Raw genomic sequence first — 57671 nt, 5'->3', positions numbered from 1 at the left:
GTATTGGGCCAAAAATCAAACCTCTTCACTTTCGGCCAATAAACAAATGGTTGATGCTTGTTCTATTATTAATTCCAACATTGGCTTATTGAGTGATTTGGCTAAAATTAAATCCATTAATCTGTTTACTTCAGAGAACCCGAATATAGAGGTGTTTGTTGATTGGAACATGATTAACACCGTTTTGAGAAACCTGATTTCCAATGCCATTAAATTTACCAATAAAGGTGGTAATGTGGAGATTAAGTCAGAAATTGGAGAACACTTTGTTAAGATTTCGGTAATTGATGATGGAATTGGAATGTTGCCTGATCAGGTGGATAACATCTTCGATGGAAAAACCACTGATGGAACGGCTGCTGAGAAAGGTACCGGCCTAGGATTGACTCTTTGTCGCGACTTCTTGACTAAAAATCATGGTAAAATGATTGTTAGCAGTGAAGTGGATAAGGGAAGTACTTTTGCTTTTATTATTCCACGTCGCCCAATGAATCATGAAAAATATTTGGAATTAGTAGAAAAAGAGCCTCTTCTTTTCTTGATTAATAGTTAAATTTAGAGCTGAAATACACATTAGCATAAACTAAATTTAAATACAAATGAGATTATTACTGATCAGTAATTCTACCAATCCAGGGGAAGCGTATCTGGATTATCCAAAACACAATATCAAAGAGTTTTTAGGAGAGAAACCAGTAAAGGCACTATTTATTCCTTACGCAGGAGTAACTGTATCTTTCGATGATTACGAAGCTAAAGTAAAAGAAAGATTCAACGAAGTGGGACATGATATCATTTCGATTCACCATTTCGAAAATCCGGTAAAGGCAGTTGAAGAAGCTGAGGCAATAGTTGTTGGTGGTGGAAGTACTTGGAACCTGCTTCATTTGATTCACAAGTACAACCTTACCGAACCAATTTGCAACAAAGTGATCAATGAGAAGGCTCCATACATTGGTTGGAGTGCAGGATCAAATTTAACTTGTCCTACCATCAAAACAACCAACGACATGCCAATTATCGATCCTATGGGATTTGATGCTTTAAACTTGATTCCTTTCCAGATCAACCCACACTATTTGGATAAAAACCCTGAAGGACATGGAGGAGAAACTCGCGAAGATCGTATCAACGAATTCATGGTTTTGAATCCTGATGTTTACATTGCTGGTTTGCGCGAAGCAACAATGTTTTTGGTGGAGGATAACAACATCAAATTGATTGGTGACAGGCAATGTAGAATTTTTAAAAATGGCATAGAAGCTTACGAGTTAAGTGCAAATGATGATTTCAATTTCTTGTTGAAATAAGATCATTACTAAAATATAAAGAAGCGATTAGGGAGACTTAATCGCTTTTTTTGTTTTTGAATTTCTACCTTTGTGCCCGAAATAAAAGTTTAAACAAACACTTACTCATGGACTTACTTTCATCGGCTTATTTTGTTCTATTTCTTATTGTTGCCATCGGATTTATTGTGGGAAATATCAAGATAAAAGGAATCTCATTGGATGTTTCGGCAGTTATTTTTGTTGCCTTGGTATTTGGACACTTTGGTGTTAGCATTCCTACAGATATCCAAAAAATTGGGCTTACCCTCTTCATATTTACCATAGGAATACAGGCTGGACCTGGTTTTTTCGAATCTTTTAAAAAGAATGGGAGAGAGCTAATCGTACTGGCCTTTATTTTGGTTGGAAGCGCCTCCTTAATTACCATTGTACTTGCCTTGATTTTTAAAATTGATACCGATATTGCCATTGGATTGTTGACAGGATCGCTAACCAGTACACCTGGACTTGCTGCAGCTATAGAATCTACCCAATCAGCAATGGCATCAATTGGCTACGGTATTGCTTATCCTTTTGGAGTTATCGGGGTAATTTTGTTTGTGAGAATGTATCCTAAGCTGTTTAAAGTGGATATTGAAAAGGAAGCACAAAAGTTGGAAGATGAGGCTCAACAGAACTTTCCTGAACTATTCAATAAGAACTTTGTAGTTGAGAATGAAAATATTGTTGGCAGAAGCATTTCCGATCTTAAAATTCGATCGATGACTCAAGCCAATATTTCAAGAATCATGCACAATGGGGAAAGTATTGTTCCAACGCCCAATACCATTTTAGAAACTGGAGATATTGTGAAGCTTATTGGTACCGAACAGGCCTTGGAGAGGGCCAAAATGATTATTGGTGAAGAGACCGAGGAGCAGATCCCATTAAGCCGAGATTATGTGGTTGAGTCGGTTTTGGTAACCAACAAACAGGTGGTGAATAAAACCATTGGACAACTTAATGTTTTGGCCAATTACAATGCTCGTATTACCCGTATTCGTAGAGCTGGTATTGATATGGTAGCCAGTTCCAAATCGGAAATCCGTTTTGGTGATAAACTGGTTGTAGCTTGTGGAACCGCTAATATCAACAACGTACGTCACCTGTTTGGGAACGATAGCAAGAAGTTATCTGATACGGATTTCTTTCCAATTGCAACAGGAATTGTACTGGGGGTGTTGGTAGGGAAGTTAAAAATTTCTTTTTCCGATGAGTTTACCTTCAGCCTTGGACTAACGGGAGGAGTGTTGATGGTGGCCTTGGTTTTAAGTAGAATCGGTAAAACAGGACCTATCCTTTGGACCATGTCTGGATCGGCAAACCAACTGCTTCGACAGCTTGGATTACTTATGTTTTTAGCCGTAGTTGGAACCAGTGCGGGAGCTCATTTGGTAAAAACCTTTCAGGAATCGGGATTGGCACTGTTCTCAATTGGAATTGCAATTACCTTATTGCCAATGATAATAACCACCCTTATCGGGCACTTTGTTTTAAAAATGAACATTCTCAATTTACTGGGAGCACTAACAGGCAGTATGACCAGTACTCCTGGTTTGGCTGCGGTTGATGGCATGTCCGATTCCAGTGCACAATCCATAGCCTATGCAACGGTTTATCCTATTGCAATGGTGTTTTTAATTGTTTGTGTACAGATTTTAAGCATGCTGTAAAGTTGGGTGCTAGACTAGAATATGAATCAACAAGACAACAAGTATTGTTAGCAAGACAATGTGGAAGATTTTCCAAGACATGGAAGAAGCGCAGAAAGACCAAGGTAAAGTGCTCCAAGACACATCAAAACTTCTTCCAAGACAAGAGTGAACTGCTCCAAGACATGCAGTCGGAGCCTCCAAGACAGGTTTTTATTGGTCCAAGACCAAAGAGTAGGATTTACTACTGTCTTTTTCGTAGTACTTACTGTATGGTAGCTATGAGGTTAGGGAATCAAGCGATTCATTCATGGGGGTATCACTCCAAGTGATGCTCTCTCAGTAGAGAAAAAGCTAAAAAACTACAATTTGGCTTATATATTGATACCCTCACTGTAGTGAGAGCATCAATTATAAAAGTATTTTAAAATTCCATTTCAACAACAATAGGGCAGTGATCGGAATGCACAACATCAGCAAGGATAGAGGCACCTTTAAGCTTCTCCTGCAAACTTTCACTTACCATGTGATAGTCGATTCTCCAACCCAGGTTTTTGCCTCTGGAACCAGCGCGGTAGCTCCACCAGCTATATTTATCTGGCGATTGATCGAAAACGCGGAAGGAATCTATAAAACCACTTTCCAGAAATTGGCTTACCCATTCTCTTTCCTCAGGTAAAAAACCCGAAACTCCTTTTTTCTTTTCAGGTCTGCTGATATCAATGGCTTTGTGGCAGATGTTAAAGTCGCCACCAATAACAAGATTGGGTCTTTCCTTTTTCAGTTCGTTGATGTATTCCTGGAAATAGGCCAACCATTCCATTTTATAGTCCTGTCTTGGCCCTCCGGTAGTTCCCGATGGATGATAGGTGCTAAATACCGAAATATCGCCAAAATCGGCTCTTATTGCCCTTCCTTCAATATCGTATTTGTCGTTATCCACTCCTGTAACAATGGCATCAGGTTTTTCCTTGCTTAGAATACCAACACCGCTGTATCCCTTTTTCTCGGCAGAGAACCAGTAGCAGTGGTATCCCAATTCCTCAAACAAATGAGATTCGATCTGCTCAGGTTGTGCTTTGGTTTCCTGAATCAATAAAATGTCAGGATTTTCTTCTTTCAACCATCCAACCAAGTCTTTTCCCAATGCAGCTCTAATGCCGTTTACATTGTAGCTAATAATTTTCTTCATGTATCTCGTGTGTGTTTATTTTAACAAATGAATTAAAATGCAATTTAGTAAAGATAAGCACCAGATTTGTACTTGGGCTAATAACAAATTCTTTAAAATGCGCTCTTTTCCTTAAAATCAACTATTTTTGTACAAAAATAGATAGACATTGAAAGAAGGACTGGTTATAAAATCGACAGGAAGTTGGTATACTGTTAAGACCAACGATGGAGAAATTCACAATTGCCGTATCAAAGGGCGATTCAGAATGGAGGGAATTAGAACCACCAATCCAATTGCGGTGGGCGACAGAGTAAATTTTGAGGAAGATAAGGAGTCGAAAGTGATTGTAAGTATTCACGATCGAAAGAACTATATCATTCGAAAGTCATCAAACCTGTCGAAGCACAGTCAGATCATTGCTTCCAATGTTGATCAGGCATTCTTGATTGTAACCGTAAATTATCCTTTAACCACCACAACTTTTATAGATCGATTCTTGGCTGCCGCCGAAGCTTATCGCATTCCGGTTCGCTTGATTTTTAATAAAATAGACCGATATCGACCGAATGATATGGACAGACTGGATGAGCTGAAGGGAATTTATGAGAAAATAGGATACAAGTGTTACGAAATTTCTGCAAAGAACGGAACCCATCTTGATATTATTAAAGATGCCTTAAAGGATAATATTAATCTTCTTTCAGGGCATTCTGGTGTTGGTAAATCAACGCTGATCAATGCCATTCAACCAGGTTTAGATTTGAAAACCGGGGAGATTTCCGAGGCTCACTCTCAAGGAAAGCACACAACAACTTTCTCAGAGATGTTTGAGTTAGATTTTGGAGGTTATATTATCGATACTCCGGGAATTAGAGGTTTCGGAACCATTGATATGGAGAAGGAAGAGATGTCGCACTTTTTTCCTGAAATATTCGAAACTTCACAAGAATGTCAATTCAACAATTGCAGTCACATTCATGAACCCAAATGTGCCGTAAAAGCTGCAGTTGAAGCAGGCGAAATTAGCATTACTCGTTACGAAAGTTATCTGGGTATGGTAATGGAGGATGAGGATAGTAAATACAGAATTTAATTTCAATATAGATCACTGTTAAAGACAGAATTCAGCACGTATTTTTTACGTGCTTTTTTGATCAGGTAATAGCTGAAAAGAACCAAAAAAATGGCAAAAGTACTTAGCCCGGAAGAATTCCTAGAATTGGGAAAATCACTTCCAATGATTGATGTAAGAACACCAGCAGAATTTGAAGAAGGACACATTCCTGATGCTTTAAATATTCCCATTTTTACGAATGAAGAACGAGCTAAGGTTGGCACCAAATACAAGAGAGCCAGTAAGGATGCTGCGGTTCTTTTAGGGCTAGAATTGGTTGGTCCTAAACTGGCCAAATTTGTGAAAATGGCTAAGAAATTTGCGCCGCAAAAAGAAATAATGGTTCACTGCTGGCGTGGTGGAATGCGTAGCGGCAGCATGGCATGGTTATTCGAAACAGCAGGATTTAAGGTTTATTTACTAAAAGGAGGCTACAAGGCATATCGAGGATACATTCGTAAGCAATTTGCCGAAAAATCGGAATTGGTGGTTTTGGGAGGCATGACAGGCAGCGGAAAAACGGAAGTTTTACACGAAATGCAGAAGCAAGGTGCTCAGATACTCGATTTGGAAGGAGTAGCCCATCACAAGGGATCTGTATTTGGGGCTTTAGGACAAACCGATCAGCCAAGCAATGAGAACTTTGAGAATGAATTGGCTAAAGTATGGTTGGATTTGGATCCGAATCAACCAATTTGGGTAGAAGATGAAAGCAAATCAATAGGTTCTGTATGGATTAATGATGCTTTATTTCACAGAATGCGACAAACCGATGTGGTAAAAATTCTAATTCCAAAATCTGAAAGAATAAAACGGCTTGTGGAAGAATATGCTTGTTTCGACTCTGAAATTCTGGCTCACATGATCTCTAAAATTGGGAAAAGATTAGGGGGACTAAATGTAAAACTAGCAGAGGAAAGTCTAAAGAATGGAGATTATGCCACGGTTGCAGATATTACATTGAATTACTACGATAAAGCCTATAGGCATGGTTTATCGAAAAGAGAAGGCCAAACCATTCATTATTTGGAGTTGGAAAAAGACAATCCAGCAGAAAATGCTCAGAAGGTAATTGAGTTTTACAATTCTCTTAAAAAATAGCCTATTCAATTACACAGGTAATTGTAATGTCTATTACTTTGCCAACCAAAACACCACTTTGAGGACCGACTTTAAAATCGAGGCGGTTCACTTGTAGTTTGCCGGTAAATGTTTGGCGAGAGTAATTAAAAATGATTTCTACCTCTTTGCTTTCGCCATGCATTGTTAGTATTCCGCTAAGTTTATAACTCATTCCATTACGGGATACACCGGTTGATTTGAAACAAATTTCAGGGTAATTGGCAACATCTAAGTACTTTTCTCCCTTTACTACTTTATCTCTTTTCTTCATTCTCGTATTGAATGTTGTTGCATCAATACAGACATCAAAAGAGGTCGAGGAGATGTTTTTGGGGTCGAAATTTACATTTCCTTTCATGCCCGAAAAGTTTCCCTTTACCTTGTTCGCACCAAGATTGGCCACTCGAAACTCAATTTTGGATTTTTCGGTATTAATATTCTGGGATGAACATGTAAAATGAATCCCTCCAATAATCATTGCCAATAACATCAACCTTCTGATCATATGATATGCTTTTATGGAGTTAATACTTGAAAAAGGTGTAAAACCCTTGCTTATAAACAAATATAATCCATAAAGGATGATCAATGCAAAATTAAATTTTGAATGGTAATATTGGGTTGGGTTTAAAATGAACTGTAATAGAGATATATTTTTTAACTCTGGAATAAGATTTAAATCGATTTGTCGTTACCTTTATCAGAAACCAATTAATATTCAGCATTGGACTTTTACCTTAATAATCGGAATTGGAAATACCATTTTTTAATTGTTGCAGTTGTGATTGTGGCTGCGTCATTGCTTTATACCAATAGTTTGGTAAAGAAACTGGCCCACGAAGAAGCAAAGAAAGTAGAGCTTTGGGCAATTGGGTTAAAGAGTCTGGATACCAATCCAAACCAGGATGTTGCTTTAATTCAGAGGATAATGGAAGGCAATGAGACCATTCCAATGATTATAGCCGATGAAAATGATAGCATAATTGCTCACAGGAATATTAATTTTCCAGAGAATCAAGAAGCAAAGGTACTGTCAAGGGAGTTGACTAAAATGAAGAATGAGAATCATTCCATTACCATCGACTTGATTAACAGCAAAAATTACATTTACTACGATGATTCAAATATTCTAAAGCGCCTGGCCTGGTATCCATTCATTCAGTTAGGAGCGATTATTACTTTCATTATCATTGCATTTTTGGCTTTTTCTTATTCAAAATCTGCAGAGCAGAATCGTGTTTGGGTTGGTATGTCGAAGGAAACAGCTCATCAGTTGGGGACACCAATTAGTTCTCTTATGGCCTGGATGGAATTGATGAAGTCGGGAAATCCAAGTCCTGCAATGGTTGAAGAAATGTCGAAAGATGTTACCAGGTTGGAGGTAATTGCAGAGCGATTCTCGAAAATTGGATCAAAGCCGATCTTAAAACCTCATAATCTGAATGAAATTCTGGAAACGAGTATAGAATATCTAAAGAAAAGAACTTCAGATAAAATTGAGTTTATTTTTGCCCATACTGATTTAAAAAATGAATTGGTGCCTTTAAACAAAGAGTTGTTTTCCTGGGTGATAGAAAATTTGACAAAAAATGCAGTTGATGCCATGGAGGGAAGGGGAGTGTTGCATTTTTCTTTAACTGAAGGCAAAGAAAAAATTGTCTTGGATATCAAAGATACTGGAAAGGGAATCGCCAAAGGTCAATTTAAAACTGTATTTAAACCTGGTTATACTTCAAAGAAACGTGGTTGGGGTTTAGGATTATCATTGGCCAAAAGAATTATAGAAAATTACCATAGTGGAAAAATTTTTGTATCCAGCTCTGAAGTGGGAAAAGGCACGGTTTTTAGAATTATTTTGCCTCTAAACTGAAAGTTCTGGTTTTCAAATCACCAGAAATGTTTTGAAACCAAAAAAGAACTCCTTATTTTTGCAGCCCGTTTTTAGGCGGGATTGCTTATTGATTGCTTGTTTAGCATCAGTAATTGCTTGAAATTGACAAAAAAGATGTATTTTTTTGTGAATTCGTAAGATTAATTTTTATACTTTTGCAAAGTTTTATTTGAATATTTTGGAATATCCAACAAAATATACGATTCCTTTTAAGGGGTTAAAGGACGGTTTACATGAATTTGATTTCAAGATAGATCATGAGTTCTTTGAGCATTTTCAAGAGGAAGATATTTATCAGGGAGAAGCTGATGTAAAAATCACTTTCAATAAAAAAACTCTGGTAACTACTTTAAAGTTTGAAATAAAAGGAAAATTAAACGTAGCCTGCGACAGGTGTTTGGAGGAGCTGGAGATTGAAGTTGAGGGTGAAAATTCTCTACATTTGAAATTTGGTGAAGAACACGAAGAGTTGGCAGATGATGTAATTGTTCTAGCAGAATCGGAAAACGAGATCAATGTAGCACAATACATCTATGAGCTGTTTGAATTGAGCTTACCTTATAGCTTTGTTCACCCGGATGATGAAGAAGGAAACAGCACTTGTAATGAAAAAATGATTCAAAAATTGAATGACCTCTCGGTGAATGAGGAAGAGAAGATTGACCCGAGATGGAATGATTTAAGAAAATTGATTGATAATAACTAGTTAAATAGGTTGAAAAATGGCACATCCAAAACACAGAACGTCGAAGCAGAGAAGAAATAAGAGAAGAAGTCATCTTAGAACAACTCCTGCTACTTTAGCATCTTGCTCAAATTGCGGAGCAACTGTTAAATATCACACTGTTTGCCCTGAGTGCGGTTATTACAGAGGCAAATTAGCTATTGAAAAAGAAGTTACAGCATAACCTGAGTACAATTATTCAGGTTTGAAGCTATATAAATTTGCTCCTCAGATTTTTCTTAGGGGCAAATTTGCGTTATACATGATCGTTCTTGCTTTATCCTTGTTTGTTGATCTTAGAGGTGTGAGATTAACCTTTAAAATCCATGATTTGCTAGAGAAAAATCTGTATACTTGTAAGCTGAATTATCTGATGAACACTAAGTAAGCTTAAACAATGTCAAAAATTAATGCAGTTATAACAGGAGTTGGGGCTTATGTTCCCGACTATATCCTTACCAATGACGAATTAAGTACCATGGTTGACACTTCTGATGAGTGGATCATGACTCGCATTGGTATTAAAGAAAGAAGAATTCTAAAAGGTGAAGGACTTGGTTCTTCGGAATTAGGTGTGAGAGCTGTTAATCAGTTGCTGGAAAAAACAGGAACTTCTCCTGAAGAAGTTGACTTGGTGATTTGTGCAACAGTAACTCCTGACATGCAATTCCCTGCTACAGCAAACATTATTAGTGATAAAGCCGGAATTAACAATGCATTTAGCTTTGACTTGAATGCAGGTTGTTCAGGATTTTTATTTGCATTGGCAACTGGTTCAAAATACGTACAGTCTGGTATGTATAAGAAAGTTGTAATTGTTGGTGCAGAAAAAATGTCTTCAATAGTTGATTATACTGATCGTCAAACATGTCCTATTTTTGGTGATGGTGCGGCAGCAGTTATGTTGGAACCAACAACAGAAGAAGTAGGTGTAATGGATGAAATGTTACACACAGCAGGTTTTGGTCGTAAGCATTTGCATCAAAAAGCAGGTGGCTCATGTAAGCCAGCTTCTCATGAAACTGTTGATGCTCGCGAACACTTCATTTATCAGGAAGGTAACCACGTATTTAAACATGCGGTTTCTAACATGGCGGATGTTTCAGTAGAAATGATGGAAAAACACAACATGACAGCTGATGATTTGGCTTGGTTGGTTCCACATCAGGCAAATAATCGTATTATTGAGGCTACAGCTAAAAGAATGGGCTTGGCCAAGGAAAAAGTGATGATTAACATCGAGAAATACGGTAATACAACCTCTGCTACCATTCCATTGTGTTTATGGGAGTGGGAAGATCAATTGAAAAAAGGAGATAATATTATTCTTTCAGGATTTGGCGCAGGTTTTACCTGGGGATCTATTCTGTTGAAATGGGGTTACGATCCTAAATAGAATTTTATTACTACAAGATATTATAAAGGCTTCCATTTGGAAGCCTTTTTTTTGCTTTCAAACTTGACATAGAAGTGGGATTTCTGCCTCATTTTTTTATATTTGTATGGTCCGCGAACATGGGTGCTGTAGATTGGAATAATAAAAGAGATTGTTCGTATACTTTTTTTAGAAAAATTGAGTTGATATAGATGTCAATTCGGGGCAATAAAAGAGGTGAATACTAGACTAATATTCTATGAATTTCCAATTGCACTTGTCCACATCAATAAGATTTCAAACATGTTTAGTAAAAAAAATAAAATGAGCAGAAACAACGACGTACAACCAACCGCAGTAAACCTTATTTGTGATGGAACATCAATTAAAGGAGATGTGCAAGCATCAAGAGATATTCGTATTGATGGGTATTTAAATGGGAAAATGCAGGTAAACGGAAAGGTAGTTGTAGGAAACACCGGTAAAATCGAGGGAGATATTAATTGTAAAACAATTGATGTTTCAGGTAGAGTAGAAGGTAATATTGTTGCTTCAGAAATGGTGAATCTGAAATCAACAGCATTAATATTAGGAAATATTGCTACAGATAAGATTTCTGTTGAGCCTGGTGCTAAGTTTACCGGATCTTGTAAAATGGGTGAAGCGGCACCTGCAAAGGATGAAAAGAAAAAATAATCCGGAAAAGGATAAAAAAAGAAAACAGCTAAGCGGAGTTATTAAATACTCTGGCTTGGCTTTTCAAATGATTGTGGTAATTCTGGTGGTTTTATACGGAGGTATGAAACTGGATGAATATCTACAAAAAGAATTTCCCTTATTTACCGTTATAGGAGCTTTTTTAGGCGTAATTCTGTCCCTTTATTTCGCTCTGAAAGATTTTATGAAAATGAAATAATAGATATGGAAAAAAAATACAAATCGTACATTCTTAGGCTAGGTTTAATATCAGTTTTTTTACTAATTGGGTCTATTGCATTGTTCCTAACAGTTTTAAAACCGTGGTTTAATTATATTTTTCCTTTCGTGATTTTGTACTTTTTTTTATTCAATTCCTTTCAACATTTCAAATTATTAAAATTATCAAAGGGTGATCCTCGAATTTTCCATACCAATTATATGGCTTGGTTTGGAATAAAATTATTTCTCAACCTTAGTTTCGTAATTGTTTACGTTTTGCTGAATAGGGCGCAGGCATTGAGTTTTGTGCTTTTCTTTGCGTTTTGTTATGTAGTTTATACAACCTTTGAAGTAATAACACTATCTAAGACTTTAAGGTCGGGAAATATTAAATAGCTTAAAAAAGTTTTGTGGAGAACTTTTTTTATTAAATTTGAGGGACCAAAAAAATAAGAGAAAAAACTTCTCAAGTTACATTGTAATTTATCCTTATTTTAATTTGGAGCGAAGTAATTAATTATTGGAATTATAAACATGGGGGATTTCCCTAATAATTCCATTTTAAATCTCTTTCGGTAGGTTTCGAAAGACAAAACATTAAAGCAAGTCATTCTACGTATGAAAAGTATTCATCGATTTCTACTAATCGTCTTCTTTATTGCCAGCGCACTTACTGCGTTTGCATCTGATGAACATGACAAGCATGCTCACCACGATACTCACAAAAAGGAAAAATTCGAACCTGGTAACTTTATCATGGATCATATTGCCGATGCTTATGATTGGCATATTTTATCCTATAAAGACAAGCACGTTTCGGTTCCTCTTCCAGTGATTGTGATTTCAGAGCAATCCGGTTTTCATATGTTCATGTCTAGTAAATTTCATCATGGGCATGATGCTTACAAAGGATTTTACATTGCACAGGAAGGTGAGTTTAGAGGTAAAGTAGTGGAAAAGATTGATGGTCATGAAGTTCGACCATTCGACATTTCAATGACAAAGAATGTAGTTGCCATGCTGATTAGTATGATATTCCTGATGTGGATTTTCATATCTGTTGCTAAAGCATATACTCGAAGAAAAGGACAAGCTCCTAAAGGTATGCAGTCTTTAATGGAGCCACTAATTTTATTTGTGCGTGATGAGATTGCAAAGCCTGCTATTGGTGAAAAGAAATACGAAAAATACATGCCATTCCTTTTAACCATTTTCTTCTTTATCTGGTTGAATAACTTAATGGGCTTGGTTCCATTGATTCCAGGAGGAGCTAACGTTACTGGGAACATTACCATTACAATGGTATTGGCAGTATTTACATTCATCATCACAACATTTAGTGGAAATAAAAATTACTGGGTTCACATTTTTAATACGCCAGGAGTTCCTTGGTGGTTAAAATTCCCTGTACCATTGATGCCATTGGTTGAGCTTATGGGGGTATTTACAAAACCATTCGTTTTAATGGTCCGTTTGTTTGCAAACATCACAGCAGGTCACATGATTGTATTGGCATTTGTGAGCTTGATCTTCATATTCGGACAAATTAGTCCAATGTTAGGATACGGAACATCGGTTATCTCTGTATTGTTTGTGATCTTTATGGATATGTTGGAGCTACTTGTAGCATTGATCCAGGCATATGTATTTACGCTTCTTTCTGCGCTTTACTTTGGTATGGCAACGGAAGAACATCATTAAGAATTTTTCAACTCCTTAAATGGAGCTATTTATAGTTTTTTAATCATTAATATAAAAACACTATGATTACATTATCAATTCTTCTTCAGGCTGCAGCTAGTATGGCAGTTGCTAAAATGGGTGCTGCATTCGGAGCTGGTTTGGCTGCTATCGGTGCTGGTATCGGTATCGGTAAAATTGGGGGTTCTGCTCTTGAGAGTATTGCTCGCCAGCCAGAAGCATCTGGAGATATTCGTTCAAACATGATTGTAGCTGCTGCTCTTATTGAAGGTGCTGCTTTCTTTGCTATCATCATCTGTTTGTTGGCTATCGTATTGTAATAGCATTATCCACAATTTGCCAAAAAGGGATTGCCTGAGGCAAATTGTGGTTACAATTGATTATTAAAATCCACCGGAAGGTGAAAAAAATAGAATAATATGGGCTTGGTAACACCTGAATTAGGAACTTTTATATGGATGTTTTTGGCTTTTGCCATCGTACTTTTTATCCTTAAAAAGTTTGCCTGGAAACCGATATTGAATGCCTTAAAAGAGCGTGAAGAGTCGATTGAAGACGCATTACGTTCTGCTGATCGTGCCAAAGAGGAAATGGCTGAATTGCAAGCCGACAATGAAAGAATTCTTCAGGAGGCTAGAAAAGAGCGTGAAGCAATGCTTAAAGAGGCAAAAGAAATGAGTTCTAAGATAGTGAATGAAGCAAAGCAAAAAGCTACTCAGGAAGCGGATAAGCTGGTTGAATCAGCGAGAGCGAACATTGAGAGTGAAAAATCTGCTGCATTAAACGAAATTAAAGCTCAGGTGGCTAATCTTTCTGTTGAGATTGCAGAGAAAATTCTTCGTCAGCAATTTGCAGATGATCAGCAACAAAAAGAATACTTCAAAAAGTTAATGGACGAAGTAAAGCTTAATTAGTATCCCGATAGTATCGGGAGAGTTAATGAGATAGTAATTCTCTCATCTCTTATCTAATAAAAAAAACATGAACGAAAGTAAAATCTCGGTTAGATATGCCAAAGCTCTTTTCGAATTAGGAAAAGAGAAGAATATGATCGAAACTTTTATATCAGATATTAAAGTTGTTGATGATCTGATTAAAGAAAGTTCTGATTTTTGGTTGATGATTGAAAGTCCGGTGGTGAAAACTCTTCAGAAAAGAGAGGCAGTGAAGCAGATATTTTCTGGTAAAATTGATGAAATGGTGTTGAATTTCCTTGATTTGGTTTTGCAAAACAGAAGAGAAATCTATATCAAAGATATTTCCAGAAACTTCTTGGCTCTTTGTAGAAAAGATATGGGAATTCTTTCTGCCATATTGACCTCGGCAAGTAAAGTTGAAGACGCAAGCAAGCAGAAAATATCTGATCTACTTGAAAAATCATTCCACTCTAAAATTGAATTAACAGAAGTGATCGATGAGGATATCATTGGTGGTTTTGTAATTCGTGTTGAAGATCAGCAATTGGATGCTTCTGTTGCCAATCAATTGAATCAAATCAAACGAGAATTACTAACGAACAGAATTAGCTAAAAGCTAATAGCTTATTAAGAATATAAATCAGTCTAATAAGAATTAAATATGGCTAGTATTAAACCTGCAGAAGTTTCGGAAATTCTAAAGCAGCAATTAGAAGGTTTAAAAACCGAAGCAGAACTGGAAGAAGTCGGAACCGTATTGCAAGTAGGTGATGGTATCGCTCGCATTTACGGGTTATCGAATGTAGAATCAAACGAGTTGATCGAATTCCAAAATGGCGTATTGGGTATTGTTTTGAACTTGGAGGAAGACAATGTCGGCGCAGTGCTTTTGGGTGAAACACAAGGTATTAAAGAAGGTGACGTGGTAAAACGTACCAAGCGTATTGCCTCAATCAATGTTGGTGAAGGCATGTTGGGACGTGTTATCAATACCATTGGTGAACCGATTGATGGCAAAGGCGAAATTACAGGAACAACTTACGAAATGCCATTGGAACGTAAAGCTCCAGGGGTAATCTATCGTCAGCCTGTAAACGAACCATTACAAACCGGTATTAAGGCAATTGATGCGATGATTCCTATCGGTCGTGGACAACGTGAGTTAATCATTGGCGACCGTCAGACAGGTAAAACTGCAATTGCAATTGATACCATTATCAATCAGAAAGAATTTTACGACAAAGGTGAGCCTGTTTACTGTATTTATGTGGCAGTAGGACAAAAGGGTTCAACCGTTGCGAATATTGCTAGAACTCTGGAAGAAAACGGAGCTATGGCTTATACAACAATTGTATCTGCAACCGCATCAGATCCGGCTGCATTGCAATTCTACGCACCATTTGCGGGTGCATCAATTGGTGAGTTCTTCCGTGATACTGGTCGTCCTGCATTGATCATTTACGATGATTTATCGAAGCAGGCAGTGTCATATCGTGAGGTATCACTATTGCTTCGTCGTCCACCGGGACGTGAGGCTTATCCAGGAGACGTATTCTATCTTCACTCAAGATTATTGGAGCGTGCCGCTAAGGTAATTAACTCTGATGAAATTGCACGTCAGATGAACGATCTTCCTGAGAGCTTGAAGAATGCCAAGGATGAAAATGGAGAATCAATTATTAAAGGTGGTGGTTCATTAACTGCACTTCCAATTATTGAAACTCAGGCGGGTGACGTATCTGCATATATCCCAACCAACGTAATTTCGATTACTGATGGTCAGATCTTCCTGGAATCAGATTTATTCAACGCTGGTATTCGTCCTGCGATTAACGTAGGTATCTCGGTATCTCGTGTGGGAGGTAATGCTCAAATTAAATCGATGAAGAAAGTTGCTGGTACATTGAAGCTTGACCAGGCACAGTATCGTGAACTAGAAGCATTTGCGAAGTTTGGTTCTGATATGGATGCTGCAACTTTATCGGTACTAGATAAGGGAGCCAAAAACGTTGAGATCTTGAAACAGGGACAATATTCTCCTGTTACAGTGGATAAGCAAGTTGCGATTCTGTACTGTGGTACTCAAGGTTTATTGAGAAATGTTCCAACTGACAAAGTGAAAGAATTTGAGCATGATTTCATTCAGTTTATGGAATTAAAGCATAAAGATGTATTGACTGAACTTGGTACAGGAAAATATACCAAGGAAGCTCAGGATACTATGCGCAAAGTAGCTGAAGAAGTAGCTGCAAAGTATAAATAATTATCAGTTAACAATTATCAATTAGTAATGAATATTGTTTTATTACTAATTGTTAATTACTAATTACTAATTGAATCAAATGGCTAATTTAAAAGAAATTCGTACTCGTATTTCGTCGGTTCAGAAAACCAAACAGGTTACTGCAGCGATGAAAATGGTTTCTGCAGCTAAATTGAAAAAAGCGCAGGATGCCATTGTACAAATTCGTCCGTATGCCGATAAATTACATGAGATTCTTTCGAATCTTACAGGAAGTTTAAATCCTGATGATAATTTGTATGGTGTGCAGCGAAAAGCCGACAAAATATTATTGATCGCAATTACTTCGAATAAGGGACTTTGTGGTGCTTTTAATTCAAATGTAATCAAGCAAGTTAATGTGCTTGCTGATGGAGTGTATGCAGAGCAAAACCAAAAAGGGAATCTTGATGTGCTTTGTATTGGTAAGCAGGCTAATGAAATATTGAAGAAGACTCATAAAGTAATTGGGGAACGCAATAGCTTGTACGATGATTTGAACTTTGAAAATGTTTCGGTATTAGCAGAATCGATCATGGAAGAATTTGTAGAAGGAAAATACGATAAGGTAGAATTGGTGTACAACCAGTTTAAAAATGCTGGTGTGCAGATTTTAACTACCGAACAATTCTTACCTGTTGAGCACGAAGAGGAGGAGAACAATGTTCAGTCGGATTATATTTTTGAGCCAAACAAAGAAGAAATTGTTCAGGATTTGATTCCTAAATCATTAAAGACTCAATTCTTTAAAGCAATGTTGGATTCATTTGCTTCTGAGCATGGTGCTCGTATGACGGCAATGCACAAAGCAACTGATAATGCATCTGATTTGCTTCAGGATTTGAACCTGACCTACAACAAGGCCCGTCAGGCTGCAATTACCAACGAAATTTTGGAGATTGTTTCAGGAGCGAATGCTCTTGCTCAGTAAAGCGAATAAAGTCGCGATACTGGCTTAAAAAGACCATATTTAAACAAATTATAATTGCTGTAAAGCTCACCTTCGGGTGGGCTTTTTTTGTGCTCTAAATACGAAACAAGAGATTTGTTTAGGAATTCAAAAAATATTGAATAGATTTGTATGTTCAAACATATGTACAAAATGGAATTAAAGATAGACCACAATAGTCCATTGCCTCTTCATGCGCAGGTGGAGCTATTATTAAGAAAGATGATTGAGCTTCCCGAATACAAGAATGGAGGGTTCTTACCAAAGGAAGTTGATTTAGCGAAGCGTTTAGGAATTTCCAGAAATACTTTGCGACAAGCAACCAATAAACTGGAGTATGAAGGGCTGTTGATTCGTAAAAAAGGAATTGGGACTAAGGTTGCTGAAAAAGGGATTACTACGAATCTTGACAATTGGCAAAGTTTTACACAGGAGATGTCGGACCAGGGAGTTGATTTTGTCAATTTCTTGATTGAGGCCAAATGGGTGAAGGCTTCTGCTAAAATAGCCAGCTTTTTTGGCATCAATGAGTCTGATAAGGTTCTCTGCTTGTCAAGATTGAGAGGTTTTACCGATGGTCCCTTTGTGTTTTTTGAAAGCTACTTTCATCCTAGGATAGGTATGACTGGGGAGGAAGACTTTTCAAAGCCTCTTTATAGTATTCTGGAAAATAAATACCATGTAGTACCATCAATATCTAAAGAGGAAATCAAAGCAAAACTTGCATCAAAGATCACTGCTGATCGTCTGCAGATTAAAAAGGGAGATCCAATTTTGGTTCGGGAGCGCTATGTATCGGATCCTGGTAATAGACCATTGGAATACAACATTGGCTTCTATATTGCCGAAAAATTCACCTATTCCATTACCATCACCAGATAAAGTATGAAAAAACAGATTGCCATAGGAATAGATGTCGGAGGTAGCCATGCGAGTTGTGCAGCCTTTGATTTGACAGAGAAGCGCCTGATTACTGAAAGCATTTCGCATATTTCCTTGAATAATCAGGGAAGCAAAACTGAAGTTATTGATGGGTTCGTTACACTCATTCAAACTTGTGTTGGTAAGCTAAGTGCTGAATCTCTTGTTGGAATTGGAATTGCAATGCCAGGGCCTTTTGATTACGAAAAAGGAATTGGCTTGTTTACAGGGGAAAATGCCAAATTTCAATGCCTGAATAAGGTGAATGTAGAATCAGAATTAAAGGAAAGGTTGAATTTACCTGAAATTCCTGTTCGATTCATCAATGATGCTACTGCCTTTGCTATAGGAGAGTATTTTTTAGGCCAACTAAAGGGCTGTAAGCATACATTGGCGATCACTCTGGGAACCGGTCTGGGTTCAGCTTTTTTATCTGATGGAATTCCGGTCATTGTAGATGAGAAAGTGCCTGAAAATGGCTGTATTTGGCATTTGCCTTTTGAAAATGGTATTGCTGATGACTATTTCTCTACCAGAGGATTGGTAAATAGATATTTTGAACGTACCGGAACAAAGTTGAAGGGAGTAAAAGAGCTTGCCGACCTGTCCAAAGAGAACTCTATGGCTTTGGAATTATTCAACGATTTTGGAGAAAAACTGGCTTTGTTCCTTGCCCCCTGGATCAAAAGCTTTCAGGTTGAAGCCATTGTGTTTGGAGGGAATATTTCCAAAGCTTCCCATTTGTTCAATGATACCATGAATGAACAATTCAAAAAGGAAGGCTTACTCGTTAAAATCAACTATTCCGAATTACAGGAATCTGCTGCATTTGTGGGAGGAGCTCAATTGCTCAATGAAGAGTTCTGGAGCCTTGTGAAAAGTCAATTAAAATACATGTAATGAGTAAAATGACCCTTATGAACACATCTAAAACCAATACGATACTTCCAGTTCTTCTTTCCTTTTTCGTGGTCAGCTTTGTTGATCTGGTAGGAACTGGAGTAGATGAATTGAAGCAGAATTCCAATACGCCTGAATATCTCTTGCAATTAATACCTTTTGTGGCATTTATCTGGTTCTTCCTTTTGTCGGTGCCTGCAGGGATCTGGCAAGCTAAAATGGGGAAGAAGAAAGTGTTAAATGTTGCCATCCTGATTACTGTGATAGGATTATTTGTTCCTGTATTGGGTAACAATTTGCCTGTCATCCTTGTCGCATTCTCCTTATTGGGAGTGGGAAATACAATCATGCAGGTAGCCGCCAATCCTCTTTTGGTAGATGTGGTAGCAGAAGAGAAAGCCTCAAGCTATTTAAGCCTTTCACAGTTTATCAAATCCTTAGGGTCAATGATAGGACCTTTTGTGGCTGCGGTTATAGGTCCATTTCTGGCAAGTTTGTTCAACTATGAGGGAGAAGGCACCTGGAGATTTGGCTTGTACCTATTTGGCTTGATTTCCCTTTTATCATACCTGTGGTTATCCATGACTAAAATAGAGGAAAAGCCAGTAAGTGAGGATAAAGTGTCCATCTCATCCTGCTTTAAGCTTCTTTCTAATCGATACATTGCTCTAATGGTATTGGGAATTTTTGCCGTTGTGGGCATAGATGTGGCGCTGAATTCCAATATTGGCACCTTTTTACACCTGAAGATTGGAGTAGGAGAAGAGGCTGCCAAATATGGAAAATCAGTATACTTTTTCGCTAAAATGATAGGGACATTTGCCGGAGCAATCATCCTTATAAAGTGGGATGCCAAAAAGGTTTTAGGCATTTCAAGTATCCTGGCAATCCTTTCTGTTATTGCATTATCTATCACTTCAACTGAAATTCTGGCCTGGATTTTTGTTGGAATCATCAGCTTGGGTGTGTCCAATATTTTTCCTTTGATTTACTCCATTACAGTTCGCAACTATCCTCAAAGAGCAAATGAAATATCAGGCTTAATGATGATGGCCATTTCGGGAGGAGCCTTTTTCCCGTTTTTGGTTGGTCTGTCAATGGAATATCACCTAAATGGAGGACTCTGGTTAATTCTTGTACTCCTGGTCTTTATACTCTTTTTGAGAAGAATCTCACCTAGCAAATAATCAACATCACTTAAATCCTTGGGAAAAATGCACAAATCCATATGTTCAAACATTAGCACAAACCTGCAGCGTGTTTTACTAGTGCTGACGGTACTGTTTACGTCCTGTTCTTCTGGTGAAGACCTGGTAAAATACGTTAATCCAAATATTGGAACGGCACATAGCAGGTGGTTCTTTTACACTCCTGCGGCACTTCCTTTTGGAATGGCTAAGCCAGCACCTAGCACCAATGGTCATTACGGAAATAAGTGGGGCTGGGAAGCTGTAGGCTACGATGACAGGCATGAATCCATTGAAGGTTTTGCCAATGTGCATGAGTTTCAGTTGGGAGGAATTGTATTGATGCCAACCAATGGAAAACTACTTACAACAGCAGGAAAACTGGAACAACCGGATTTGGGTTACCGATCTCGCTTTTTGAAAGAGTCCGAAATAGCAAAGCCAGGGTATTATAAGGTTGATTTGGCAGATTACGGCATCAAAGCGGAGCTAACTTCGACCAAAAGAGTGGCCATTCATCGCTATACCTATCCAGCCCATAAAAAGGCAAACTTGTTGTTCGACATTGGAAACCGACAAGGCGAAAGTGGAGCGGTTGTGAATGCAGAAGTAAAAAGGGTGGATGACCATACCGTGGAAGGATGGGTAGAAACAGCCCCTGAATACGTGAAGAAATACCAAAAAGGATCAACGGTTAGCATGCACTTTGTTGCCAGGCTAAACAAAGCAATGAAAGAGTATGGAACATTTCAGGGCGATTCAATCTTTCCCAATCAGGATAGCATATCAGGAAAGGGAGCTGGATTGTACTTTTCATTTACTCCGGAAAAGCCTGAAAGCATAGAGGTGCAGGTGGCCTTGTCCTATACCTCAGTTCAAAATGCGTATGAGAATATGAAAGCCGAAAGCATGCCTTTTGCTAAAGCGAAAAAGGAGGCGAATCGCATCTGGAATACAGAACTGAATAAAATACAGGTGAAAGGGGATTCCGAGACTGACAAGACTAAATTCTATACCGGCCTGTATCATGCCTTGCTGGGCAGGGGATTGGCAAATGATGTGAATGGAGCCTATCCTAAAAACGACGGTACCATCGGACAGTTACCAATGAAAAGTGATGGAACTCCTCAATTTAGCTTCTACAATACCGATGCTGTTTGGGGCGCATTTTGGAACCTTACTCAACTGTGGACGTTGGCCTGGCCGGAATATTACAACGATTTTGTTCAAACTCATTTGCAGGTATACAAGGATACTGGTTGGTTTAGCGATGGCTTGGCCAATAGCAGGTATGTTTCTGGCGTGGGTACCAACTATGTGGGACTCATCATTGCTTCGGCATACAATTGTGGAATCAGAAATTACGATACCGATTTTGCTCTTCAGGCTGCTCTCAACAATGAATTGGGATGGGAAGGCCGACCTCTTGGTGCTGGGAAAATGGATGTGAAAAGTTTTGTGGAGAATGGCTTGATACCCCACCAGGAAGATTGGGGTGAGATACCCGAGGCGAGTGCATTTTCAGCATCTCATATACTGGAATACTCCTTCTCGGCTCATGCTGTTTCTCACTTTGCCAGCCAACTAAACAGAGGCAAGGAGGCAAATCAATTGAAGCAGCTGTCTCGTAGCTGGGAAAATATATTCGACTCTTCTACAGGTTTCATTCGACCAAAGGATGAAAAGGGGGAATTCATCTCCAATTTTGACCCTTTGGAACCCTGGCGGGGATTTCAGGAAGGAAATGCATGGCAATACAGCTTCTATGTTCCCCATGAGGCCCGGAAACTTGTAAGCAAGATTGGGAGAGAAAGATTCAATGAAAGGCTTGATTCTATCTTTCTAACATCCCGTAAGAACGGTTTTGGTGGGGGAAAAGAAATAAATGCCTTTGCAGGGGTAAAAACCATTTACAATCACGGGAACCAACCTAGTTTGTACATTCCCTGGTTATACAACTTCTCAGGGGAACCTGAAAAAACACAATACTGGACAAGAACCATTTGCAATGAGTTTTATGGAGCCGATCCCATCCATGGATATGGATACGGACAGGATGAGGATCAAGGACAGCTGGGGGCCTGGTACGTTATGGCTTCCATAGGCTTGTTTGATGTGGCTGGTCTGACGGGTGAAAATCCAGGCATGCAATTGGGGAGTCCTGCCTTCGATGAAATTAAAATCAAGCTAAATTCAGATTATTATCCTGGCAAATACATTCAGATTAAAGTGAAGAATAACACTCCTGAAAGCTTATTGGTGAAATCAGTAAAACTGAATGGGAAAGTATTGGAAAAACCGGAAGTCTCCTTTCAAGATCTGATAAAGGGAGCAAAGCTGGAGTTTGAAAAGAAGAATACAAACGAACTGTACTAAATGATATACGAATGAGAAAGTTAATGATTGTTCTGGCTGCAGTAAGCCTTTTGGTAAGCTGTAAGCCTGGCTCAGAAAAAAATGAGAAATTGAAGAAGTCGGTGATGGAAAATACTGACTTTAAGTTTGTGAAGCAGAAGGCTCTTGAGGTTGTGAAAACCGGGTTTAATGCAGGGGATGGCTATGGCGAAGTTTGGATTCGCGACTATGCGACCTTTATTGAACTGTCGGCAGAAGTATATCCGAAAGAGATTCTAAAGGAGAACTTACGAGTTTTCTTCCGCCTTCAGGGCAGCGACGGGAATATTATTGATGGCTTCATCCCCAAAGAAAAAGCCGTAAATGTTGAGGGGGGATACACATACATCTACAACGATTTGGAGCCAACTTACTGTGGTCACAAGAATACGGTGGAAACCGATCACGAGGCATCACTGGTGCAGGCGGTTTACAAGTACATTCAGAAAACGGGGGACAAAGACTTTCTCCAGGAACAAATTGGAGAGAAAAGTGTTCTTGACAGAATGGAGTGGTCCCTGGAATTTCTTTTATATCATCGTTGGAGCAATGAGCATGGCATGATTTGGGGAGCTACTACCTCCGATTGGGGCGATGTGCAGCATTGTCACCCTTGGGGCGTTTACATTACCGAGGATACCAAATATTGTCTTGATATCTACGACAATGCCATGTTCTTGATTGCCATAGGTGATCTTATGGAACTGGATGCATCCAAAAAGCAGAAGTGGCAAACGATTCACGATGAGTTGGCTAAAAATACCATGAAATACCTGTGGGACAATCAAAATCAGAAGTTCATTCCTCATGTCTACCTGGATGGTTCGCCTTTCCCAAAAGACTTTAATGAGAATGAGATCTTCTATCACGGGGGAACCGCCGTAGCCATTGAAGCTGGCTTGCTGAACAAAGATCAAATCAAAGTTTCCCTTGATAAAATGATTGCCAACGTGAAAGCTTCAGGTGCCGGATCCATTGGGCTGACCATGTATCCTCCTTATCCGGAAGGATTTTTTGAAAACAAGGGCATGTACCCTTATGGCTATCAGAATGGGGGAGACTGGACCTGGTTCGGAGGAAGAATGATTCAGCAATTGGTGAAATACGGATTTGTAGAGGAAGCCTACGAGCAATTGATTCCCATGACAAAGCGCGTGGTGGTGAATGATGGCTTTTATGAGTGGTATACCGAAAAGAATGAGCCAAAAGGCTCGGGAACCTTCCGTGGTTCGGCAGGAGTGTTGTACAAGGCGATTGAAATGTTGGAAGATGCAGTTGAAAAATAGAATGGAGATGGAGAACAAAAGAAAGTCAGATCAGTATTTGCTACCCCTTAAACAAAGTGAATCGGTAGTTGGGAAATACGATCTATATCCTTCCTTGCAAATGGAAGAGGGGAAGGTTTTTGTAGGGGTGGAAACATTGGCACAAGAGCTAAGCAATGAGAAAAACATTGTGATTGATGGTTATGTGGGTGTTTTCTTCGATAAGATAAGGGAGAAGCTGAACGATCAGTTCCTAAGCCTGGGAAAGAAGGTGAATTGGGTGCATGTTGATGAGGCCCTAAAGGCTGAAGCCGATATTGATAGGATGATAGAGCCTTTTCTGGGGGGAGACGATCCGATATTTGGAACCAAGGCGACCATTGATCTTGCAGACTTCTTCAATCAGGAGAAACTGGAGAACCTGCAGCAAGACTCCACCGCTGACCTGAATATCATCTATGGTTCGGGTGCTGCCCTGGCCAATTGGGAAGGAAAATTGCTGTACATCGACCTGCCAAAGAATGAGCTGCAATTTAGAGCCCGCGCACAGAGTATTACCAATTTGGGGGCTAGCAAAGCCCTGGAGAGCAAACCCATGTACAAACGCTTCTACTTTGTCGATTGGATCGTTCTGAACAAGCACAAGCAGGCGCTTCTGCCTAAGTTTGACATTGTAATTGATGAACAGCGCATCGATGAGGTGACCTGGATGAGGGGAGATGATTTGCGAGATGGCCTACGCGAGATGGCCAATAACATTTTCCGCGTTCGTCCGTGGTTCGAGCCTGGTGCCTGGGGAGGCCAATGGGTGATGGATAAGATTGACGGGCTGAACAAGGACGTGGTGAATTACGCCTGGTCTTTTGAGTTGATTGTACCTGAAAACGGCTTGTTGTTCGAAAGCAGTGGAAAACTTCTGGAGGTTTCCTTTGACTGTATCATGTTTCAGGAAACAGAAGCGGTCATGGGAAAACATTCACAGCAGTATGGCTTTGAGTTTCCCATTCGTTTCGACTTTCTGGATACATTCGATGGAGGAAACCTATCCATCCAATGTCATCCACAAACAGAATATATCAACAAGCATTTCGGCGAGAGCTTCACACAAGAGGAGACCTATTACATTCTGGATGCAGGAAAGGATGCCAAATGCTATTTGGGCTTTCAGGAAGAGATTGATCCGAAGGCATTCGAAAGCGATTTGCAATACAGCTATCAGAACAAAAAGGAGATTGATATCACCAAACATGTGCAGATTCACGATTCTAACAAGCATGACCTGTTCCTGATTCCTCCGGGAACCATTCACGGGTCGGGGATTGATAATTTGGTTCTTGAAATTAGTACCACTCCCTATATCTTTACCTTTAAGATGTATGATTGGTTGCGTGTAGATTTCGATGGCAAGCCTCGTCCGATTAATGTTGAACGTGGCATGAAAAACCTCTGCTTCGACAGAAAAGGGCAGTATGTGAAAGACAAATTGATCTCCCATCCGTTTTTATTGAACGAAGGAGCCGATTGGAAACACTATCATCTCCCGACTCACGAAAAACATACCTACGATGTTCATCGTTATCATTTGAACACTGAAGTGGATATCGAAACGGAGAACAGATGCAATGTCCTTTCTTTGGTGGAAGGGGAAAGTATTATTGTTGAGACACAGAACGGAATGCGACAGCGCTTTAATTATGCCGAAACCTTCGTAATTCCTGCTGCTGCGGGATCCTATAAAATCATTAATGAAAAAGAAGGTGAAATAATGGTGGTGAAAGCATTCATGAAATAAGTATTAGATCTATGAAGAAAATAGCCTTTTTTACCCTACTTGCAAGTTTGTTTATTAGTGCCTGTACCCAGGACAAGCAGATTCTTTGGCAATTGGGAGAAAACGACAATTCCTGTGCTGAGTTTGCCTTGGCTCCCGGCGGATATAAAGACTATATCGCCAATGATTTTGGTTGGGAAGACAAGTACTTCCTGATTGGAAAATCGGATGCAAAAAAGGATTGGCCATACATCATCCCGGGCATTAGCGATACCTGGGGTGGCACCTGGGGAACAGCCGGGTGGAGGTCCAGTACCCTGAACATCCTCTTTGGAATTGAAAGCCTTCCCAAGAGAGGGGATTGGAAACTGACAATAGATCTTCTGGATTGCAATTCGAAAGACTTGCCCCTTTTCAAGATCATCGTAAACGGTAAATCGTGGAAATACAACATCCCGGCAATCAACAAGAACTCTTCCATTGATACTTTGCCTGCAAATCCTTCGGAATACCTGATTGAAATACCTCTGCCTGCCGACCTTATCCGTAAAGGGGGGAACCAGATTAGCATGACGACCCTGCAGGGATCGTGGTTGAAGTTTGACCAGATTAAGCTGGAAGCTCCCGGGGATGCTACTTTGATAACGGATGATAAAGTGCACCTGAGAAGTGTGAAGGCAGCTGAGTATGAGCTAGACATCGAAGGAAAATCGTTCCAGCCCTTGCTGGTAGATGTGGAACACCTGCAGGAAACTCCCAAGTTGACCGTTATCCTTGATAATAAAGATATCTTTTCGGAGACTGTGGAACAGGGAAGGTACGAATTTGAAGCACCCATGCCTGCCGTGAAAACTCGCAAAGAGAGCCGCTACGAGATATGGGCCGATGGCGTTAAAATTCAGGAAGGGGAAGTGATACGTTCCGCCCAAAAGAAAAGAACACCTGCTGAATATGTAGATTCGAGAATGGGAAGCGGCCATTCCCGCTGGATGATTGCGCCTGGACCATGGATGCCATTTAGCATGGTGAAACTAAGTCCCGACAATCAGAACCCAAGCTGGCAGGCCGGATACGATCCCAACTTCGAGTCAATAGGATGTTTTAGCCATATCCACGAATGGACCATGGCAGGATTGGGAATCATGCCAACCAACGGCCCTCTGCAAATCAAGGTGGGCGACGAGAAAGATCCGGATAGCGGCTATCGTTCGAGAATCGACAAGGCAACGGAAACTTCGCGCATAGGCTACTACAGTGTTGACTTAACCGATTACAACATTCAGGCGGAGCTAACAGCTTCTACACGATGTGGCTTTCAACGATACACTTTTCCAGATTCTGATGGTGCAAGAATCTTAATTGACCTGCAGATTCCTTGTGAATACACCTATCAGAACAAGGAGATAGAGCTGAAGCAGGTGAGCGATTACAGAATTGAAGGCTTTAGCCACCAGTTAACGGAGAATACCTGGGCCGGAGGCATCGATCAGGAATACACCATTTACTATATGATTGAGTTCGATCAGCCCATTGGCAAGATGGGCACATGGATAAACGATGAAATTAGTAATGCAAAAGCCATTCATGGCAAAGATGTTAAGGATGCCGGTTGTTATGTGGAGTTTAGCACCAAGGAAAGCAATCAGGTGCAAGTGCGTACGGGGATTTCCTATGTGAGCATTGACAATGCCGCTGAGAATTTAAAGACCGAGGTTTCCAATCCTTTCGGTTGGGATTTCGATTCCCTAAGAGCTTATCATGTGTCTGAGTGGAATAAATTGCTGGAGCGAATCAAGATATCTAGCAACGACCAGCGCGAGAAGATGCGTTTTTACAACAACATGTATCGCTCATTGTGCAGCCGTAATATATTCAGTGATGTAAATGGAGAGTGGAGAGATGCAGGCGAAAAGGTACGAAAGATGGAGGATCCTTCTTCTCCTGCCTTGGGTTGCGATGCATTTTGGAACACCTTCTGGAACCTGAACCAGTTCTGGAACCTGGTGACTCCCGAGTGGACCAATCGTTGGGTGAAATCGCAACTGGCCATGTACGATTCCAACGGATGGCTGGCAAAAGGTCCTGCCGGAATGGAATATGTTCCGGTAATGGTGGCAGAGCACGAAATTCCATTGATTGTTGGTGCCTACCAAATGGGAATTCGCGATTACGACGTAGAAAAAGCTTACGAGGCGGTTCGCAAGATGCAAACAACTCCTGCCCAAAAAGTAGGGGGTGGATTTGCCGGGAACCGTGACCTGGTGAGCTATCTGAAATATGGCTACGTGCCCTACGACAAGGGACGATTTTCCAATTCACTGGAGTACTCCTACGACGACTGGACGGTTTCACAGTTTGCCAAGGCCTTGGGTAAGAAGGCAGATTACAAGAAGTTCCTGTCGCGAGGCTATTACTGGAAGAACATTATTGATCCAGACATGGGCTTTGCCAGAATGAAAGATTCGAAAGGGAAATGGTTTCCCGATTTCGATCCTTACAAATCAGGAGCCAACCACCACTATGTGGAAGGAAACTCATGGCAGCTAAGCTTTTTCGTTCCCCAGGATGTTCCTGCTTTGGCAAAAGCCATTGGCAAGGATCGCTTTGTGGAGCGATTGGATTGGGGATTTGGCGAAAGCTATAAAACCAGGTTCAACGGAATGAACGACCTGTATTGGAACTATCCCGTTGTACAGGGAAATCAGCAATCCATGCACTTTGCCTTCCTTTTTAACTGGGTGCAAAAGCCTTGGCTAACGCAGAAGTGGAGTAGGGCCATCATCGATCGTTATTACGGTTACGGCGTTGCCAATGCCTATCTGGGCGATGAGGATCAGGGACAGATGAGCGCCTGGTTCATCATGGCATCTCTTGGCCTGTTCCAAACCGATGGGGGCTGTCGCGTCGATCCTGTCTATGAAATTGCCAGTCCGCTCTACAAGAAGGTGGAAATAGATTTAGGCAAACAGTTTGGCAGGGGAGAAAAGTTCGTGATTGAAGCAAAGAACACCTCCCGCCTGAACAAATATGTGCAGTCGGCAAAACTCAATGGCAAGCGCCTGCAAGACTTTAAATTTCCTGCCAGCGAATTACACAAAGGAGGAAAGCTAGAGCTTGAAATGGGCCCTGAGCCAAATAAAAAGTGGGGTGTGCAGTAAGACAAAAAGAATGGGATGTCAATTGAATATTGACATCCCTTATTTTTAGCAATTATTCCTTACTGCCTGCAATTACAAAACTAATATTGTTTCCTAACCAACAATCTCCTTCAGGTAATACCTTATCCGAGCTTTCCAGAATTTTGAATCCATTTCTATCAAGCAACTTCTCCATGTCACTCATGCTAAAATAGTGAGTCCAGAATCGATACACTTTTGGAGTTTTATTTTCCTGTATTACAGTGTGCTGAAACAACAATACTTTCTTTTCAGGATAATGAAAAGGTTCCGATAGGCATAAGTATGGCTTAGGACTCCAAAATCCTTGCTCAACTGCTTCCCAGTTTTTTGCTCCAACCTTCTGATCAAGATTGCGATCGTTATTAAAATCAAATGCAAATACACCTCCAGGTTTAAGTGCTTTTTTGATTTTTGCCAACAACAATTCTTGTTCTTCAGGAAGAAGAATACAAAAATCAGTATAAATTAAAATAATTATATCAAAGAGATTCTCATATTCAATTTCCAGATAGTTTTGGCAGATGTAATTAATTTGATTCTTTTTAATTTTCACCTGCTCCTTTGCATAACGGATAGAATTCTCAGAAAAATCAATACCTGTCACCTTGTGTCCACGTTTCACCAGTTCTTCGGCATAAAGTCCCGGACCACAGCCCAAATCAAGAATGTTTAGTTGAGAATCTGAGTTAAAATCAAGAATCCAATCCAAGCTGGCCTGAATTGAATCAGGTTTTCTGCTAGCTAAATTGATTTCCGGATTTAGATGTATCTCAAGGAGATTTTTTGAAATATAAGGATCTGTCCACATTTGATGGCTTCCTTTTTCAAATACTTTAGGGCGATTGCTTAGCGCTATAATATTGGTAATGTCCATATCATTAACATTTGAATGCAACAATTCTATTGCGTTTTCTTTTTGAAATTATAATTGAAATTTTAAATGAATTGGGGATACTTATAGGTACACCAAAACTGTTTGGTGAGTCCCCAATTAACTTTTCAGGACGAAAAGTTCTCTGATATGATACTAAAGAGCCATAAGTACGGCAAATGTAAGGATTTTTGGTCGTAAACAAAATTTAGATCTGAATTTGAAATAAAAAAATCCCCATCCAATTAGGATGAGGATTCTTAATATCTAAAGAAGTAAAAATTTATTTTACTTCACTCATTGCTTCACTTACGTTGATACAATAGTCACCTACTTTTTCACATTCGCAGAACATGTCGTTGTAGATGATACCTGCCTGAATCTTGTACTTGTTCTCTTCAACACTGATCAAGTGTTCAGCCTTTAAAGCATTTCTGAAATCGTTGATTTCACGCTCAATTTCCCAGGCTTTCTTCACGTTAACTTCTGAGAAATCTTTTTTGGTATTCTCAAGCATCATGTCCAAAGCATGGTCAACCAAATCGAACATCTTATTGATATTATCGCGTAATTCTTGTGGGAACCATGCTTTTTGTTCACGCTTGCGTTTCATTGCTTTTGCAAGGTTTAGTGCAGAATCACCAACACTTTCAATATCACTAACCATTTTAAAGTAAGCACGTACGCGTTCAGAGTTCTCTTTGCTTAAGCGAGTTTCCGAAACCGAAGTCAGGAAGTTTGCAATTTCTACCTCCATATCATCACTTTCGTCCTCACGCTGATTGATCTTATCGAATAATTTGTTGAAAGATTTATCGTTGGTTTCGTTAAAAGCCTGTTTTGCGTAACCGAACATCTTTTTCGTACTCTTGGCATAGGTGCTAATTTCTTTTTTAGCAAGGAATAGGTTCGCTTCAGGAGTAGATAAAGTTCCGGTTTTGATGTGCTGCAGTTTAAATTCTTCTTCAACATCTTCGCGTACAGGAACCAAGGTAGTTACTACTTTTACAATGAACCTGGCAAACCAGATCATTACCAGTACATTCAGGATATTAAAACCTGTATGGAATAATGATAAAGTTACCGGTACAGCTGCGGCATCGGTAAATGCATCGCCTTGACCAAAGAAGTTTTGACTCACCCAAGCTGTTGCATCTAAAAAATAAGGCAGTACCATTAACATCCAAAGTACACCAATAGAGTTAAAGATAAGGTGGGCACGAGCAGCTCGTTTGGCTGATGTATTGGCAATCATGGCTGCAAGGTTAGCGGTAATGGTTGTACCAATGTTTTCACCCAATACCATTGCGGCTGCAATTTCGAAACTAATCCATCCCGAATTACACATTACCAAAGTAAGTGCCATGGTAGCCGATGAAGACTGAATCAAAATGGTTAGCAATGTACCAATACTCATAAACAAAAGGGTAGAGGCAAAGCCCATATCAGTATAATTAGTCAGAAATGTAAGGATTTCAGGATTGTTCTTGATATCAGGCATAGATGTTTTCAAGAACTGTAGTCCAATAAATAACAGAGCGAATCCCATGATTAACTCACCCCAATTCTTTTTACTACGATTTTGAGAGAATAAGAATGGTAGACCCAAACCAATTAATGGCAGTGAAATGGCACTCATGCTTACTTTAAACCCAAGAATGGAGATCAACCAAGCGGTTACGGTAGTACCAATGTTGGCTCCCATAATTACACCAACCGATTCAACTAGTGAAAGCAATCCAGCATTCACAAAACTTACGACCATTACTGTAGTTGCCGATGATGATTGAATTAAAGCTGTAATCAGAATTCCGGTGAACACACCTTTCACCCTGTTTGAAGTCATAGCTGCGAGAATCGATCTCATTTTATCTCCAGCTACTTTTTGAAGAGCCTCACTCATTAGTTTCATTCCATAAAGGAACAATCCGAGAGAACCAATAAGCCTTAAAATATCGGCTAATCCATAATCCATAATAGACTAATTTTGTTTGTTTTCAATTTGTTAGTTTGATAAGGTGGGCAAAAGTAAAACTTTTTCAATGTAAAGCAAATGTTAAAAAATAGAAAAATAAACGTTAAGGCAGTAATTAGATTCGTTCGATTTAAGGATTTTTACGCACCGATATCATGCAGTATATCAGTAATGTATAGGAGATATCCGAGTTTATGAGTAAACAAACTCACAGATTAGTTAACAATAATCAAAAGAAGAATTGATATGAATGATACTATTTTATAATTAATGATTTAAATGCCAGAAGGTTTGGTGCTTTTTCCTTAATTTTATGTCATTGCCTTAAATGATAAAGCTAAAGAGGACTTGATGGGATTGTGTATCTCTTTTGAAAAAATGATTTTAAGTCGTATTTTCGCCGAACTCTTGAAGAAACAGGGAAATAAATAAAATAGTATGTGGAATAGGATTGCAGGATTAATTCTGAGAAATAGAATTTTACTTTTGGTGGTAGTTGGGCTGGTAACTTCATTTATGGCTTATAAGGCTCAGTTTGTTGAGATGTCCTATACCTATGCGGCCTTACTTCCCGATGATGATCCTGCATCCATCGAATATGAAAAGTTTAGAAACACTTTTGGGCAGGAAGGAAATGTGATGTTTTTTGCCGTGCAAGATCCTGATTTTTATGAGTTGGATAAATTCAACGATTGGATTGCACTTGGTGATAGCCTTGGTTCTTTAGATGGTATCGATGCGGTGGTATCCATTGCACATACCTGGAATATCAATAAGAATAAGAAGGAGAAACGCTTCGAGTTTGGAACCATATTTCCTCACAAGGTAAAAACCCAAGCCGAGCTGGATAGTTTGGCTGCAGTAGCTGAATCGTTGCCATTTTACCATGGAAGCTTAATTAACAAAGAAAGTAACACCTACCTTATGGGCATTACGGTTAATGCAAAAATCATTAACTCAAAGGCTCGTGAGCCAATGGTGGCCAAAGTTCGTGAAATTACCGATGCTTTTACCGAGAAGTACGGACTGAACATGAAATATTCAGGTTTGCCATACATTCGAGTGGTAACTGCTCAAATGATTAAAGGGGAGATGAACATGTTCATTTATCTTTCACTTTTGGTAACGGCTATTATTTTGTTCATGTTCTTCCGATCGTTTAAAGTAGTGTTTTTCTGTATGCTTGTGGTTGGTCTAAGTGTAATTTGGGCGGTAGGTTCCATGGTTCTGTTCGATTACAAAATTACTTTGCTTACTGCGATGCTTCCTCCGCTTTTGGTAGTAATTGGAATACCGAATTCGGTTTTTCTGATTAACAAATATCATGGAGAGTACATCCGTCACAATAACAAGATAAAGGCACTGCAAAGGGTAGTTGCAAAAATTGGTAATGCAACCTTTCTTACCAACCTAACAACTGCATCGGGCTTTGCAACATTTATTGTCACTTCAAGTCAGATTTTAAAAGAGTTTGGGGTAATTGCCGCTTTAAATATCATGGTGGTATTTGTTCTATCGCTACTATTGATTCCTATTATTTTTAGTTTTTTGGCTCCGCCAGATCAAAAAGCTACAAAGCATCTCGACAATAAGCTAACGGTTTGGTTCGTGGCCAGATTAGAAAAAATTGTGTTGAATCACAGGAGTTTGGTTTATACCATTGCCATTACACTTTTGGTTCTTGGTGGATTTGGCATTAGCAAAATGAAGAGTACAGGTTATATGGTAGATGACTTGCCACATGATAACGAAATTTATCAGGATCTTAAGTTCTTAGAAAACAATATGGATGGTATCATGCCATTAGAAGTAATGGTCGAAACCAAGAAAAAAGCAGGTGTACTAAAAACTTCAACTTTACGACGTTTAAATAAGCTGAATGACTCTTTAAGCGCTTATCCCGAAATATCAGGATCTGTATCGGTAGTAGAAGCTGCAAAGTTTGCCAACCAGGCTTATTTTAACGGAAAAGAGAAATACTATAAATTGCCAAGTAACCAAACCAAGGATATCATTCTTTCCTACTTGGCAAAGGCCGAAACAGGTGCCGATTCAAAAGTATTGGAAACGTTCGTTGATTCTACTCAATCTGTCACCAGAATGAGTTTTAGAATGAAAGATATCGGAACAACCAGAATGGCCGAAATGGAGAAAACCATATTAGGACATGTGGATGAGATCTTCCCAAAAGACAAATACACGGTGCATGTAACCGGATCGAGCATTGTCTTTTTTAAGGGAACACAATACCTAATCAAAAACTTATTTTTGAGTTTGGCTTTGGCCATTTTCTTGATTGCTTCTTTCATGGCCTGGATGTTCTCCTCGAAACGAATGGTTATGGTAGCCTTAATACCAAATCTATTGCCATTGATCGTTACTGCAGCTCTAATGGGTTATTTTGGTATTCCTATTAAAGCATCTACCATATTGGTATTTAGTATTGCCTTTGGGATTTCGGTGGACGATACCATTCACTATCTTGCAAAATATCGCCAGGAACTAAAAGCAACCAATTGGAGCATTCGTTCATCGGTGGTTTTGGCTTTGCGCGAAACGGGCCAAAGTATGATGTACACCTCAATTATCCTTTTCTTTGGATTTAGCATTTTCGCATTGTCTGAGTTTGGTGGAACCGTATCATTGGGCGTTTTGGTTTCTATAACATTGCTTTCTGCAATGCTTTCAAATTTGGTGTTATTGCCATCCTTGTTGCTAACTCTTGAAAAAGCAATTACCAACCGTTCGTTCAAGGAACCACTTCTTCAAATTTTTGATGAGGAAGAAGATATTGAATTGGGCGATCTTCGAATTGCTGTAATCGAAAATAAAGAAGAGGAAAAAGAATCAGCGGCTAGTTAACATGAGTTCGATATAAGTTTCTATGGATAAAATTTTACGTCGACCTCATGTTAGTTATTTTTTATATTTTAGTGAGCTGTAAAAATTACACACTAAACTTATAGCTCACATGTATAGTTTCAAAGAACTCCAGGATGTAGTGCAGAAAGAAATTGATGGACTGGAGTTTTCTACACCACCAGAAGGATTGTTCGAACCCATGAAGTACATTCTTGGGATTGGTGGCAAGCGCCTTCGTCCTATTTTGGTATTGCTTAGTGCCAATTTATTTAAAGAAGATTTAAAGAAAATTTATCTGCCGGCCATTGGAATAGAGGTATTTCACAATTTTACCCTATTGCACGATGACGTAATGGATAATGCGCCAATTCGTAGAAGCAAAGCTACAGTTCACGAAAAGTGGAACAGTAATGTTGCAATTCTTTCTGGTGATGCCATGTCTATCAAGGCATATCAATACATTGTAAGTTGTGAAGATCGCCACTTGCGTGATGTACTTACCGTGTTTAACCAAACAGCTCTTGAGGTTTGTGAAGGACAACAGTTCGATATGGAATTCGAGGACAGAAGGGATGTGCAGATTGATGAGTATTTGGAAATGATTCGTCTGAAAACCGCAGTTCTTCTTGGAGGAAGCTTAAAAATGGGAGCGGTAATGGGCGATGCTGATGCCAAAGATGCTGAGTTGCTTTATCATTTTGGAGTTAACTTGGGTATGGCTTTTCAATTGCAGGATGATTATCTGGATGTTTTTGGCAATGAAGAAGTATTCGGTAAGAAGATTGGAGGAGATATTCTTTGCAACAAAAAGACTTTTCTGCTGATTAAAGCGTTTGAGTTGGCAAAAGGTGATGATAAAAAGGAATTGGAAGGATGGATTTCGGCAAAAGATTTTAATCCGGAAGAAAAAATTAATGCCGTTAGAGCCATATACGAAAAACTAAAGGTGAAAGACAAATCGCAAGCGAAGATCGATGAGTATTTTAGCCTTTGTTTAGAGTATTTGGATAAGGTGAATGTTCCAGCCGAAAAGAAAAAGGAATTGTACTCTTTGGTGAAGAAATTAGTAAATCGTTCCGTTTAAGAGTGTTAAAATTTAAGATAAGATTCTCCTTTATTCGCAAAAAATTTTAAATTTGTCATCACGCGATAATAATGATCCAAAAATTTAATAGTAAATGTCACAAAATACAGGCAAAATTGTACAGGTAATCGGACCTGTAATCGATGTAAGTTTTGAGAAGGAAGGCACTAAGCTTCCTGAGATTTACGATTCTCTTGAGGTCGTGATGGAAAACGGTAAAAATTTGGTGGTTGAATGTCAACAGCACATTGGTGAAAATACTGTGCGTGCAATTGCAATGGATTCAACGGATGGTTTACGCCGTGGAATGGATGTAATTGCTACAGGTTCTCCTATAATTATGCCTGCCGGTGATAAAATCAAAGGTAGACTTTTGAATGTTGTTGGTGAAACCATCGATGGTATTGATGCAGTAGATAAAGAGGGTGGATATCCTATTCACAGAACTCCTCCTGCTTTTGATGAATTGAGTACCGAATCAGAAGTTTTCTATACAGGTATTAAAGTAATCGACTTGATTGAGCCATATGCAAAAGGAGGTAAGATTGGTTTGTTCGGTGGAGCTGGTGTAGGTAAAACCGTATTGATTCAGGAGCTAATCAACAACATCGCAATTGGTCAGGATGGTTTGTCTGTTTTCGCAGGAGTAGGAGAACGTACTCGTGAGGGAAATGACTTGCTTCGTGAAATGATCGAATCGAAAGTAATCCGTTATGGAGATGAATTCGAAGAAGACATGGAAAAAGGTGGATGGGACCTTTCTAAAGTAGATAAAGAAGCTTTGGATAAGTCGCAGGTATCACTGGTTTTCGGTCAGATGAACGAACCTCCTGGAGCTCGTGCTCGTGTTGCATTGTCTGGACTAACAGTAGCAGAAAGTTTGCGTGATGGTGATGAAAAATCAGGCGGTCGCGATATTCTTTTCTTCGTTGATAATATTTTCCGTTTTACCCAGGCAGGTTCTGAGGTATCAGCACTTCTTGGTCGTATGCCTTCAGCAGTAGGTTACCAGCCAACTCTTTCAACAGAGATGGGTATCATGCAGGAGCGTATTACTTCAACCAAGCGAGGATCGATTACATCGGTACAGGCGGTTTATGTACCAGCCGATGACTTGACTGACCCTGCGCCGGCAACAACATTTGCTCACTTGGATGCTACAACGGTATTGAATCGTAAGATTGCGGAGTTGGGTATTTATCCAGCGGTGGATCCATTGGATTCTACATCTCGAATTCTTACTCCAGACGTTGTAGGGGATGCTCACTATTCTTGTGCACAAAAAGTTAAAGAGATTCTTCAGCGTTACAAAGAGCTTCAAGATATTATTGCAATTCTGGGTATGGAAGAACTTTCGGAAGATGACAAATTGGTAGTACACCGTGCTCGTCGTGTTCAAAGATTCTTATCACAGCCATTCCACGTTGCAGAGCAGTTTACTGGTTTGAAAGGTTGTTTGGTATCAATCGAAGATACAATCAAAGGTTTCAACATGATTATGGATGGTGAAGTGGATAAATATCCGGAAGCAGCATTTAACCTTGTAGGAACAATTGAAGAAGCAATTGAGAAAGGTGAGAAATTACTAGCTGAAGCAGAAGCTTAAACTAATGATGAATTATTAATTATTAATGATTCGTGGCGTTGAACATTGATCATTAAGCATTAAACATTAATATGCATTTAGAAATAGTAACACCAGAAAAAAGTCTTTATTCAGGCGAAGTTGTTTTGGTTCAGCTTCCCGGAAAGGATGGATCTTTCGAAATACTGAAAAATCACGCTCCAATTGTATCCACTCTGGAAAAAGGGACGATCAAATTGAGACCATATGAAGGAGATGATATTTTCTTCGAGATTGGTGGAGGAGTCGTTGAATGCAAGAAGAATGTAATTTCAGTATTGGCAGATAGTTAAGATTAAAGCTTAATTGTAAATTATATATGAAAGCTCGGATATATTCCGGGCTTTCCTTTTTTAGTTCAACACTGATAATTATTTTTGCAATCGTTCAGTAGATTAGAAGCACATCTACTTTTACTGAATTAAATTTCATCAAACTTTTTCTTAAAAAGATGCCAAAAAAATTCCTGATTATTCGATTTAGCTCCATTGGAGATATTATTCAATGTATGACTGCCGTTGATGGGATCTTAAATCATTATCCCGATGCCGAAATCCATTGGATTGCAAGAAAAGATATGTCCTCTTTTTTAGCCATGGATCAACGAATTCATAAGGTTTGGGGGTTTGATCGTAAAAAGGGATTTAAAGGCTTATTAGAGCAGGCAAAGCAGCTTAAACAGGAAAAGTTCGACTATGTGTATGATGCGCATTCAAATATTCGTTCTATTGTTTTAAAAACCGTTTTGGTTCCTCGTTGGAAACGTTGGTTTGGAGTAGGTCCAAAATTCACGATGAGGAGCAAGGACCGAATCAAAAGAATCTTACTATTCAAATTCAGAATTGATCGTTTCCCTATGCCATTTAAGGGGATGCTCTCATTTCGTAAGCCATTGGAAAAATGGGGAATTAAGGATTATTCCAAGGTGAATGAAGATTGGTACTTTCCTGAGGAATTGAAAGAAAAAATAGATCAGCAAGTTTTTGAGAACCTTAAAGGTGAGAAAGCGAAATTGGTAACTTTAGTACCTTCCGCAGCATGGCAAATGAAGCGCTGGCCTGTGTCTCACTGGCAAAAATTGGTGGATTTACTTCCTGATTATCATTTTATGATTCTTGCTGGTCCGGATGATGTGTTCTGCAAGGAAATAGAGGATGTTGCTCCAGAACGAGTGCTAAATTTGAGTGGAAAAACCAATTTATTGGAATCCTGCTACCTGGTTCAAAAATCAAACTTGGTAATCTCTGGAGATACTGGATTCTTGCATGCCGCAGATAAATTTAAAATACCAGCTCTTTCCTTAATGGGGCCAACCGCATTTGGTTTTACAACAGGAGATCACATTAAAACCCTTGAAGTGGATATGAAATGTCGCCCATGTACAAAGGATGGATCAGGCAAATGTAAGATGAATATTTACCAGCAATGTATGGTTGATATTACTCCCAAGTGGCTTGCTGATGAGGTAAAAATGTTAATGGAATCTTAAAATCAGACTAATAAGTATTTTAATTTTTCCTACTTCGTGTTTTTAATGATATCTTGTACACTATTATCAATATCAAGGATTTTCAGATATTGATTTTGTCAAATACAGATCGGTTTTAGTTTTTAAATCAAAACAAGAATTCATGAAAAAATTAGCATTACTACTAATGGTTTTAGTAGGAGTTTATACCAGTCAGGCAATTGCCCAAAACAAAGAGAAAAAAGAATGTAAGAAGGAGTGCTGTTCCAAAAAGAAATGTGAAAGCAAAAATTTTTACAGCTATAAAATGAACTCCCTGCAGGGCGAAGAGGTAAAACTAAAGAAATACAAAGGGAAAGTGGTTTTGGTGGTTAATACGGCAAGTAAATGTGGTTTAACACCACAATACAAAGGTTTGGAAGCGATGTACCAAAAGTACAAAGACCAAGGATTGGTGATTTTGGGTTTTCCCTGCAACCAGTTTTTAGAACAGGAACCTGGAACAGCTGAGGAAATTGAAGCGTTTTGCCAGAAAAACTATGGTGTAAGTTTCCCAATGTTTGAGAAGATTGAAGTGAGAGGAGAAAATGCTCATCCACTTTATAAAATGCTGACTTCTGAAAAATCATTCAAAGGCTTTGATGATTCAGAATCAGGTCAGAAATTTAAAGGCTTTCTAAGCCAGAAATTTCCGGAAATATATGAAGGAGATGGTATAAAATGGAATTTCACAAAATTCTTAATCGATAGAGATGGAAAGGTGGTTCAGAGAATTGAACCAAATATCACGCCTGAAAGCATGGAAGAAGATATTAAGAAATTATTATAAAGAAAAAGAGCTCCAATTTGGAGCTCTTTTCTTTTATCTATGAAAGTATCTTTAGACTTTTTGAATCTACCTTTAATTTGATTCTTTCTCCAACAACAATGGGTTCTCCATCTACATGTCCTAACTGTGAGGTTTGAACAACTTCTGCTTCATCAAGTTTAAACTCTTTGAACAAGGAGGAATTTTCGATTTTTCTGGAGAAAGTTTTTAAGGTTAAAGATGGGATTTGATACCACCTTGGTTTCTTCAACAGACATAGATTTAATTTTCCATCATCAATTTTAGCTGAAGGAGCGATGTATGCATTATTCCCAAATTGAGAAGAGTTACAAAAACTAAGCATCATGCCTTCCTCTGTGAAAAAATTATTATTGTCTGTCAATTTGAATTTTTGACATTCAAATGTTCTGAAACTACTTAAAACAGCCTTAATATAGGATGTAAATCCTCGAGAATTCATCTTCGCAAATTGATGAGCGATAAGCGCATCAAAGCCAATACCTGCCACATTTACAAAACGATGCTCATTGATGCAAGCAGTATCCATTGAGTTGATTTTGGCCTGGTTAAGGTGTTGAATTGCCTTTTTTGCATTCATAGGTATTCCAAGATGTCTAGCCAATCCGTTTCCTGATCCACAAGGAACAATTCCCATGGCAACATCAGAGAAAGTCAAGGCGCTTGCTATTTCATTGATTGTACCATCGCCACCTATTGCAATCACAAGATCAAATCCTTCTTCTATGGCTTTTTTTGCAAGCTCTGATGCGTGACCAGCATATTGGGTCATTTTAATTGTCAATTGAAATCGGGACTTGTCTGTATATTTCTTCAGTAAACATTCAATATGTTTTTGTTTGCCATTACCAGAAATAGGATTGATAATGGCAAGTGTATTTAATTTGTTTTGCATACTGTTATTCAAATGCGATTTTCAGGTTTTTATGCGATAGCCTACTTAGGTTCTTAAAGAAATCTACTTCTGCATCTAGTTGTTAAAATTGTATCCCTTGTGGTGAAACAAATAGCTTGCCGTTTGATAATAAGTAATTGCTTCTCTTAACTCAGATTTGTTTAGTTCACACGATTTTTGATCATCATTCTCAATGGAATAGGATTCAATTCGTTTGGTTGGCAACTGGACGGTTAGGGAATTATTTTTAAGCAATCCAATTTTCTGATAAGTTCCAATTAAAGCCCTATCAGGTTGATCTAGAAGAATATCTTTACCGAAAAATTTAGATGTATAATCCATATTTAATAACCCCATAACAGTTGGAGCAAAATCAATTTGAGAGGCCATCGTATTTACTTCTCTAGCTTCAATTATTCCTGGAGCATAAACCATAAGTGGGATGTGATATTTCTGTACAGGTAAAGAGGTTTTACCAGCACTAGAGGCGCAGTGATCAGCTACAATTACAAATAGGGTATTGTCGAACCAATCATGTTTTTTTGCTTCACGAAGAAATTTGGCAATTGCATAGTCAGTATATTTCACGGCTCCTTTTCTTCCGGTATGTGAAGGAATATCAATCTTACCATCAGGATAGGTGTATGGCCTGTGATTCGAGGTTGTCATGATAAAGTTGTGGAATGGTTTTCCAGATTGATGGGCTTTATCAGCTACTTGCATGGCTTTGGCAAAAAGATCTTCATCGCAAACACCCCAGGCATTTTCGAATGTAATTTCATCTTTCTCAAAATCTTTCTTATCGACGATATTATAACCACTATTTCCGAAGAAATAGTTCATGTTATCGAAATAACCATTGCCAGCATATATAAAATTAGTGTCATATCCTTTCGATTTCAGAACATTACCCAAAGTGAACATCCCTTCATTTTTAGGGCGTTTCACAATAGAGTATCCAGGTGTTGGTGGTAAAGAAAGTGTTAGGGCTTCCATGCCGCGAACAGTTCTTGTACCAGTTGCATAAAAGTTTGTAAAAAACAGTGATTGTTGAGCAATGGTATCCATGTTTGGAGTAATATTGTCGGTTCTACCAAATCGGGTAAAGAAGGATCCACTCAAACTCTCTACGGTAATCATCATTACATTGTACTTTTTATCCTCACCTGGATAATTGATTTTTCGAGTCACATCAAATACATCATTACTGATAAATTCACTATTTGAAGTTTTAATAAGTTTTCTCAAATTGGTAAAAGCCTTCTTATCATCCATCGATTGATAGAAGGACTTGTAATCTAGTTCGTTGTTTCTGAAAGCCGAAAATATTTGATATATTCCATTGTGTGCCAATTCGTTGGAATAGGTGTTTTCTTGAATTTCAGCCGAGGTTTTATCAATGGTAAGAAAGGCCATTGTTGGGATCATCCAAAGTACAACACTGGTGATTAATCGACTAACAAATTTGGATTGAGAGTTAATGCATGTATCAAACTGCGTCTTAACCAATGCAAAGATTCCTCCCGAAAGCAAAAGCATTCCAAAAATGATAATTGGCATTGGATAGGACTCTTTGATATTGGAAATCACCTCGTGTGTATAAACCAGGTAATCCACTGCAATAAAGTTGTATCTTACACTAAACTCTTCCCAAAAAAACCATTCTCCAATTCCTGAAAATACAAGAATTCCAATGCTTACGATAAAGAAAGCATAAGATATCCAACGGTGTATTTTGCTGTTGAAGATTTTATCAGGAACGATTAAAAGATAGAATACAAATGGAATGATGAAGTAGGAGATGGCCACCAAATCGTAGAACAGACCAAATGCATAGATTTGAAAGAATCTGATGATGCTTAATTCAACATTCTGAAAATCTTTAATTAATAAAATGGTTCTTACCAAAAATGATAAAGCGATAAAAATAAAGCTAAATATGATTAAGCCGCCATAACGACTTTGTAGGATGTTTCTGAACTTCATATTTTTTTGAATTGTGGGATTTCAAATTTGATTCAAAAAAACAAAACAGTTCTAACAAAAATCTAACACTTGGCTTAGATGCATGAAAAAGAATATTAAAAAACTTTAAAAATACCTCTCAATCGAATGAGTTTTTAAAGAATGTTCTATTGAGAATATTAAGCTTACCTCACAAAATCCGATTATTTACTGATTTAGCATGAACATGCTAATGTGGAATTATCCTTACCAAAATAGAAGATATAAGAGTAATAAAATGAAGCGTTCTCAAACTAAATTTTATGCGACTATTTCTTTAGTATTTAATTTCTTGTACCATTGTACAAATAGTTCTATTCCTTGGTCGAATGAAACTTTGGGAGAATATCCAATTAGTTTTTTTGCTTTTGTTATATCAGCAAAAGTTTGATATACATCGCCAGCTTGCATTGGAAGACGATTGATTTTTGGGATAATTTCGGAAGCTTTAGAAATGGTCTCGATCATTTGATTTAAGGTGATAGGATAACTGTTGCCAAGGTTTATGGTTTCAAATACATTCTCGTTTTTAAATAGATATTTGCAAGTTTTAACAATTCCATCAACGGTATCGTCTACGTAAGTATAATCCCTAGCTGTACTTCCGTCTCCAAATACAGGAATTGGCTCGTCATTCATCATCAATTTCAGAAATTTATGAATTGCCAAATCTGGTCGTTGGCGAGGACCAAAAACCGTGAAGAATCTCAGGTTAATGATATCAAACTTGTAGAGGTGATGATAAGAGTGATTCAATACCTCACAAGATTTTTTCGAAAAGGCATAGGGAGAAATAACATGATCTACATTTTGCTCTTCCGAAAAAGGAACCGTTGAATTGTTTCCGTATACCGATGAGGATGAGGCGAAAGCTAGTTTTTTAATTCCCCTTTCGTTCATGAAATCAAGGATGTTTCGCGTAGCCGAAATATTGCTATCAATATAACTTTGAGGAGCTTCTATTGATGGTCTGACACCAGCTTTTCCTGCCAAATGAACAATGAGAGAAACATTATCTTCTATCTTGTTTAAAGCACCACTTTTACAAAGATCTATTTGGTAAAACTTAAACGCCTTGTTTCGTTTAAATCCTTCCATATTTTTCATCTTTATATCGATTGAATAAAAGGGGTCAAAATTATCAAGACCTACTACATGATATCCAAGATTTATAAGCTTTTCACACAAGTGAGAACCTATAAATCCGGCACATCCTGTTACAAGGATGCTCTGCTTCTTTCTATTCACTTGTTCAATTTTCATTGTCTTTTGAGTTATTCATTTCCGTAATCGCAGTTTCTTCACAGGTTTTGTCAGGAATTGAAATGGGAGTAACCAAACTGACGTATTTTTTAAAGTGTTCCTTGTTTCGTCGTTTACCAACTCTTTGCATGTTATTATCGTATCGACTGATAATATCAAGTTTAATTTTACTCATTTGAGGTTTGGTGAATACATCTTTGGGATTTTCGGTAGAGATGACCACAAATGGACTCTTCTCAGGCAAATCAAGCTTCTCTTTTGTATTCCATTGTTTTACTTCTTTTCCAATTTCATATACCAACTCAATTCTGAAATCATGTTCCCCAATACTATAATAGTTGTATTTGTGTAAATCCGTTAGGTTTCGAACCTCGGCTATGCTCTTGAAATGAGGATTTTTGTTTAGAATTCCTCCTGTATGTGGAATAATGAAGATCACAACAATTAAGAGTAATGATGTTGTACTTAATACCATACCTCTTACATTTCGATTGATCCAACAAATGACCAAACTCATTGCAACGAGTTCTGAAAAGATTGAGAAAAGTGCAAAAGTGGGAACAGACATTAAATTCTGTCTCTGAAACATAAAAAAGGCAACAATTGGAAGCGAAAAAGCTACAATGGCAATAGTCCAAGTATTGATTCCAAATAAAATATGGTCTGCTTTTTTAGCACTTTCATTCTTAAAAACAATATATAGGTGATGAAGGAATTGTCCTGCTAATAAAGCACTAGGAATCAATACGGGTAAAAGATATCTGTCTTTTTTTTCAGGAATCAATGAAAGAAGAATTACTGAAGATAAAGTCCAAATCAATGCAAACTTGTATTCCTTTTTTGTCTCAAAGTTCTTAAAAGCATACGGGAATAATAAACTTGTAAATATAACAAGTGTCCATATTCCAGATTGAATTGGAAAGTTCCAATAGTAATAAAAAGGACGCACATGGCGATTCATCCACGAACCAGACTCTAGTTTAGCAACTGCTGCAGCCTCTTGAGAATGTGCAATTGAAATGTAAACTGGCCACCAAAAACTAATGATTGCAAATATGAACAAACAAAGTACAATGGGTTTCCAGTATTGTTTCAGATCTTTTAATCTGTAAACTGAAAAATAAGCAATTAAAAATGGTAGAAGGAGAGCAAAAAATGCCACTGGACCTTTACTTAGAAAGGATAATCCTAACAAAACGCCGGTGAACGAAAACTTAATCCATAAACTTTTGCTATTATGATTTTTAAAGGCGCTGTGAATGATCCAGATGGCACCTAACATGAAGCTGTGACAATATATGTCCCATGTTCCTGTTCTGCTCATATAAAGTACATAAAAGCTGCTAACAAGGACAAGACTGTTAGTTAATGCTTTTATTCGATTGCCGCTTAAACTAATGGTAAATTGATACATGAAGAAAACCATTAGTGAACCCATTATTCCAGCTGGAAATCTAAGCATGCTTAAATTTTCCATGCCAAATGTGTTTCCGAAAAATGCAGTAATCCATGTAGGGAGTGGAGGTTTAGCCAATCGTAACTCTCCATTCATCGTTGGTACAAGCCAATTTCCTTTCTCAATCATTTCGCGGGCCGTAACAAAGTTTCTGGCCTCCATGATATTCACAAAGAACTCACCATTGAAAAGGAAAAACGAAATATAGCAAGTAATAATAAGCAATATGGCATGTGCATATCTATTGTTATCTTGTATTGATTCAAAATTCATTGCTTTTTAATTTTCAGAATTTACCATGAGTTTTTTTTTTCGGATCAAAATGATATTTCTAGCGTAAACAATCATTCCAAATCCTTGTCCAATGAATAATACCGGATCTGTTCGATAAATTGCATATGATAAAATCATACATGATCCGATGATGCTTATGATCCAAAACCCCAAAGGGAGGCAAGATTCACCTTTTTTCTCGGAATAAATCCATTGATAAACGAATCGGAATGTGAAGGTAATTTGACCTGCCATACCCCAAATCAGGAGTAAAAGTGGAATGTCTTTATTCTTAAATAAGAGAGTATGATGTAATTCCCAGTTTAGTAGAATGTTAGCAATGGCAATTATTGGAGTGCCAAGGGCCAGAATTCTCGAAATTAAAGGCAACTTTTTCCAGCGGTTTTGCAATTGAAGATTACGGATATAGATTGTATATGCAATGATTTGACCAAAGATGATCGCAAAATCATTGCGTAATAATCCATACACAAATAAAAGCCAGGAAGCCAATATGCTTAACTGCCAGAATATTGCGGGCGAAAGAGAATCTCCCGCTTTTTCAGATTTTATCCATTGAACAATTAGTCGTGCAGAGAATAGGGCTTGAGCCATGAATCCAACAGCATAGATGTACAAGTTTTCTTTCATCCCTGGTTTGATATTTCATAATTGATGTATCTTTTTTTCATCCAACGATAAGCAAAGCAATCTTTAAATGGGCCTATCAAGCGATTGAACAGATGGTATTTTGCTTCGCCGGCAATTCTTGGGAAATGACGAACAGGAACTTGTTTAATTTCTCCATTTTGCAGCATGATAAGAGCTGGAATAAAGCGATGCATACCTGTAAAAAATGGAATTTTCTTAGCATATTTGGTTTGCATTATTTTTAAAGGACAACCTGTGTCAATGGCTTTATCTTTGGTCATGAACCGACGAAAATTGTTGGCTATGGTGGAGCTCATATTTTTCACAAAACTATCTTTTCGGTCTTTTCGATAGCCAGTCACCAAAGCATAATCGTGGCGATATTTCATTAGTAGATCAAAATCGAAAGGAGTTGTTTGTAAATCAGAATCAATATAGCCTACAAATTCTGTGTTTGCATGATCAATGCCTGCCTTAAGTGCGGCACTTAATCCCATGTTTTTGCTTAGCTCAATGTATTGAAAACGATCGAAGCCTTTACAAATTTTTTCAATCATCATTTGACTGTAGTCTGAAGATCCATCGTTTACAAATAACACCTTAGATCGATAAGGAGAAGCGGAAAAATATGAATTAAATTCCTCTTTAACTCGTGCAAGGTTATCTTCCTCGTTGTACACGGGAACAACAATGGTAAGCTCAAATTTTGGATGCGATAAATTCATGATATGATCTGTTAGTTCTTCCATTCCTAATAAAAACATGGAACAAAAGTCTGTCACAGATCTAACAAAAACCTAACAGTCTGGCGATTTGAATGTAAAAGTATGTTTAAAATTCTTAAATGAGTACTGAATTTTCATTCCATAATGATCTGCAATCTTTTTTACGAGGGCCAAACCAATGCCCGTAGACTTAGAGCTTTTGCTTTCTTTGTAAAAGCGTTTAAAAATTAATTCGGGATCTTTAATTGCAGTTTCACCATGGTTTGAAATACTGAATTGAGTCTTGGATATTTTAATTTCAATAATTTTACTTGCAGGACTATGGTTAACAGCATTGGTTGTAATGTTTTGGATCAAAAGACTTGCCAGTCGCATGTCCATTTTTATTCTGCAATCTTCGGAGGTATAAATATCCACACTTAGATTACGATCTTGAAGAATCTCATCCAGATTATCGATACGTATTTTAAGAAGTTTACTAAATGATACCTCTTCAGTCTCATTGAATTGTCCATGATCAATTTTAGCCAAAAGCAATAATCCTTTTACAATTCCTGATAATCGATCTGTTGAAAGATAAATTTCTCGAATAGATTGTATCGTTTCATCATTTAAATTTGTTTCAGAAAATAGGTTTTCGCATTTATTTCGGATAATTGCCAGTGGCGTTTGCAGTTCATGAGCTGCATTGGCCGAAAACTCTTTTGATGAACGATAATCTTTTTCCAGTCGATCAGACATTTTTGTGATCACTTGATTCAAATCATCAAATTCTTCAATACCGGTATCTTTTAACTTCAATTGATTATTGGAGCTAAAAGAATATCCTTTTAATAATTCTACATTTTTATTAAAAGTTCCCCAAAGTATGGTGTTCATTTTTTGAGTAAAAAGAAGAACAAGGATAAAAATCAATCCCAGAACCGTAGAAATTAAAGCCGTAAAAAGAGAAAAAATATCATCAAATTCCATGAGCATTTGTCGAGTGATAATTTGATAGTGTTTTCCATTAAATGATTTGAAAGTGCTTAGTTCTCTATAAGGAACAAGATCGTCATGTTTTGCATCATATATCAGAGTATCTTTTGAACTTGAATTTTCGACTTTAGAAAATGCTATTTCCTCAACAATGTCAGTTGGGTATACATTTAAGAAATTCCCATTTTTTTCAAAGGTTTCTGCTATCACCTCAGCTTCCAGTAATAGTTGTTGATCAATCTCTTCCTTTAGAATAAAATTACTCATCAGAATGATTACAACATCTGCAATTAAAAATACCAGGATACCATATCTTAAGTAGGTACGGTTAATTTTACTAAGTAGCTTCATTTTTAATGAATTTCAAATTTATAGCCGAAGCCATGAACGGTTTTAATGTAGTTTTCGCCAGTATGCTTTTTCAGTTTCTTTCTTAGGCGATTGATGTGCGTATAAATGAAATCGGAGTTGTCCATGAAAACGGAGTTTTCTCCCCAAACATGTTCAAATAAGCTCTCCTTTGTCAAAACTCTATTCTCATTTTCAATAAAATAAAGTAAGAGATCATATTCTTTTTTGCTAAAGTCTACATGCTCTCCGTCAATTTTTATCGTTCTATCTTGTGTTTCAATTTCAATGTTTTCAAACTTGATAATACTAGTATGAGTATGGAAATTTCTACGTAGAAGTGCATTTATGCGAGCATTCAACTCTGATAAATGGAATGGTTTTACCAAATAATCATCGGCCCCCAGGTTTAATCCATCCACACGATCTTCCAGCTTATCACGAGCTGAGATAATAATTACCCCGGTTTCATTCCAAATGGATTTGATAAAGGGAATGCAATCCAAACCATCGCCATCAGGCAAACCCAAATCGAGTAATACGATTGGGTAAAACTTTTTATCGAAAAGTTGTTTCCCTTCTTTTATGTTGGTGGCACATATACATTTAAAACCTGATGACTTTAAAAAGTCAGCAACGGTTTTTTGCAGGCTTAAATCATCTTCAATCAGTAAAATCTCTTTATCCATGGGGGCTGAAATTAAGAAATGGGATCATCTATTTTGTAAATAAACGTGAATTTGCTCGAAATCTTGCCTATTTCATAAACAGATTGGCAATTTCATGACTGAAGTTTAGAAACCTTACATTTGAAAGATTGGTTAAAACTACTACACAGACTTCTTCTTTAGGATAAATAATCATGTGGGTGGTTGCTCCAATCGATCCACCTGAATGACCATAGTAATAATGCCCTTTATGATCTTTTCCACTTGCCCAACCAATTCCATACTCCGTTACTTTTCCTTTTGTTGTTTCCTGTGAACGAGTTAATTCATCAATTTGTTTTTGACTCAGGTATCCTGCTTTACAATGCGCTTTGGCAAATCGCATGATATCTTCCGATGTTGACAAAAAGCCACCACCTGCCCATTTAATGCTATTGTCAACAAACGGACCATTTACGATTCTATTATCGTTGGTTCTTTGATAAAATCCAGTACGATTGACTATGATACTATCGGTATGATCGGCAATGGTATTGTGCATTTCCAATGGATTAAAAACATGCTTTTGCATGTAGGAAAGAAACTCTTCACCAGAAGCTTTTTCGACTATACGACTCAACAGGTTCCAACCATAGCTTGAATAATGATATTCCTTTCCAGGATAAGAGATCAAAGGATCATTTTCGAAGATTTCAAGTGCATCATCAATATTGTCGAAATGTTTGGCACTTAAAAATTCATTTCCATTGTAATGGCGAATACCTGCCAAATGACCAGCTACCATTCGACTGGTAATTTTCCCTTGTTTCTTAGGAAAATAGGGTAAATAGTATTGAATGGACGAATCCAATTGAAGTTTGTTTTGAGCCCACAATTGTATAAGCGCATCGGCACTTACAGGTTTTGAGATGCTACCAATGCGAAACTTTGTTTTAGCAGGATCTACTTTTGTTTGTGCTTCCAGATTTCCATATCCAAATCCTTTGGAAAGAACGTTTTCACCTTTCACCGAAACGGTAATTGCCAATCCAGGAATTTGATTCTTAGCAATAAAGTCATTTGTCAACTCAATGGCTTGCTTAATTGGTTTATCATACACTGCTTTTTGACTCTGGCATGATAATACAAGAAGAACCAAAAGGCATGTCAGTACAGATTTTGAGAATTTCATAGATTTAGTTTTGGTGGATATGAGTTAAAATTATAAAATAATTCAAATATGATACTACATTTTAAGTCATGTTTAGCATTTGTCAAATCATATGCTTTTGATTAATTTGCAAACTATAAAAACTATTATAAAAAGCTTTGCTGATGAGTAAAATTCGCGAATATTTTGATCTGACAATGAACTTCTTGAGTAGGGGAGTATGGAACATGCGTTTGAAGGATTTATCGGGACACCGTTATTTCCTGATCAGACAATTGCGAATTTACCTTTTGGCGGTAAAAGGATTTTACGAAGACAAATGTCAGTTGAGAGCTTCGGCGCTTACATTTTACTCATTGCTGTCGGTGGTTCCGGTATTGGCTATGGCTTTTGGTATAGCCAAAGGATTTAATTTAGAAGCCCGACTGGAAACAGAACTAAAAACAAATCTTGCAGGCCAGCAAGAAGTATTGACCTGGCTGATTGAGTTTGCCAATAAGATGTTGGAAAATACAAAAGGATCATTAATAGCAGGATTAGGATTTATAATTTTGTTTTGGTCGGTGGTAAAGGTTTTAAGCAATATCGAGGAATCGTTTAATGATGTATGGCGAATTAAAAAGCCAAGAACATGGGGAAGAAAGTTTAGCGATTATACTGCTTTGATGATATTTGCTCCGATTTTACTTATTGGATCAAGTGGGGCAACTGTTTTCTTGAAATCAAATATTTCAGGAGTCTTACCTGATGCATTGTTCGAATTGGTTGGGCCATTCATCATGTTCTTGCTAAACCTGGCTCCATTCTTTTTGGTTTGGATTCTTTTTACCCTTTTGTACACATTTATGCCAAACACGCATGTAAAGTTTAAATCTGGCTTGCTTGCTGGTATTATTGCAGGAACCATTTATCAGATGTTTCAAGTGTTATATATCGAATTTCAGGGAATGGTAACCACTTACAATGCAGTATACGGTAGTTTTGCTGCCTTGCCTTTGTTCTTGATGTGGTTGCAATTGAGTTGGCTGGTGGTGTTGTTTGGAGCGGAAATTTCATTTGCAGAGCAGAATGTGGAGAACTACGAGTACGAAGCTGAAACCACAGAGATCTCTTACGATTACAAAAGATTATTGAGCTTGTATGTTTTGAACCTCATCGTTCAAAATTTTAAACAAGACAATAAGCCATTGTGTTCGCAAGAAATATCGCATCAACTAGAAATGCCAATTCGTTTGGTACGCGAAATATTATACAATCTCAACAACGCAGGATTAATTTCTGAATTGACAACAGATAAAGACAAACAGATGGCGTATCAACCAGCCTTTGATATTAACGAAATGACCGTAAGCAAGGTAATTGATTTGTTGGAGAAATGGGGGTCTGACAAGATTCCAGTATTGGAAACAGAGGTTTATGCCGACCTTAAATTGATTATCGAAGAGTATCGAAAGTCTTTTTCGGTTGAGGGAAGAGAAATTCTATTGAAAGATATTTAAGCAATGACCAATTAAAAGGTGAGTGTTTCCCTTTTAAGGGAAACTGTCGACAGACTAAAGGGTGAAATGGTAAAAAATTATAAAAAGCAATCCTCTCCCTGTCGGGCTCTCCTCTAAAAAGGGAGAATTCTGAAATAAAACTATTGCATATGAATTGGCAGTTTCAAGAAATAAACAAAATTAAATCACTGTTGGTAACACTTATCTGTTTATTTTCATTTGCTTGTACTCCTTATTCTGAAAGAGTATTGTTGCCCTTAGAGTTAAAAGGAGTGGTGTCTAATACATATATTGATTATCATGATCATGCCATCCGAGTAGTTGGGATTAATCAGGAGAACGAATACATAGAAATCTATGTTACCAGAGAGGATAACAAGGATTTTTATGAGAATATATGTAAGGGAGATTCGATAAAGAAGGATTCCAATAGTTTGGATTTCTATGTGAGAAACAACAAATGTTTAATGAGATATACAATCGATTAATATTATAAAAATATGATCTTCATCTTTGGAGCCAACGATAAAGTAATAGAACAACGTCAATCTTACCAGCAAGAACACTGCTACAATTGCAACAACACAACACATTGGACATTGGAAAAGAATGCAACTTATGCCAGTTTGTTCTTTATTTCAGTTTTCCCAATAAAAACCAGGTACATCTACTACTGCCCGATTTGCAGGAATGGAAGGCAGTTGGAGAAAGAGGAATACGAAAGAATGAGGTAAAACAATGAACAATGATCAGTTATCAATGATCAATTAAAAGGTATTAGTTTCCATTTAAAACTCAGTAAATTTGTTGTTTTCTCCCTTTCAGGGGAGATCCCGACAGGGAGAGGGGTGTTTTAAGAGTGAACCATGATCAATCAAGAAAGTGCACCTTAATAATTAACTTATTTCATCAATCGAATCGCATTAATCACTATTTTTACCGAAGTTTGAATTGACTAAGGTATCCCAAAAGCCAAATCTGAGTACCTAAATTTCAAATTAATGAACAACAAGTCTGTTATCACGATCTTTGCATTGTGCATGCTTTTAATCTCATCATGTGCGAAGAAAGAGAAAAAAGATCTGCCTAAAATTGCCATTGCAGGATTCTGGATTGAGTCGAGCACTTTTTCGCCTGCCAAAAGCGATGTGAATTCCTTTAAGCAATTAAGAGGAGATGAGATATTCGATTACTATCCATTCTTTGGTGTAGATTCTACCTTAAGAAAGCAAGCCCAATGGGTTCCAACCCTAAGAACTCGTGCAATTCCTGGTGGAGTAGTAACCAAGGAAACCTACGAAGCTTTCGTAAACGAAATATTGGAAAAACTAAAGATAAACGGCCCTTTTGATGCCATGTTTTTGGACGTTCACGGAGCAAGTAGTGTGGAAGGAATGGATGATCCGGAAGGGGATTTAATTACCAGAATTAGAGAGGTTGTTGGAACTGATTGTATGATTTCTACGAGCATGGATTTGCATGGCAATGTGACTCCTGAATTGGTAAAGCATTCCGATTTAATTACCTGTTTCCGATTGGCTCCACACGAGGATGCTATGGAAACCAGAAGAAGAGCCGTGAAGAACCTTTTGGATCGCTTAGAGAGCGGAAAAGGCAAACCAAAATACAAAGCATGGATTCCGGTTCCGGTTCTATTGCCGGGAGAAAAAACCAGTACTCGAATTGAACCAGGAAAAAGCCTGTATGCAAAAATTGATCCTTTAACCAAACAGGATGGTGTGATTGATGCTGCCATATGGGTTGGTTATGCCTGGGGCGATGCGCCAAGAAACACTGCCACGGTTACCGCTTATGGCGATAACAAGGAAAAGGTTGCCAAAGCAGCCGAATATCTGGCAAAAAGTTTCTGGGATGTAAGAAAAGAATTCGAATTTGTAGCTCCTGTTGCCAGTCTGGATGAAAGTTTAAACGCAGCCATTAAGAGTGACAAGAAGCCATTCATTATTAGCGATATGGGCGATAATCCAACTGCAGGTGGTGCGGGTGATGTAACCTGGACTTTGGCAGAACTTTTAAAGAGACCAGAATTTAAAAAGGCAGACGGACCAAGTTTGATTTACGCATCGATTCCTGGACCAAAATTCGTTGAAAAGGCAGTGAAGTTGGGCGAGGGAGCTATGATAGAGGCTGAAGCTGGTGCAAATGTGGATTCACGCTATTCGGGCCCGGTGAAACTGAAAGGAAGGATTGAAAAGATAAGACATGGCGACAAGCATGCCGAAATCGAAGTGGTAGTGAAGGTAGGAAGCATGCATGTGATTGTAACCAAAATCCGTAAACCATACCATCACGAAGCTGATTTTACCAACTTGGGATTAAATCCTCGTCAATCGGATATTGTGATGGTGAAGATTGGTTATTTGGTTCCAGAATTGTACAACATGCGTGGTGATTGGTTGATGGCGCTAACACCAGGTGGTGTTGATCAGGATTTGATCCGTTTGGGACACAAACGAATTAAACGTCCAATGTTCCCTTTTGATGCAGATATGGAAAATCCAGATCTATCAGCTCGAATGATACCACTATCGAACGAATAAACACAATAAAAATATACAGTAGAGACGTACGGCCGTACGTCTCTTTTTTTGCCGTGAACTTACCAATAAACCACGAATTTCGCAGATGATACGAATGATCACAACGGGATTTGATTAGGACGCAGATTGATATGATGATTAGGGTGAACGCAGATTGGACACCACTGACAACTGAAAATTGATAACAGATAACCAAAATCTGACAAGCAATACCGATTATTAATTTGTATAAGCCACTAATGCGTTTCACTTCTAATGCCTAACAAATTATATATCGGCATTATACCTAAACTATTCGAGAGCTTAAAATAGCTCTCTATTTTTTATATATGGTATTAAAAGACATTGCGAGGAGCTTTGTAATGTCTGCATATAACACAAAGCTTTGCCGGAATGGAATGAAAAGAATAGGAATGTAGCTTTGTAGGTTTAAGAATAGACCGCAAACAGGTTTGGGAGAAGCCATAAGCTTCTGGAAAATACTACTGCTTCGTTGTAGACTAAAGGAGAGAAGAGTGAAACAAAGTCAAGGCTTTAAGAAATGCATTAAAAGAGCAAAGAAATGCCATTGAAAAAAAACAAAAACATTTATAAAGTATTAAAAAACTTATTGTTACCTTAGTAATTGCATGTAAGCAAAGGAAAAATGCCATTAGGCTTTTTGTTTTTCGATTTGGGCATGATGGAAATGATGGTTTCGAACTTAGAAATAATGTATGAAGAGAAATAAACAAGCTTAAGGCCTACAGAAATTAATCAGAAGAGAAACGAGAAGGCATAGCTTTAAAACGAGTAGGTAAAGGAGAATAACGCGGAGGTAAACCGTTGCAGTGCGAATGTCTTTGTGCATGGCGCGAAAAGATGGCTTTTAAAAGCAGGAGTCTATGATTTAAAAGCGAAATCCTATGTGTGTTGAGCGAATGTTGATGATTTGCTTGCGCAAGCAAGGTGTTGAAGAGAAAGGGTTGATGTTTGGTGTGCTTGTGTAAGTGTGCGAAAAGAAGAAGCAATACATCAAGTCAAAATAAACCCAGATACTCAAATAAACACCATGGACAAAGCCCAATACCGAATCTTTAAACAAGCTTTACGTTTGCAACATTTTGGAGCAGAAAGCTCAGTGTTGCAAAAGGATACTTTCTATCAGAAGGCTCACCAAAAACTCTTACATCTGGTAACTCAACTCGAAGAGCTAAATATAAATCAGGACCGAAGCAAGAGTAAAATAGCTTACAAGAAACAGGATAGCCGTGAACAATTGGAAACCCTATGTTTTCAGGTGGCCAGTTTATTGAAAAGCTATGGTAACTTTCATGAATTCATTCCTTTTTCTTCCTTAAAAGGCTTTGGCAAGAACCAGCTTTACAAATACTCAGGAATAAATTTATTAATAAATTCAGAGAAACTAAAGGGAATTCTTGATGAATATCCTGATGAAAGTATAAAGGCTAAAGTTGGGAGTGCATTGAAAGAAGCCTTGATGAACAGCATTGCCTTGTTCGATGATTTGTTGGAGGATCCGAAAAGGAACAAGAAAAAATTGAAGAGAACAGGAGAGAAAATTCAGGAAAGCTTAAAGCAATACCAAAACTTGCTGAATGATGTGATCATTCCCTATGTAAAGGGGAAGTATGCTGGTGAAAATCCCAAGTTGGTTTCTAGAATGGAAAGTGTATTGAAGTACAATAAGATCCCCAGAAGGAAGATTAGTCTGGCAGGAACAATTATGGATGAGGAAGGCCGTCCAATACATAGACCAAGACTTTCTGTAGACAAGAAAAAACCGATGGTGAAACGAGGTACAAAGGGCAATTATTTTATCAAAAACCTAACTGCTGGTCAGCATAACCTGGTCTTTACTTGTAAGAACTATAAAACGGTTAAAAAGGCAGTCATGATTACAAACGATTCAGTTTACAGGTTGGATGTAGTAATGGTTGCAGTGAATAGTAAATAATGTTACTTTCTAATAAAATTATTAGTTCTATTTGATTTTTATCCTTGTGATTATAGAGTATATTTGTTGTATGTTTTATAGGAGAAAGATAATGTTAAGCTTAATACAGCTTCTTAACAATGAGGTGGATAAACTGAGGTTTCAAAAATTATTATTTTTATATTGTAAAAAGAAAAGTAATAGTGAGTATGATTTTATACCTTATAAATTTGGATGTTATTCTTATTCTGCAAATGCTGATTTAACAGCACTTGCCAAAAAGAATATAATTAGTGAGACGGATAATAGTTACAGGATAGTTGATAAGGTTGATTATTTGGAATTATTAAAACCTAAAGACAAGAATTTACTAAAAGAAGTTGTAAATATTTATGGAAAAATGAGTGCCAATTCATTGATTGTGCATACTTACATAAATTACCCATTTTACGCCATAAAAAGTACGATTGCTCAAAAAGTACTGAATGAAAAGCTATATAAAAGGGTTATTGATGTTATTCCAAATAATGATACTGAAACTTTATTTACTATAGGTTATGAAGGTATTTCGTTAGAAAAGTATTTAAGTAGATTAGTAAAAAATAATATTAAAGTTCTTGTTGATGTTAGAAGAAACCCACTAAGTATGAAATACGGTTTTAGTAAAACTCTGCTGTCTCGTTATTGTGAAAGTTTAGATATAATTTACGTACATATTCCCGATGTAGGGATTGATTCAAACAAAAGGCAAGAATTAAATACACAAAAGGATTATGATGAATTGTTTGAAGATTATAATCTTAACAACTTAACGAGAAATATAAATAGCAGGAAGGAAATATTACAAATTTTAACTAAAAACAAAAGAATTGCCTTAACATGTTTTGAGGCCAATATTCATCAATGTCATCGATTACATCTCGCAGAATCATTAAGGGAGCTGCATCCTGATATAAGAATCGAACACATTTAATTAACTCACCCAATGTCTCTAACCAAAGTTCTAATTACAGTAAAAACTTACCCAGCAATTTCAGGAAAATATGATGAATTAGTATGTACTGCAGGTTTTACGGAGAATGGAAATTGGATTAGAATATATCCTGTTCCTTTTAGAAAAAAATCATATAATGAGCAGTATCGTAAATACGAATGGATTGAATTAGATTTGGTTAAGAATAAGAGTGATTTTAGACCAGAAAGTTTTAGGCCATATTCAATTGATAGCAAAATTATACGAGGAGAATTTATTGATACAAAAGGGAATTGGTTGAAGCGAAAAGAAATTGTATTAAAAAATGTATATACAAATTTGGATAAGTTAATAAAAGAAGCTCAAAATAAAGATATATGTACTTCATTGGCGGTTTTTAAGCCATCTAAAATTATTAGCTTTAATGTAACTCCAGTTGAAAGAGAGTGGGACAAAAAGAAAATTGCAAAATTAATGGCCTCAAGAGATCAAGGAAACCTATTTGAACATCCTGAGGATCCTTTTGAGGTTGTTAATAAATTACCATATAAATTCACGTACACTCTTCTTGATGACCTAGGAAAGAAGAGTACCATGATGATTGAAGATTGGGAAATTGGAGCACTTTATTGGGGATTGGTGAAAAAGTATAATGGTAATGAAGATAAAGCAGTAGAGGATGTTCGAAAAAAATATTTTGGACACTGTCCCACAAAGTGTGTAAATGAAATTTAGAGGGTTAGATGTTTAGTCTGACCCTTTCTTCAAATATAGTTAAAAACTGATTTAAGATC

At 37.8% G+C, this 57671-nt stretch carries 50 protein-coding genes (1 of these 50 running past the window's edge); 37 read left to right on the top strand and 13 right to left on the bottom strand.

Going from position 1 to position 57671, the window contains the following annotated elements; genetic code table 11:
• The 3 genes from M0051_RS11735 to M0051_RS11725 form a co-directional block, all read left to right on the top strand.
• A protein-coding gene (locus M0051_RS11735) for a tetratricopeptide repeat-containing sensor histidine kinase (protein WP_306741721.1) crosses the window boundary here: on the top strand, positions 1 to 553 show its 3' portion. 1373 nt of this gene lie to the left of the window's left edge; 553 of the gene's 1926 nt are visible here — the last part of the coding sequence; its start codon lies off the left edge, out of view; it ends in the stop codon at positions 551 to 553.
• Positions 554 to 599: 46 nt separating this feature from the next.
• Complete coding sequence (gene pepE, locus M0051_RS11730; protein ID WP_306741720.1) at positions 600 to 1310, top strand: dipeptidase PepE; 711 nt, start codon at positions 600 to 602, stop codon at positions 1308 to 1310.
• A 107-nt stretch (positions 1311 to 1417) separates the two neighbouring features.
• A complete protein-coding gene (locus M0051_RS11725) occupies positions 1418 to 3004 on the top strand; it encodes an aspartate:alanine exchanger family transporter (protein WP_306741719.1) in 1587 nt (528 codons plus the stop codon).
• Between the two features lie 403 nt (positions 3005 to 3407).
• On the opposite strand, the gene M0051_RS11720 is transcribed toward M0051_RS11725, so the two are convergent.
• Positions 3408 to 4175 carry an exodeoxyribonuclease III gene (locus M0051_RS11720; protein ID WP_306741718.1) on the bottom strand — a complete coding sequence of 256 codons (768 nt, stop codon included), beginning with the start codon at positions 4173 to 4175 and terminating at the stop codon, positions 3408 to 3410.
• 148 nt (positions 4176 to 4323) lie between these two features.
• On the opposite strand from M0051_RS11720, the gene rsgA reads away from it, so the two are divergent.
• Positions 4324 to 5250 carry a ribosome small subunit-dependent GTPase A gene (gene rsgA, locus M0051_RS11715; RefSeq protein WP_110362410.1) on the top strand — a complete coding sequence of 309 codons (927 nt, stop codon included), beginning with the start codon at positions 4324 to 4326 and terminating at the stop codon, positions 5248 to 5250.
• Between the two features lie 90 nt (positions 5251 to 5340).
• Positions 5341 to 6372: a tRNA 2-selenouridine(34) synthase MnmH gene (gene mnmH / locus M0051_RS11710; protein ID WP_306741717.1), complete on the top strand. Its 1032-nt coding sequence runs from the start codon at positions 5341 to 5343 to the stop codon at positions 6370 to 6372.
• A 1-nt stretch (position 6373) separates the two neighbouring features.
• On the opposite strand, the gene M0051_RS11705 is transcribed toward mnmH, so the two are convergent.
• Complete coding sequence (locus M0051_RS11705; RefSeq protein ID WP_306741716.1) at positions 6374 to 6898, bottom strand: YceI family protein; 525 nt, start codon at positions 6896 to 6898, stop codon at positions 6374 to 6376.
• Between the two features lie 276 nt (positions 6899 to 7174).
• Between M0051_RS11705 and M0051_RS11700 the strand changes: the two genes are divergently transcribed.
• The 19 genes from M0051_RS11700 to M0051_RS11610 all read left to right on the top strand — a co-directional run bounded on the left by M0051_RS11700 (position 7175) and on the right by M0051_RS11610 (position 28745).
• A complete protein-coding gene (locus tag M0051_RS11700; protein ID WP_306741715.1) occupies positions 7175 to 8263 on the top strand; it encodes a HAMP domain-containing sensor histidine kinase in 1089 nt (362 codons plus the stop codon).
• A 199-nt stretch (positions 8264 to 8462) separates the two neighbouring features.
• Positions 8463 to 8990 carry a DUF177 domain-containing protein gene (locus M0051_RS11695; RefSeq protein ID WP_306741714.1) on the top strand — a complete coding sequence of 176 codons (528 nt, stop codon included), beginning with the start codon at positions 8463 to 8465 and terminating at the stop codon, positions 8988 to 8990.
• A gap of 16 nt (positions 8991 to 9006) precedes the next feature.
• On the top strand, positions 9007 to 9192 hold the full coding sequence (gene rpmF, locus M0051_RS11690) for a 50S ribosomal protein L32 (protein ID WP_083464500.1): 186 nt from the start codon (positions 9007 to 9009) through the stop codon (positions 9190 to 9192).
• Positions 9193 to 9405: 213 nt separating this feature from the next.
• The gene (locus tag M0051_RS11685; protein WP_306741713.1) at positions 9406 to 10404 is read left to right on the top strand and encodes a beta-ketoacyl-ACP synthase III; all 999 of its coding nucleotides are present in this window, start codon (positions 9406 to 9408) and stop codon (positions 10402 to 10404) included.
• A gap of 303 nt (positions 10405 to 10707) precedes the next feature.
• Positions 10708 to 11079, top strand: a complete 372-nt coding sequence (locus tag M0051_RS11680) for a polymer-forming cytoskeletal protein (RefSeq protein ID WP_268190153.1) — start codon at positions 10708 to 10710, stop codon at positions 11077 to 11079.
• Positions 11063 to 11299 carry an AtpZ/AtpI family protein gene (locus M0051_RS11675; RefSeq protein WP_306741712.1) on the top strand — a complete coding sequence of 79 codons (237 nt, stop codon included), beginning with the start codon at positions 11063 to 11065 and terminating at the stop codon, positions 11297 to 11299. The genes M0051_RS11680 and M0051_RS11675 overlap by 17 nt, the downstream gene beginning before the upstream one ends.
• Positions 11300 to 11919: 620 nt before the next feature.
• Positions 11920 to 13002, top strand: a complete 1083-nt coding sequence (gene atpB / locus M0051_RS11670; protein WP_306741711.1) for a F0F1 ATP synthase subunit A — start codon at positions 11920 to 11922, stop codon at positions 13000 to 13002.
• 62 nt (positions 13003 to 13064) lie between these two features.
• Positions 13065 to 13322, top strand: a complete 258-nt coding sequence (gene atpE / locus M0051_RS11665) for an ATP synthase F0 subunit C (protein ID WP_262493474.1) — start codon at positions 13065 to 13067, stop codon at positions 13320 to 13322.
• 99 nt (positions 13323 to 13421) lie between these two features.
• Positions 13422 to 13916: a F0F1 ATP synthase subunit B gene (locus M0051_RS11660; RefSeq protein WP_306741710.1), complete on the top strand. Its 495-nt coding sequence runs from the start codon at positions 13422 to 13424 to the stop codon at positions 13914 to 13916.
• Between the two features lie 67 nt (positions 13917 to 13983).
• Positions 13984 to 14532 carry an ATP synthase F1 subunit delta gene (gene atpH / locus M0051_RS11655; RefSeq protein ID WP_306741709.1) on the top strand — a complete coding sequence of 183 codons (549 nt, stop codon included), beginning with the start codon at positions 13984 to 13986 and terminating at the stop codon, positions 14530 to 14532.
• A 48-nt stretch (positions 14533 to 14580) separates the two neighbouring features.
• Positions 14581 to 16182, top strand: a complete 1602-nt coding sequence (gene atpA / locus M0051_RS11650) for a F0F1 ATP synthase subunit alpha (protein ID WP_306741708.1) — start codon at positions 14581 to 14583, stop codon at positions 16180 to 16182.
• A 79-nt stretch (positions 16183 to 16261) separates the two neighbouring features.
• Positions 16262 to 17131, top strand: a complete 870-nt coding sequence (gene atpG, locus M0051_RS11645; protein WP_306741707.1) for an ATP synthase F1 subunit gamma — start codon at positions 16262 to 16264, stop codon at positions 17129 to 17131.
• A gap of 171 nt (positions 17132 to 17302) precedes the next feature.
• Positions 17303 to 18031: a GntR family transcriptional regulator gene (locus tag M0051_RS11640; protein WP_306741706.1), complete on the top strand. Its 729-nt coding sequence runs from the start codon at positions 17303 to 17305 to the stop codon at positions 18029 to 18031.
• A 3-nt stretch (positions 18032 to 18034) separates the two neighbouring features.
• Complete coding sequence (locus M0051_RS11635) at positions 18035 to 18970, top strand: ROK family protein (RefSeq protein WP_306741705.1); 936 nt, start codon at positions 18035 to 18037, stop codon at positions 18968 to 18970.
• 17 nt (positions 18971 to 18987) lie between these two features.
• On the top strand, positions 18988 to 20157 hold the full coding sequence (locus M0051_RS11630; protein WP_306741704.1) for a sugar MFS transporter: 1170 nt from the start codon (positions 18988 to 18990) through the stop codon (positions 20155 to 20157).
• Positions 20158 to 20184: 27 nt separating this feature from the next.
• Positions 20185 to 22533, top strand: a complete 2349-nt coding sequence (locus M0051_RS11625) for a GH92 family glycosyl hydrolase (protein ID WP_306741703.1) — start codon at positions 20185 to 20187, stop codon at positions 22531 to 22533.
• 11 nt (positions 22534 to 22544) lie between these two features.
• Positions 22545 to 23837, top strand: coding sequence for a GH36-type glycosyl hydrolase domain-containing protein (locus M0051_RS11620; RefSeq protein ID WP_306741702.1), 1293 nt, complete (start codon positions 22545 to 22547; stop codon positions 23835 to 23837).
• 7 nt (positions 23838 to 23844) lie between these two features.
• Positions 23845 to 25608: a class I mannose-6-phosphate isomerase gene (locus tag M0051_RS11615; RefSeq protein ID WP_306741701.1), complete on the top strand. Its 1764-nt coding sequence runs from the start codon at positions 23845 to 23847 to the stop codon at positions 25606 to 25608.
• 11 nt (positions 25609 to 25619) lie between these two features.
• Positions 25620 to 28745, top strand: coding sequence for a GH92 family glycosyl hydrolase (locus M0051_RS11610; RefSeq protein WP_306741700.1), 3126 nt, complete (start codon positions 25620 to 25622; stop codon positions 28743 to 28745).
• A gap of 52 nt (positions 28746 to 28797) precedes the next feature.
• Here M0051_RS11610 and M0051_RS11605 read toward each other — a convergent pair whose 3' ends face one another.
• Both M0051_RS11605 and M0051_RS11600 read right to left on the bottom strand, forming a co-directional pair.
• The gene (locus M0051_RS11605) at positions 28798 to 29640 is read right to left on the bottom strand and encodes a class I SAM-dependent methyltransferase (protein WP_306741699.1); all 843 of its coding nucleotides are present in this window, start codon (positions 29638 to 29640) and stop codon (positions 28798 to 28800) included.
• 280 nt (positions 29641 to 29920) lie between these two features.
• On the bottom strand, positions 29921 to 31612 hold the full coding sequence (locus M0051_RS11600) for a Na/Pi cotransporter family protein (protein WP_306741698.1): 1692 nt from the start codon (positions 31610 to 31612) through the stop codon (positions 29921 to 29923).
• A gap of 438 nt (positions 31613 to 32050) precedes the next feature.
• On the opposite strand from M0051_RS11600, the gene M0051_RS11595 reads away from it, so the two are divergent.
• The 6 genes from M0051_RS11595 to M0051_RS11570 all read left to right on the top strand — a co-directional run bounded on the left by M0051_RS11595 (position 32051) and on the right by M0051_RS11570 (position 39479).
• The gene (locus M0051_RS11595) at positions 32051 to 34474 is read left to right on the top strand and encodes an RND family transporter (protein ID WP_306741697.1); all 2424 of its coding nucleotides are present in this window, start codon (positions 32051 to 32053) and stop codon (positions 34472 to 34474) included.
• A gap of 109 nt (positions 34475 to 34583) precedes the next feature.
• Positions 34584 to 35558, top strand: a complete 975-nt coding sequence (locus M0051_RS11590) for a polyprenyl synthetase family protein (RefSeq protein ID WP_306741696.1) — start codon at positions 34584 to 34586, stop codon at positions 35556 to 35558.
• 94 nt (positions 35559 to 35652) lie between these two features.
• A complete protein-coding gene (gene atpD, locus M0051_RS11585) occupies positions 35653 to 37164 on the top strand; it encodes a F0F1 ATP synthase subunit beta (RefSeq protein WP_306741695.1) in 1512 nt (503 codons plus the stop codon).
• A 71-nt stretch (positions 37165 to 37235) separates the two neighbouring features.
• Entirely contained in the window at positions 37236 to 37475 is a 240-nt protein-coding gene (atpC, locus tag M0051_RS11580; protein WP_110362480.1) for an ATP synthase F1 subunit epsilon, read from the top strand.
• A gap of 158 nt (positions 37476 to 37633) precedes the next feature.
• A complete protein-coding gene (locus tag M0051_RS11575; protein ID WP_306741694.1) occupies positions 37634 to 38671 on the top strand; it encodes a glycosyltransferase family 9 protein in 1038 nt (345 codons plus the stop codon).
• A 142-nt stretch (positions 38672 to 38813) separates the two neighbouring features.
• The gene (locus tag M0051_RS11570; RefSeq protein WP_306741693.1) at positions 38814 to 39479 is read left to right on the top strand and encodes a glutathione peroxidase; all 666 of its coding nucleotides are present in this window, start codon (positions 38814 to 38816) and stop codon (positions 39477 to 39479) included.
• Positions 39480 to 39516: 37 nt separating this feature from the next.
• On the opposite strand, the gene M0051_RS11565 is transcribed toward M0051_RS11570, so the two are convergent.
• The 9 genes from M0051_RS11565 to M0051_RS11525 all read right to left on the bottom strand — a co-directional run bounded on the left by M0051_RS11565 (position 39517) and on the right by M0051_RS11525 (position 49929).
• A complete protein-coding gene (locus M0051_RS11565; protein ID WP_306741692.1) occupies positions 39517 to 40392 on the bottom strand; it encodes a diacylglycerol kinase family protein in 876 nt (291 codons plus the stop codon).
• 75 nt (positions 40393 to 40467) lie between these two features.
• Positions 40468 to 42378, bottom strand: coding sequence for an LTA synthase family protein (locus M0051_RS11560; protein WP_306741691.1), 1911 nt, complete (start codon positions 42376 to 42378; stop codon positions 40468 to 40470).
• A gap of 279 nt (positions 42379 to 42657) precedes the next feature.
• The gene (locus M0051_RS11555; protein ID WP_306741690.1) at positions 42658 to 43659 is read right to left on the bottom strand and encodes a GDP-mannose 4,6-dehydratase; all 1002 of its coding nucleotides are present in this window, start codon (positions 43657 to 43659) and stop codon (positions 42658 to 42660) included.
• Complete coding sequence (locus tag M0051_RS11550; RefSeq protein ID WP_306741689.1) at positions 43649 to 45388, bottom strand: glycosyltransferase family 39 protein; 1740 nt, start codon at positions 45386 to 45388, stop codon at positions 43649 to 43651. Before M0051_RS11550 ends, M0051_RS11555 begins: the two co-directional genes overlap by 11 nt.
• A gap of 6 nt (positions 45389 to 45394) precedes the next feature.
• Positions 45395 to 46039, bottom strand: coding sequence for a lipid-A-disaccharide synthase N-terminal domain-containing protein (locus M0051_RS11545; RefSeq protein ID WP_306741688.1), 645 nt, complete (start codon positions 46037 to 46039; stop codon positions 45395 to 45397).
• Complete coding sequence (locus tag M0051_RS11540) at positions 46036 to 46803, bottom strand: glycosyltransferase (protein ID WP_306741687.1); 768 nt, start codon at positions 46801 to 46803, stop codon at positions 46036 to 46038. Before M0051_RS11540 ends, M0051_RS11545 begins: the two co-directional genes overlap by 4 nt.
• Before the next feature lie 33 nt (positions 46804 to 46836).
• The gene (locus M0051_RS11535; RefSeq protein WP_306741686.1) at positions 46837 to 48093 is read right to left on the bottom strand and encodes a HAMP domain-containing sensor histidine kinase; all 1257 of its coding nucleotides are present in this window, start codon (positions 48091 to 48093) and stop codon (positions 46837 to 46839) included.
• A gap of 2 nt (positions 48094 to 48095) precedes the next feature.
• Positions 48096 to 48779: a response regulator transcription factor gene (locus M0051_RS11530; protein WP_306741685.1), complete on the bottom strand. Its 684-nt coding sequence runs from the start codon at positions 48777 to 48779 to the stop codon at positions 48096 to 48098.
• 67 nt (positions 48780 to 48846) lie between these two features.
• Entirely contained in the window at positions 48847 to 49929 is a 1083-nt protein-coding gene (locus M0051_RS11525; RefSeq protein WP_306741684.1) for a serine hydrolase, read from the bottom strand.
• Positions 49930 to 50072: 143 nt separating this feature from the next.
• Here M0051_RS11525 and M0051_RS11520 point away from each other — a divergent pair, with 143 nt between their 5' ends.
• From M0051_RS11520 to M0051_RS11490, 7 genes are all read left to right on the top strand, one after another.
• The gene (locus M0051_RS11520) at positions 50073 to 51407 is read left to right on the top strand and encodes a YihY/virulence factor BrkB family protein (RefSeq protein WP_306741683.1); all 1335 of its coding nucleotides are present in this window, start codon (positions 50073 to 50075) and stop codon (positions 51405 to 51407) included.
• A 149-nt stretch (positions 51408 to 51556) separates the two neighbouring features.
• Positions 51557 to 51895 carry a hypothetical protein gene (locus M0051_RS11515; protein WP_306741682.1) on the top strand — a complete coding sequence of 113 codons (339 nt, stop codon included), beginning with the start codon at positions 51557 to 51559 and terminating at the stop codon, positions 51893 to 51895.
• A gap of 12 nt (positions 51896 to 51907) precedes the next feature.
• Positions 51908 to 52141, top strand: a complete 234-nt coding sequence (locus M0051_RS11510) for a zinc-ribbon domain-containing protein (RefSeq protein ID WP_306741681.1) — start codon at positions 51908 to 51910, stop codon at positions 52139 to 52141.
• A 267-nt stretch (positions 52142 to 52408) separates the two neighbouring features.
• Positions 52409 to 53968 (top strand): M81 family metallopeptidase, encoded by a 1560-nt coding sequence (locus M0051_RS11505; protein WP_306741680.1) that lies wholly within the window; start codon positions 52409 to 52411, stop codon positions 53966 to 53968.
• 1051 nt (positions 53969 to 55019) lie between these two features.
• Positions 55020 to 55925 carry a carboxypeptidase-like regulatory domain-containing protein gene (locus M0051_RS11500; protein ID WP_306741679.1) on the top strand — a complete coding sequence of 302 codons (906 nt, stop codon included), beginning with the start codon at positions 55020 to 55022 and terminating at the stop codon, positions 55923 to 55925.
• A 91-nt stretch (positions 55926 to 56016) separates the two neighbouring features.
• Positions 56017 to 56877: a DUF488 family protein gene (locus tag M0051_RS11495; RefSeq protein WP_306741678.1), complete on the top strand. Its 861-nt coding sequence runs from the start codon at positions 56017 to 56019 to the stop codon at positions 56875 to 56877.
• A 12-nt stretch (positions 56878 to 56889) separates the two neighbouring features.
• Entirely contained in the window at positions 56890 to 57612 is a 723-nt protein-coding gene (locus M0051_RS11490; RefSeq protein ID WP_306741677.1) for a hypothetical protein, read from the top strand.
• The last annotated feature ends 59 nt before the right edge of the window (positions 57613 to 57671 follow it).

The sequence above is a fragment of the Marinifilum sp. D714 genome, assembly GCF_030851345.1.
Taxonomy (GTDB): Bacteria; Bacteroidota; Bacteroidia; order Bacteroidales; family Marinifilaceae; genus Marinifilum.
Note: the sequence above shows the minus strand (reverse complement) of the source record. Positions and strands in the feature narration are given on the sequence as shown.

Bases quoted from the DNA above. Each gene is read 5' to 3' on its own strand.
- pepE (WP_306741720.1), top strand. From the start codon at position 600: ATGAGATTATTACTGATCAGTAATTCTACCAATCCAGGGGAAGCGTAT.
- M0051_RS11725 (WP_306741719.1), top strand. From the start codon at position 1,418: ATGGACTTACTTTCATCGGCTTATTTTGTTCTATTTCTTATTGTTGCC.
- M0051_RS11720 (WP_306741718.1), bottom strand. From the start codon at position 4,175: ATGAAGAAAATTATTAGCTACAATGTAAACGGCATTAGAGCTGCATTG.
- mnmH (WP_306741717.1), top strand. From the start codon at position 5,341: ATGGCAAAAGTACTTAGCCCGGAAGAATTCCTAGAATTGGGAAAATCA.
- M0051_RS11705 (WP_306741716.1), bottom strand. From the start codon at position 6,898: ATGATCAGAAGGTTGATGTTATTGGCAATGATTATTGGAGGGATTCAT.
- rpmF (WP_083464500.1), top strand. From the start codon at position 9,007: ATGGCACATCCAAAACACAGAACGTCGAAGCAGAGAAGAAATAAGAGA.
- M0051_RS11685 (WP_306741713.1), top strand. From the start codon at position 9,406: ATGTCAAAAATTAATGCAGTTATAACAGGAGTTGGGGCTTATGTTCCC.
- M0051_RS11680 (WP_268190153.1), top strand. From the start codon at position 10,708: ATGAGCAGAAACAACGACGTACAACCAACCGCAGTAAACCTTATTTGT.
- M0051_RS11675 (WP_306741712.1), top strand. From the start codon at position 11,063: ATGAAAAGAAAAAATAATCCGGAAAAGGATAAAAAAAGAAAACAGCTA.
- atpB (WP_306741711.1), top strand. From the start codon at position 11,920: ATGAAAAGTATTCATCGATTTCTACTAATCGTCTTCTTTATTGCCAGC.
- atpE (WP_262493474.1), top strand. From the start codon at position 13,065: ATGATTACATTATCAATTCTTCTTCAGGCTGCAGCTAGTATGGCAGTT.
- M0051_RS11660 (WP_306741710.1), top strand. From the start codon at position 13,422: ATGGGCTTGGTAACACCTGAATTAGGAACTTTTATATGGATGTTTTTG.
- atpH (WP_306741709.1), top strand. From the start codon at position 13,984: ATGAACGAAAGTAAAATCTCGGTTAGATATGCCAAAGCTCTTTTCGAA.
- atpA (WP_306741708.1), top strand. From the start codon at position 14,581: ATGGCTAGTATTAAACCTGCAGAAGTTTCGGAAATTCTAAAGCAGCAA.
- atpG (WP_306741707.1), top strand. From the start codon at position 16,262: ATGGCTAATTTAAAAGAAATTCGTACTCGTATTTCGTCGGTTCAGAAA.
- M0051_RS11640 (WP_306741706.1), top strand. From the start codon at position 17,303: ATGGAATTAAAGATAGACCACAATAGTCCATTGCCTCTTCATGCGCAG.
- M0051_RS11635 (WP_306741705.1), top strand. From the start codon at position 18,035: ATGAAAAAACAGATTGCCATAGGAATAGATGTCGGAGGTAGCCATGCG.
- M0051_RS11630 (WP_306741704.1), top strand. From the start codon at position 18,988: ATGAACACATCTAAAACCAATACGATACTTCCAGTTCTTCTTTCCTTT.
- M0051_RS11625 (WP_306741703.1), top strand. From the start codon at position 20,185: ATGCACAAATCCATATGTTCAAACATTAGCACAAACCTGCAGCGTGTT.
- M0051_RS11620 (WP_306741702.1), top strand. From the start codon at position 22,545: ATGAGAAAGTTAATGATTGTTCTGGCTGCAGTAAGCCTTTTGGTAAGC.
- M0051_RS11615 (WP_306741701.1), top strand. From the start codon at position 23,845: ATGGAGAACAAAAGAAAGTCAGATCAGTATTTGCTACCCCTTAAACAA.
- M0051_RS11610 (WP_306741700.1), top strand. From the start codon at position 25,620: ATGAAGAAAATAGCCTTTTTTACCCTACTTGCAAGTTTGTTTATTAGT.
- M0051_RS11605 (WP_306741699.1), bottom strand. From the start codon at position 29,640: ATGGACATTACCAATATTATAGCGCTAAGCAATCGCCCTAAAGTATTT.
- M0051_RS11600 (WP_306741698.1), bottom strand. From the start codon at position 31,612: ATGGATTATGGATTAGCCGATATTTTAAGGCTTATTGGTTCTCTCGGA.
- M0051_RS11595 (WP_306741697.1), top strand. From the start codon at position 32,051: ATGTGGAATAGGATTGCAGGATTAATTCTGAGAAATAGAATTTTACTT.
- M0051_RS11590 (WP_306741696.1), top strand. From the start codon at position 34,584: ATGTATAGTTTCAAAGAACTCCAGGATGTAGTGCAGAAAGAAATTGAT.
- atpD (WP_306741695.1), top strand. From the start codon at position 35,653: ATGTCACAAAATACAGGCAAAATTGTACAGGTAATCGGACCTGTAATC.
- atpC (WP_110362480.1), top strand. From the start codon at position 37,236: ATGCATTTAGAAATAGTAACACCAGAAAAAAGTCTTTATTCAGGCGAA.
- M0051_RS11575 (WP_306741694.1), top strand. From the start codon at position 37,634: ATGCCAAAAAAATTCCTGATTATTCGATTTAGCTCCATTGGAGATATT.
- M0051_RS11570 (WP_306741693.1), top strand. From the start codon at position 38,814: ATGAAAAAATTAGCATTACTACTAATGGTTTTAGTAGGAGTTTATACC.
- M0051_RS11565 (WP_306741692.1), bottom strand. From the start codon at position 40,392: ATGCAAAACAAATTAAATACACTTGCCATTATCAATCCTATTTCTGGT.
- M0051_RS11560 (WP_306741691.1), bottom strand. From the start codon at position 42,378: ATGAAGTTCAGAAACATCCTACAAAGTCGTTATGGCGGCTTAATCATA.
- M0051_RS11555 (WP_306741690.1), bottom strand. From the start codon at position 43,659: ATGAAAATTGAACAAGTGAATAGAAAGAAGCAGAGCATCCTTGTAACA.
- M0051_RS11550 (WP_306741689.1), bottom strand. From the start codon at position 45,388: ATGAATTTTGAATCAATACAAGATAACAATAGATATGCACATGCCATA.
- M0051_RS11545 (WP_306741688.1), bottom strand. From the start codon at position 46,039: ATGAAAGAAAACTTGTACATCTATGCTGTTGGATTCATGGCTCAAGCC.
- M0051_RS11540 (WP_306741687.1), bottom strand. From the start codon at position 46,803: ATGTTTTTATTAGGAATGGAAGAACTAACAGATCATATCATGAATTTA.
- M0051_RS11535 (WP_306741686.1), bottom strand. From the start codon at position 48,093: ATGAAGCTACTTAGTAAAATTAACCGTACCTACTTAAGATATGGTATC.
- M0051_RS11530 (WP_306741685.1), bottom strand. From the start codon at position 48,779: ATGGATAAAGAGATTTTACTGATTGAAGATGATTTAAGCCTGCAAAAA.
- M0051_RS11525 (WP_306741684.1), bottom strand. From the start codon at position 49,929: ATGAAATTCTCAAAATCTGTACTGACATGCCTTTTGGTTCTTCTTGTA.
- M0051_RS11520 (WP_306741683.1), top strand. From the start codon at position 50,073: ATGAGTAAAATTCGCGAATATTTTGATCTGACAATGAACTTCTTGAGT.
- M0051_RS11515 (WP_306741682.1), top strand. From the start codon at position 51,557: ATGAATTGGCAGTTTCAAGAAATAAACAAAATTAAATCACTGTTGGTA.
- M0051_RS11510 (WP_306741681.1), top strand. From the start codon at position 51,908: ATGATCTTCATCTTTGGAGCCAACGATAAAGTAATAGAACAACGTCAA.
- M0051_RS11505 (WP_306741680.1), top strand. From the start codon at position 52,409: ATGAACAACAAGTCTGTTATCACGATCTTTGCATTGTGCATGCTTTTA.
- M0051_RS11500 (WP_306741679.1), top strand. From the start codon at position 55,020: ATGGACAAAGCCCAATACCGAATCTTTAAACAAGCTTTACGTTTGCAA.
- M0051_RS11495 (WP_306741678.1), top strand. From the start codon at position 56,017: ATGTTAAGCTTAATACAGCTTCTTAACAATGAGGTGGATAAACTGAGG.
- M0051_RS11490 (WP_306741677.1), top strand. From the start codon at position 56,890: ATGTCTCTAACCAAAGTTCTAATTACAGTAAAAACTTACCCAGCAATT.